62 protein-coding genes and 2 riboswitches (1 of these 64 running past the window's edge) are annotated in these 54,916 nt (G+C 67.7%); of the genes, 27 read left to right on the top strand and 35 right to left on the bottom strand.

Annotated features, from left to right (window positions below; all coding sequences use genetic code 11):
* Positions 1-64: 64 nt before the first annotated feature.
* Positions 65-1,501 (bottom strand): hypothetical protein, encoded by a 1,437-nt coding sequence (locus tag ACFQDH_RS15290; protein ID WP_382403253.1) that lies wholly within the window; start codon positions 1,499-1,501, stop codon positions 65-67.
* Positions 1,498-1,845, bottom strand: coding sequence for a hypothetical protein (locus tag ACFQDH_RS15285; protein ID WP_382403252.1), 348 nt, complete (start codon positions 1,843-1,845; stop codon positions 1,498-1,500). Before ACFQDH_RS15285 ends, ACFQDH_RS15290 begins: the two co-directional genes overlap by 4 nt.
* Before the next feature lie 269 nt (positions 1,846-2,114).
* On the opposite strand from ACFQDH_RS15285, the gene ACFQDH_RS15280 reads away from it, so the two are divergent.
* The gene (locus ACFQDH_RS15280) at positions 2,115-2,933 is read left to right on the top strand and encodes a hypothetical protein (protein WP_382403251.1); all 819 of its coding nucleotides are present in this window, start codon (positions 2,115-2,117) and stop codon (positions 2,931-2,933) included.
* Between the two features lie 289 nt (positions 2,934-3,222).
* Here the strand turns inward: ACFQDH_RS15280 and ACFQDH_RS15275 are convergent, their stop codons facing one another.
* A complete protein-coding gene (locus ACFQDH_RS15275) occupies positions 3,223-3,378 on the bottom strand; it encodes a hypothetical protein (RefSeq protein ID WP_382403250.1) in 156 nt (51 codons plus the stop codon).
* Positions 3,375-4,238, bottom strand: coding sequence for a hypothetical protein (locus tag ACFQDH_RS15270; protein ID WP_382403248.1), 864 nt, complete (start codon positions 4,236-4,238; stop codon positions 3,375-3,377). Before ACFQDH_RS15270 ends, ACFQDH_RS15275 begins: the two co-directional genes overlap by 4 nt.
* Before the next feature lie 146 nt (positions 4,239-4,384).
* Between ACFQDH_RS15270 and ACFQDH_RS15265 the strand changes: the two genes are divergently transcribed.
* Positions 4,385-4,747 carry a hypothetical protein gene (locus tag ACFQDH_RS15265; protein ID WP_382403246.1) on the top strand — a complete coding sequence of 121 codons (363 nt, stop codon included), beginning with the start codon at positions 4,385-4,387 and terminating at the stop codon, positions 4,745-4,747.
* Between the two features lie 243 nt (positions 4,748-4,990).
* Here the strand turns inward: ACFQDH_RS15265 and ACFQDH_RS15260 are convergent, their stop codons facing one another.
* From ACFQDH_RS15260 to ACFQDH_RS15240, 5 genes are all read right to left on the bottom strand, one after another.
* Complete coding sequence (locus tag ACFQDH_RS15260; RefSeq protein WP_382403245.1) at positions 4,991-5,884, bottom strand: hypothetical protein; 894 nt, start codon at positions 5,882-5,884, stop codon at positions 4,991-4,993.
* A gap of 132 nt (positions 5,885-6,016) precedes the next feature.
* A complete protein-coding gene (locus ACFQDH_RS15255) occupies positions 6,017-6,175 on the bottom strand; it encodes a hypothetical protein (protein WP_382403244.1) in 159 nt (52 codons plus the stop codon).
* 167 nt (positions 6,176-6,342) lie between these two features.
* Positions 6,343-7,068 carry a hypothetical protein gene (locus ACFQDH_RS15250; protein ID WP_382403243.1) on the bottom strand — a complete coding sequence of 242 codons (726 nt, stop codon included), beginning with the start codon at positions 7,066-7,068 and terminating at the stop codon, positions 6,343-6,345.
* Positions 7,065-7,319 carry a hypothetical protein gene (locus tag ACFQDH_RS15245; protein ID WP_382403242.1) on the bottom strand — a complete coding sequence of 85 codons (255 nt, stop codon included), beginning with the start codon at positions 7,317-7,319 and terminating at the stop codon, positions 7,065-7,067. The genes ACFQDH_RS15250 and ACFQDH_RS15245 overlap by 4 nt, the downstream gene beginning before the upstream one ends.
* Positions 7,320-8,299: 980 nt before the next feature.
* Positions 8,300-8,911: a phosphatase PAP2 family protein gene (locus ACFQDH_RS15240; protein WP_382403241.1), complete on the bottom strand. Its 612-nt coding sequence runs from the start codon at positions 8,909-8,911 to the stop codon at positions 8,300-8,302.
* Positions 8,912-9,136: 225 nt separating this feature from the next.
* Here ACFQDH_RS15240 and ACFQDH_RS15235 point away from each other — a divergent pair, with 225 nt between their 5' ends.
* The 4 genes from ACFQDH_RS15235 (at position 9,137) to eno (ending at position 15,279) form a co-directional block, all read left to right on the top strand.
* On the top strand, positions 9,137-10,360 hold the full coding sequence (locus ACFQDH_RS15235; RefSeq protein WP_382403239.1) for an MFS transporter: 1,224 nt from the start codon (positions 9,137-9,139) through the stop codon (positions 10,358-10,360).
* Between the two features lie 397 nt (positions 10,361-10,757).
* Positions 10,758-10,830: riboswitch (Fluoride riboswitch) on the top strand.
* A gap of 20 nt (positions 10,831-10,850) precedes the next feature.
* Positions 10,851-12,383 carry a MutS-related protein gene (locus ACFQDH_RS15230; protein ID WP_382403237.1) on the top strand — a complete coding sequence of 511 codons (1,533 nt, stop codon included), beginning with the start codon at positions 10,851-10,853 and terminating at the stop codon, positions 12,381-12,383.
* Positions 12,383-14,002, top strand: coding sequence for a MutS-related protein (locus tag ACFQDH_RS15225; protein WP_382403236.1), 1,620 nt, complete (start codon positions 12,383-12,385; stop codon positions 14,000-14,002). The genes ACFQDH_RS15230 and ACFQDH_RS15225 overlap by 1 nt, the downstream gene beginning before the upstream one ends.
* Complete coding sequence (gene eno / locus ACFQDH_RS15220) at positions 13,999-15,279, top strand: phosphopyruvate hydratase (protein ID WP_382403234.1); 1,281 nt, start codon at positions 13,999-14,001, stop codon at positions 15,277-15,279. The genes ACFQDH_RS15225 and eno overlap by 4 nt, the downstream gene beginning before the upstream one ends.
* A gap of 27 nt (positions 15,280-15,306) precedes the next feature.
* On the opposite strand, the gene ACFQDH_RS15215 is transcribed toward eno, so the two are convergent.
* Entirely contained in the window at positions 15,307-15,891 is a 585-nt protein-coding gene (locus tag ACFQDH_RS15215; RefSeq protein WP_382403233.1) for a histidine phosphatase family protein, read from the bottom strand.
* Between the two features lie 114 nt (positions 15,892-16,005).
* A riboswitch (Fluoride riboswitch) is annotated at positions 16,006-16,079 on the top strand.
* 51 nt (positions 16,080-16,130) lie between these two features.
* Here ACFQDH_RS15215 and ACFQDH_RS15210 point away from each other — a divergent pair.
* From ACFQDH_RS15210 to ACFQDH_RS15180, 7 genes are read left to right on the top strand one after another with little or no spacing between them, the layout of a single operon-like run.
* Entirely contained in the window at positions 16,131-17,090 is a 960-nt protein-coding gene (locus ACFQDH_RS15210; RefSeq protein WP_382403232.1) for a respiratory chain complex I subunit 1 family protein, read from the top strand.
* Positions 17,090-17,779, top strand: a complete 690-nt coding sequence (locus ACFQDH_RS15205; protein WP_382403231.1) for a hypothetical protein — start codon at positions 17,090-17,092, stop codon at positions 17,777-17,779. Before ACFQDH_RS15210 ends, ACFQDH_RS15205 begins: the two co-directional genes overlap by 1 nt.
* Position 17,780: 1 nt before the next feature.
* Complete coding sequence (locus ACFQDH_RS15200) at positions 17,781-19,262, top strand: proton-conducting transporter transmembrane domain-containing protein (protein WP_382403230.1); 1,482 nt, start codon at positions 17,781-17,783, stop codon at positions 19,260-19,262.
* The gene (locus ACFQDH_RS15195) at positions 19,249-20,751 is read left to right on the top strand and encodes a hydrogenase large subunit (RefSeq protein WP_382403229.1); all 1,503 of its coding nucleotides are present in this window, start codon (positions 19,249-19,251) and stop codon (positions 20,749-20,751) included. The genes ACFQDH_RS15200 and ACFQDH_RS15195 overlap by 14 nt, the downstream gene beginning before the upstream one ends.
* The gene (locus tag ACFQDH_RS15190) at positions 20,748-21,524 is read left to right on the top strand and encodes an NADH-quinone oxidoreductase subunit B family protein (RefSeq protein ID WP_382403228.1); all 777 of its coding nucleotides are present in this window, start codon (positions 20,748-20,750) and stop codon (positions 21,522-21,524) included. The genes ACFQDH_RS15195 and ACFQDH_RS15190 overlap by 4 nt, the downstream gene beginning before the upstream one ends.
* Positions 21,521-23,527, top strand: a complete 2,007-nt coding sequence (locus ACFQDH_RS15185) for a proton-conducting transporter transmembrane domain-containing protein (RefSeq protein WP_382403227.1) — start codon at positions 21,521-21,523, stop codon at positions 23,525-23,527. Before ACFQDH_RS15190 ends, ACFQDH_RS15185 begins: the two co-directional genes overlap by 4 nt.
* Positions 23,528-23,545: 18 nt before the next feature.
* A complete protein-coding gene (locus ACFQDH_RS15180) occupies positions 23,546-24,031 on the top strand; it encodes a universal stress protein (protein ID WP_382403226.1) in 486 nt (161 codons plus the stop codon).
* Positions 24,032-24,308: 277 nt separating this feature from the next.
* Here the strand turns inward: ACFQDH_RS15180 and ACFQDH_RS15175 are convergent, their stop codons facing one another.
* From ACFQDH_RS15175 to ACFQDH_RS15165, 3 genes are read right to left on the bottom strand one after another with little or no spacing between them, the layout of a single operon-like run.
* A complete protein-coding gene (locus ACFQDH_RS15175) occupies positions 24,309-24,938 on the bottom strand; it encodes a hypothetical protein (RefSeq protein WP_382403224.1) in 630 nt (209 codons plus the stop codon).
* Positions 24,939-24,982: 44 nt separating this feature from the next.
* Positions 24,983-25,585 carry a hypothetical protein gene (locus ACFQDH_RS15170; protein WP_382403222.1) on the bottom strand — a complete coding sequence of 201 codons (603 nt, stop codon included), beginning with the start codon at positions 25,583-25,585 and terminating at the stop codon, positions 24,983-24,985.
* Positions 25,582-26,628: a DUF4192 domain-containing protein gene (locus tag ACFQDH_RS15165; protein WP_382403220.1), complete on the bottom strand. Its 1,047-nt coding sequence runs from the start codon at positions 26,626-26,628 to the stop codon at positions 25,582-25,584. The genes ACFQDH_RS15170 and ACFQDH_RS15165 overlap by 4 nt, the downstream gene beginning before the upstream one ends.
* A gap of 672 nt (positions 26,629-27,300) precedes the next feature.
* On the opposite strand from ACFQDH_RS15165, the gene ACFQDH_RS15160 reads away from it, so the two are divergent.
* Positions 27,301-28,392, top strand: a complete 1,092-nt coding sequence (locus ACFQDH_RS15160) for an IS630 family transposase (RefSeq protein WP_382397973.1) — start codon at positions 27,301-27,303, stop codon at positions 28,390-28,392.
* On the opposite strand, the gene ACFQDH_RS15155 is transcribed toward ACFQDH_RS15160, so the two are convergent.
* The 15 genes from ACFQDH_RS15155 to ACFQDH_RS15085 all read right to left on the bottom strand — a co-directional run bounded on the left by ACFQDH_RS15155 (position 28,386) and on the right by ACFQDH_RS15085 (position 38,393).
* Entirely contained in the window at positions 28,386-28,586 is a 201-nt protein-coding gene (locus tag ACFQDH_RS15155) for a hypothetical protein (RefSeq protein WP_382403219.1), read from the bottom strand. The two genes, ACFQDH_RS15160 and ACFQDH_RS15155, sit on opposite strands and share 7 nt — an antisense overlap.
* Before the next feature lie 102 nt (positions 28,587-28,688).
* Entirely contained in the window at positions 28,689-28,859 is a 171-nt protein-coding gene (locus ACFQDH_RS15150) for a hypothetical protein (protein WP_382403217.1), read from the bottom strand.
* A 208-nt stretch (positions 28,860-29,067) separates the two neighbouring features.
* Complete coding sequence (locus tag ACFQDH_RS15145) at positions 29,068-29,427, bottom strand: hypothetical protein (protein WP_382403215.1); 360 nt, start codon at positions 29,425-29,427, stop codon at positions 29,068-29,070.
* 29 nt (positions 29,428-29,456) lie between these two features.
* On the bottom strand, positions 29,457-30,149 hold the full coding sequence (locus ACFQDH_RS15140; RefSeq protein ID WP_382403214.1) for a hypothetical protein: 693 nt from the start codon (positions 30,147-30,149) through the stop codon (positions 29,457-29,459).
* Positions 30,150-30,399: 250 nt separating this feature from the next.
* Positions 30,400-30,876, bottom strand: coding sequence for a MucR family transcriptional regulator (locus ACFQDH_RS15135; protein ID WP_382404875.1), 477 nt, complete (start codon positions 30,874-30,876; stop codon positions 30,400-30,402).
* 25 nt (positions 30,877-30,901) lie between these two features.
* Positions 30,902-31,717, bottom strand: coding sequence for a hypothetical protein (locus ACFQDH_RS15130; protein WP_382403213.1), 816 nt, complete (start codon positions 31,715-31,717; stop codon positions 30,902-30,904).
* A 563-nt stretch (positions 31,718-32,280) separates the two neighbouring features.
* A complete protein-coding gene (locus ACFQDH_RS15125) occupies positions 32,281-32,658 on the bottom strand; it encodes a class F sortase (RefSeq protein ID WP_382403211.1) in 378 nt (125 codons plus the stop codon).
* Between the two features lie 463 nt (positions 32,659-33,121).
* Entirely contained in the window at positions 33,122-34,732 is a 1,611-nt protein-coding gene (locus ACFQDH_RS15120; RefSeq protein WP_382403205.1) for a hypothetical protein, read from the bottom strand.
* A gap of 178 nt (positions 34,733-34,910) precedes the next feature.
* Positions 34,911-35,111, bottom strand: coding sequence for a hypothetical protein (locus ACFQDH_RS15115; protein ID WP_382403203.1), 201 nt, complete (start codon positions 35,109-35,111; stop codon positions 34,911-34,913).
* Positions 35,108-35,431, bottom strand: a complete 324-nt coding sequence (locus tag ACFQDH_RS15110) for a hypothetical protein (RefSeq protein WP_382403202.1) — start codon at positions 35,429-35,431, stop codon at positions 35,108-35,110. Before ACFQDH_RS15110 ends, ACFQDH_RS15115 begins: the two co-directional genes overlap by 4 nt.
* A gap of 19 nt (positions 35,432-35,450) precedes the next feature.
* A complete protein-coding gene (locus tag ACFQDH_RS15105) occupies positions 35,451-36,149 on the bottom strand; it encodes an Lsr2 family DNA-binding protein (RefSeq protein WP_382403201.1) in 699 nt (232 codons plus the stop codon).
* A gap of 16 nt (positions 36,150-36,165) precedes the next feature.
* Positions 36,166-36,495: a WhiB family transcriptional regulator gene (locus ACFQDH_RS15100; RefSeq protein ID WP_382404874.1), complete on the bottom strand. Its 330-nt coding sequence runs from the start codon at positions 36,493-36,495 to the stop codon at positions 36,166-36,168.
* Positions 36,496-36,599: 104 nt separating this feature from the next.
* Positions 36,600-37,409, bottom strand: coding sequence for a hypothetical protein (locus ACFQDH_RS15095; protein ID WP_382403200.1), 810 nt, complete (start codon positions 37,407-37,409; stop codon positions 36,600-36,602).
* Positions 37,409-37,984 carry a hypothetical protein gene (locus tag ACFQDH_RS15090; protein WP_382403199.1) on the bottom strand — a complete coding sequence of 192 codons (576 nt, stop codon included), beginning with the start codon at positions 37,982-37,984 and terminating at the stop codon, positions 37,409-37,411. The genes ACFQDH_RS15095 and ACFQDH_RS15090 overlap by 1 nt, the downstream gene beginning before the upstream one ends.
* A gap of 40 nt (positions 37,985-38,024) precedes the next feature.
* On the bottom strand, positions 38,025-38,393 hold the full coding sequence (locus tag ACFQDH_RS15085; protein ID WP_382403197.1) for a hypothetical protein: 369 nt from the start codon (positions 38,391-38,393) through the stop codon (positions 38,025-38,027).
* Positions 38,394-38,614: 221 nt separating this feature from the next.
* On the opposite strand from ACFQDH_RS15085, the gene ACFQDH_RS15080 reads away from it, so the two are divergent.
* Entirely contained in the window at positions 38,615-39,472 is an 858-nt protein-coding gene (locus ACFQDH_RS15080) for a CPBP family intramembrane glutamic endopeptidase (protein WP_382403196.1), read from the top strand.
* On the opposite strand, the gene ACFQDH_RS15075 is transcribed toward ACFQDH_RS15080, so the two are convergent.
* The 3 genes from ACFQDH_RS15075 to ACFQDH_RS15065 form a co-directional block, all read right to left on the bottom strand.
* Positions 39,456-39,836, bottom strand: a complete 381-nt coding sequence (locus ACFQDH_RS15075) for a hypothetical protein (protein WP_382403195.1) — start codon at positions 39,834-39,836, stop codon at positions 39,456-39,458. The genes ACFQDH_RS15080 and ACFQDH_RS15075 overlap by 17 nt on opposite strands.
* A gap of 47 nt (positions 39,837-39,883) precedes the next feature.
* A complete protein-coding gene (locus tag ACFQDH_RS15070) occupies positions 39,884-40,318 on the bottom strand; it encodes a M48 family metalloprotease (protein WP_382403194.1) in 435 nt (144 codons plus the stop codon).
* A 111-nt stretch (positions 40,319-40,429) separates the two neighbouring features.
* On the bottom strand, positions 40,430-40,924 hold the full coding sequence (locus ACFQDH_RS15065; RefSeq protein WP_382403193.1) for a hypothetical protein: 495 nt from the start codon (positions 40,922-40,924) through the stop codon (positions 40,430-40,432).
* Between the two features lie 337 nt (positions 40,925-41,261).
* On the opposite strand from ACFQDH_RS15065, the gene ACFQDH_RS15060 reads away from it, so the two are divergent.
* From ACFQDH_RS15060 to ACFQDH_RS15030, 7 genes are all read left to right on the top strand, one after another.
* The gene (locus ACFQDH_RS15060) at positions 41,262-42,056 is read left to right on the top strand and encodes a ParB/RepB/Spo0J family partition protein (protein WP_382403192.1); all 795 of its coding nucleotides are present in this window, start codon (positions 41,262-41,264) and stop codon (positions 42,054-42,056) included.
* The gene (locus ACFQDH_RS15055; protein WP_382403191.1) at positions 42,053-42,796 is read left to right on the top strand and encodes a hypothetical protein; all 744 of its coding nucleotides are present in this window, start codon (positions 42,053-42,055) and stop codon (positions 42,794-42,796) included. Before ACFQDH_RS15060 ends, ACFQDH_RS15055 begins: the two co-directional genes overlap by 4 nt.
* A gap of 70 nt (positions 42,797-42,866) precedes the next feature.
* Positions 42,867-43,154: a hypothetical protein gene (locus ACFQDH_RS15050; protein WP_382403190.1), complete on the top strand. Its 288-nt coding sequence runs from the start codon at positions 42,867-42,869 to the stop codon at positions 43,152-43,154.
* The gene (locus ACFQDH_RS15045) at positions 43,151-43,366 is read left to right on the top strand and encodes a hypothetical protein (RefSeq protein ID WP_183320281.1); all 216 of its coding nucleotides are present in this window, start codon (positions 43,151-43,153) and stop codon (positions 43,364-43,366) included. The genes ACFQDH_RS15050 and ACFQDH_RS15045 overlap by 4 nt, the downstream gene beginning before the upstream one ends.
* The gene (locus ACFQDH_RS15040) at positions 43,363-43,653 is read left to right on the top strand and encodes a hypothetical protein (RefSeq protein WP_382403189.1); all 291 of its coding nucleotides are present in this window, start codon (positions 43,363-43,365) and stop codon (positions 43,651-43,653) included. Before ACFQDH_RS15045 ends, ACFQDH_RS15040 begins: the two co-directional genes overlap by 4 nt.
* Positions 43,654-43,714: 61 nt before the next feature.
* On the top strand, positions 43,715-44,719 hold the full coding sequence (locus ACFQDH_RS15035; protein ID WP_382403188.1) for a DUF932 domain-containing protein: 1,005 nt from the start codon (positions 43,715-43,717) through the stop codon (positions 44,717-44,719).
* A gap of 89 nt (positions 44,720-44,808) precedes the next feature.
* Positions 44,809-45,069 (top strand): hypothetical protein, encoded by a 261-nt coding sequence (locus ACFQDH_RS15030; protein ID WP_382403187.1) that lies wholly within the window; start codon positions 44,809-44,811, stop codon positions 45,067-45,069.
* A gap of 58 nt (positions 45,070-45,127) precedes the next feature.
* Here the strand turns inward: ACFQDH_RS15030 and ACFQDH_RS15025 are convergent, their stop codons facing one another.
* Together ACFQDH_RS15025 and ACFQDH_RS15020 are read right to left on the bottom strand one after the other, a co-directional pair.
* Positions 45,128-45,628 carry a hypothetical protein gene (locus ACFQDH_RS15025; protein WP_382403186.1) on the bottom strand — a complete coding sequence of 167 codons (501 nt, stop codon included), beginning with the start codon at positions 45,626-45,628 and terminating at the stop codon, positions 45,128-45,130.
* Positions 45,625-45,960, bottom strand: a complete 336-nt coding sequence (locus ACFQDH_RS15020; protein WP_382403185.1) for a hypothetical protein — start codon at positions 45,958-45,960, stop codon at positions 45,625-45,627. Before ACFQDH_RS15020 ends, ACFQDH_RS15025 begins: the two co-directional genes overlap by 4 nt.
* Positions 45,961-46,196: 236 nt before the next feature.
* Here ACFQDH_RS15020 and mobF point away from each other — a divergent pair, with 236 nt between their 5' ends.
* The 5 genes from mobF (at position 46,197) to ACFQDH_RS14995 (ending at position 53,407) form a co-directional block, all read left to right on the top strand.
* Positions 46,197-47,504, top strand: coding sequence for a MobF family relaxase (gene mobF / locus ACFQDH_RS15015; protein WP_382403184.1), 1,308 nt, complete (start codon positions 46,197-46,199; stop codon positions 47,502-47,504).
* 53 nt (positions 47,505-47,557) lie between these two features.
* A complete protein-coding gene (locus ACFQDH_RS15010; RefSeq protein ID WP_382403183.1) occupies positions 47,558-50,611 on the top strand; it encodes an AAA family ATPase in 3,054 nt (1,017 codons plus the stop codon).
* Positions 50,566-52,185 (top strand): toprim domain-containing protein, encoded by a 1,620-nt coding sequence (locus ACFQDH_RS15005; protein WP_382403182.1) that lies wholly within the window; start codon positions 50,566-50,568, stop codon positions 52,183-52,185. Before ACFQDH_RS15010 ends, ACFQDH_RS15005 begins: the two co-directional genes overlap by 46 nt.
* A complete protein-coding gene (locus tag ACFQDH_RS15000; protein ID WP_382403181.1) occupies positions 52,182-52,679 on the top strand; it encodes a hypothetical protein in 498 nt (165 codons plus the stop codon). Before ACFQDH_RS15005 ends, ACFQDH_RS15000 begins: the two co-directional genes overlap by 4 nt.
* Positions 52,680-52,753: 74 nt before the next feature.
* Positions 52,754-53,407: a prepilin peptidase gene (locus tag ACFQDH_RS14995; protein ID WP_382403180.1), complete on the top strand. Its 654-nt coding sequence runs from the start codon at positions 52,754-52,756 to the stop codon at positions 53,405-53,407.
* 7 nt (positions 53,408-53,414) lie between these two features.
* Here the strand turns inward: ACFQDH_RS14995 and ACFQDH_RS14990 are convergent, their stop codons facing one another.
* Positions 53,415-54,086 carry a hypothetical protein gene (locus tag ACFQDH_RS14990; protein WP_382403179.1) on the bottom strand — a complete coding sequence of 224 codons (672 nt, stop codon included), beginning with the start codon at positions 54,084-54,086 and terminating at the stop codon, positions 53,415-53,417.
* Positions 54,083-54,916, bottom strand: partial view of a type IV secretory system conjugative DNA transfer family protein gene (locus ACFQDH_RS14985; RefSeq protein ID WP_382403178.1) — the 3' portion only. Its footprint extends 621 nt past the window's final position; only the last 834 of its 1,455 coding nucleotides appear in the window; its start codon lies beyond the right edge, outside the window; it ends in the stop codon at positions 54,083-54,085. Before ACFQDH_RS14985 ends, ACFQDH_RS14990 begins: the two co-directional genes overlap by 4 nt.

Raw genomic sequence — 54,916 nt, 5'->3', positions numbered from 1 at the left:
CGTCGCACCTGCCAGTCATGGATACCTCGTACAGCGCCGCCTGGGCGGATGTCGTCGGTGAATGTCACCGACTTGCGGTCGGTGGCCGCCCAGGTGCTGGGATGCGCACTGGGCCCCTTTCTTCCGATCTGCACTGGGGGCGTCCTGGTGCCGGGGCGGACTCCCGCCGGGACACGTCTGCCAGAGCTCCCGCCACTGACAGGGTGGCCTCGCTGACGTCGATGAGCTGCTCGGCATCGGCGACCAGAGCCTGCCGGATGACGTCGGGGAGTTTGACGGCCCGGTTTGCGTAGACATCGGCAGGCGAGATGAGTGGGACCTCGTCGTCGGTGCCCATTTCGCGGCTCCATGCCGCGATGGTGCGGGCGGATCCGATCAGGTCCGGTTCCTGTTCGGCAACATCTCGGTGCACGCAGGCCAGTTCGGCGGCCGAGATCATCGCCTGCCGGACGGTGGCGGCGGCCTCGGCCAGATCGATGCGGCCGGCCATCACGTCCGGCGTGGCCCATCGTGTGCGATCGAAGGCGATCTCGTGCACGGCGGCGCGAACCTCGTTGGCGGCGTGCACGAGCGCCGGATCCGCGCGTTCACCCCTGCTGCTCAGCGTGCCCCAGCGGTTGGCTGCCTTGGCCCACGACTGCCGGTTGGCATCCAGCGCGGGTGCGAGCCGGTGCTGGTAGTCCTCGACGCTGACGCGACCTGCCGTGGCAGCCGCGTCGAGAATCGCTGTGCTGGCCGTCGCGATCATGGCCTGGGTGCCGGCGGCTAGGTGCAAGTTCGGTGCGCTCGGAGCCACGGCGAGGGTTCGGTGCGCCTGGATGTCCCAGCCGACCAGGGCCTGGTGCAGCCGTCCGGTGCCGGTCGGTGGCGTGTAGTGCTCTCCGGCCATGACGTGGCTGAACCTGTTGCCCACCACGCCGCCGGCGAGCTGTTCGAAGGCTGCCAGCCGGGTGGCGGCGTCCTGCCCTCGAGGGACGTCACGGGTCTCCCGATCGGATGCGTGCCGACCCACGGTTGCCCGGACGTCGTCGACGTGCTGGTGCACCGCGACCCCGACGGCGTGTGCGCCGACGTACAGGGTGTGCATCACCCGCATCCGGGCCGCGTCGAGGTCGTCGTACGCGGCAGGGGACCGTGGCCTGACGCGGCGCCCTGGGCCGGCGGCCAGTTCGGCGGCCCGCTGAAGGTTTTCGGCAATGCTCAGCAGTCGCTCATCGGGTGGTCCGTCGCCTGGCCAGTCTCGGGCCAGCTGTGCCCTGTGCTGGGCCTGGCTCATCGTCTCCAGGCGTTGCATCGTGGCCCCGTCCAGCGGGCTGACGTACGGCGTGGACGGCAAGGAGGACCACAGGTCACCGGCCGCCTGCACGACTTCACCCCACGTCCGCAGCAGTGCGGCGGCATCAGCGCCGCCGACGTCGAGCAGCAACTGCCGGGCCTGGTAGTCGGCATCCAGCAGCAGCTCGCCGATCGATCGTTGATCCACCGTGGTCGACGTGCTCACGAGCCGGCCTCGCGCAGTAGGTCCGTGAGGCTGACGACGACCCGGGAGAAACCGGCCGTCTCGTCGTTGACGGGCACGGTCCGGGCAAGCCGTTGGGCAATCCGCAGCAGCTCCAGCGGGTCGGCCTGGGTCGGCTGCGGCCAGTACGGGTCGAGATCCGCCGGCACCAGCAACGCGGCCTCGGCAGCGGCGATGTGCATGCCCAGGCCGAGGACGTGCAGCTCTGAGCGCGGGCCCTCAGTGGCCGCCTGGCGGGCGGTCCGGTCGGCTGCATGATGCAGCAGCCTCGCGATTGCAGCGATCGTCTCCTGGGTGTCGTGCGGCGACAGTGTCGGGGTCGTCACGGGGTGCGTCTCCTTCGTTCGTTCGGTCTCCAGCAATCCAGCCAGGTCGTCGCCTGCTCCCGCTCCACGCGCCGGTCGCCTGTGGATAACTTCCGCGCCGTGTCCGGGGTGCACGCGAGACTTGGTTCTGCAAGCCCTAAGGAGCGCAGCTTGCTCTGGCGGCAACCAGCCACCAGATCAAGGCACTTGCACTAGTGCTTTGAAGAGAGGAAGTGGTGACGATGAGGAGTCGACGGAAGGCGTGCCGGGTCGTATCCGAAGGCGTCGGCATGGTGGTGAGCACACTCGTCACGTGCGTCGTGGGCGCCCTCGTGCACCCGGTGGCGGGCGCGGCGTTGTTCGTCGTGGGCCTGGTGACGTTCGGTGCTCTGCTCTGCGGGCGTGGCGAGAGCCTGTTTGTCCGGTTGCTGGCACGGGCGCGCGAACCGCGCGACTACGAGCTGGCCGCGTTGCGTCCGGTGGTCGCCGTGCTCAAGGAACTCGACCTGGTGTCGTCTCCGGTGCAGTTGCTGGTGCGTGACCGGCCGGCCGGCGTCCGCGTCGGTGCTGCCGGCCGGCGGACCGTGGTCATCTCGCAGGGTCTGGTCGAGGCGATCGCCAGCGGCCGGATCCGACCCGACGAAGCCGCGTCGCTTCTCGCGCATGCGATCGGCCGGATCCGGCTCGGCCAGTGCCGCTACGACGTGGCACTGGAGTTCTGGATGCTGCCCTGGCGGCTGCTTCAGGCTGTCGGCCACAGCATCGGCCGGGTGATCGGCTGGTTCCCGCTGGCTGCCTTCGCATGGCGGGTGCGCTTCGTCACTGGTGGCGTCGCCCTGGTGCAGGGGTTCACCGAAGGACAGGCCGTGTTCGGGCTGATCGGCGCCGGCGTGGTGGCGTTGTCGTACGCCGTGCCGTGGGCGGAGCAGCAGGCCGCCCTGGCGGGCGAGGACGAGGCCGACCGGTTCGTCGCCGCCGCGGGCCTCGGAGACGCACTGTGCCGGTTTCTGGAGCGAGGGCGGCGGTCACCGCGGGTTCTCCACCGGGTGTACCGGCTGCGGTCAGTTCCGGCGCCGGTGGTGCGCGATCGGACTGTACTTGCGTCGTGACGGTGGAGGACGAACCGCTGATCGTGGCCCAACGTGATGTGCGCTCGGCGATCGAGGCGGTCACGGTCTTGTCGAACCTGGTGGCGAGCATGATGCCGTGGCGGCCGCGCGCTGATTGCGCGTCGGCCACTCGCAGCCTCCTTGCACGGTCGCCTAGATTCAGGAGCGGCTGATGGGACTTCGCGAGGCGCTTGGTCGCGTACGGCCTCACGAACGCGGTTGACGCCCGTTTCAGCGCCGCGGACCGTAGCTCGACGACGGGTCGTCATACACCCAGGCGGCGGCCTGCTCATGCTCGGCGCCGCCCGTTGGCACTGGCCTCTTCATCGGCGACCCGGTGGCGATCCTGGGCATCCTCGACGGTGCCGATGACGGCCGAGCGACGTTCGGATTGGATCTCCAGCCCTTCGTCCCGTGCCTCTTCCTCGACAGCTTCGTTGCTCATGGCGTTCCTCTCGGTGGGTGTGCCCTCCCGAAGCCGCACCTACGGCTCCTGGCGGTCATAGCTCGACCGGCGTTCGGTGTCACTGGGCCATTCCGCGACTGACATTGGGGCCCATTGCTGGCGGCTCGGGCCGTGGCGCACGGCTCGCCGTCGACGTGTGTCTGGCTGCCATCGTCCGGCCACCAGTCGGCCGAGGCTGCGTGATTTCGAGCGTGATTCAGGATGGGAAGGGCCTGGCCGATCTGTTCGCGGGCCGCGCCAATCTGCTCGACAGATGGCGGGTCGCGGCGCAGCAGGGCGACGGCTGCCTCCAGCGGCGGTCGGGCCTTAGCGACCACGACGGTGACTTCAATCGTGTCGGTCAGCGTGTCGATGTCGTGGTTGTGGTTCTGTGCCGTCAGGTGTGGAGACTGTGCCAGCGCCATGGCATCGCGGTAGGCATCACGCAGGTGAGCGTCCGCACGGTCCAGGTTCGTCGAGGCGTCTTCGAGGGTGCTCAGGTGGCAGTTGGCCAGTTGCACGATCGAGTCGTGAACCGAGGTCGACCAGCCGTCGACGACGTCCGGGGTACGGTCCTCCTGCCGGTGCGCCAGGCCCCGTTCTGCGCCCTCGAGGTAGTGCGTTGCGGTGTCCAGGTAGTGCTCAGTGTTCACGAACGCCAGCACCGTGCGTTCTGCCAACTGTGCCGTCGGCGCTGACCGCAACGGCCGGCCCGCCTCCCGGCTGGCCACCGTGTTGTTCTCTGGAGCCTCGGTGCCGTCGGCGTGCCACTGCACGGGCCAGCCGTGAGTGAGTTCCTGCGCTGCCTCAAGCACCAGCGACCGTGCCTTCTCCTCGGACGACGCCAGGCCATCGGCCACCTGTGTGACACGTTCGCGTCGAGGACCACACCGTCGTGGCTTGGAACATCCGCGTGCGCCTGCCCGGCGGCATCGACGCGGACCGTGGCCACCACGACGTCCGCGCGACGATCGAAGAGCGGCATCTCCTCAGCAAGGTCACCTGAGTGGTGGTCGGGCTCGGGTTCGGCGGCGGCCGTGACGCCGGCGAAGCGCTCCCGCTGGATCTGATCGCCCAGCTCATCCATCGCCTCGTACTTGCGGAGGCGACAGTCGGCCTCGTTCATCGAATGCAGCTGGCCATCCAATACGTGCTCGTCGATCGTGAAGTCGGAGCGTTGCAGGGTGCGCGGGTCGATGACCAGGCCCTTGCGATCCGCGGCCGGCACCAGATCGGCTTTCACACCGAAGACGGATCCGGGCCGTACAAGGCGACGCCGTCCTCGTCTCGGCCGGGCGTCGTTCGGACGTCATCGCCGCAGATCTCACGGATCCGCTATGCGTCTCGAGCGGATACGCCCATTCGGTGATTCCCCGCAGGCCCGTGTCGTCGACGTCGGGATCGTTCGGGTCGCCGACCAGGTGCAGGTTTCGTTGGTATTGGTTCTGCGCGCGTTGATCCCGTGCGTCGAGCTGCACATCCAGCCACTGCTGCGCCGCGCTCAGCAGGTCGCGGGGAACGAATTCCACGCGTACCAGAAGGTTCACGCCCTGCCGCTGCGTCTCATTCAAGTTGACCATGTCTGTTTCTCCCTATCGACGACCGTCGGCGCCTACCGTCCGATGGCGGTGCCGGCCGGACGGGCCGGGACTGATGTGATGGCGGTCTTGTCGGGGCCGGCTGACCAGTTGCCAGCGGCGGCGGTAATGGCGCGTGCTTCCAGACAGTCCCAGTCAGGCTCGTCACGGTCTGGTTGGGCACGTCGCAAGGTAGGGATGTCGTGGCGGTGTCGGGTGCGCAGGATGGTGCGGTCGACGACGTCCAGGTGCTGGCCGATCTGTGGGTCCGACGCCCCGCCGGCTGCCATGCCTCGCACGACTTCGATCCGTTCGGCAGGGGTCAGGTTCGTGGCGGCGCCGGTGCGGGCGATCGCACGGTCGACGGCGACCATGTCGATGGTTTCGGCTCCGGCGGCGACCGGCACGTCGATGTGTGGGCGAGCATGTGGGTTGTCGATGGTGCTGTCGTCCCAGGCCAGCGGTGGGGCATACCCGCGGCTTCTGGCATGACCCTTGGTTTCCGGCGAGGGCCCCGGCGTCATGCTCAGCTGGTCGTAGACGTCCTTGATCTCTCGCCACTTCTCCAGCGTGATCAGGTTCCCGGGGCCGCTGAGAACCCTGGGCAGGCTGGTGGCGCCAGCCTCGGTGATGTGGTCTCGGGTCCAGCCGATGGCCATCAGCGCCTGCACGCGGCGGACCGCACCGACCTTGGGTACGTGCCCGGACTGCTGCTGCTCGTAAACGCCGGTGAGTGTCAGCCGAGACACGTGCTCGGCGGTGCGGCGCTGTACGACATCCCGGTCTCCGTCGACGATCGCGCGCAGGGCCGGGGCACTCAGTCCGCTGCTACGGCTCAGCGCTCGTACCGGCACGTCGGCGTCGAGGAACTGCTGAAGCTTGCGGCGGACCGGTTCGGCCGGCGCGTAGCAGGGCCCGGCCGCGCGCACGATCGCGCTGGTAGGCCACCTCGTCGGCCTTGGTGCGGTAACTCATCCCCGGGCACCTCCGTCAGGTCTGGTGCCTTCCCGAAGGGGATTGCGGTCGCCCTGGCGGCCACCGCGCAGGAAATCAGGCTGCTGCTACCTGCGCGGTGCGGGCCCTGCGTGGTCGCCGGCTCCGGGTATGTCGTGCAGCAGGCGTCGCCGTTGCGCCTCGCGGGCGCGTTCCTGGTTCTCGCGGTCCATCTCCCGGACCAGCTCGGGTGCGCAGAAGGTCTCCGCGGCCCAGCCGCCGTTCACGCCGTCGAGTCGCGGCTGCTCCCAGCCGCGGGCTACTACCCCCGAGTGCCAGTGGAAGCTGGGGTCTGCTGGCGACGGGTCGCCGGTGACCTAGAGAGTCTCGGCAAGATCGGAGAGGTCGTGGGTCATCACTGGCTCCTATGTCGGCCCTTCGAGAGGGGAAGGGGCTATCGGCGTGGCCCGTGCATTGCCGGGGCCGGTTCGCCGGCCGGAATCGGTCGGTGCGCTGTCAGGCGGCGGTGCGCGTTCTGGGTGACCTCGTCCGCCTCGTGCAGGGACCGTCGGGTGCCTCGGTCACTGTGGTCGAGCAGATCGCCCAGCTGCTGGAGGCGGGTTTCGGTGCGCGCCAGTACGTCCGTGGCGGCACTGAGGCCCTGGTCGACGCTGACACGTGACCCGAGGGTCGTGTCCACGTTCATCCGCTGCAAGGCGATGTTCTTTACCGCCGTGAGGTGCCCGGCGGCGGCTGCCGCAGCAGGTTGTGCCATCTCGAGCAGGTCGCTGACCCCGTCCAGCCGTGCCCGAGTTCGACTGGCGAGCTTCACGTCGTCTGTAGATGCTGCGGCAAGGTCGACCGCGTCGAGAGCCTCCTTGGCCCGGTCGACCCGGTGGGTGGCGTGCTCCAGGTAGGCACCGAGGTCGGTTCCGATTGCCTCGGTGAGGGCGCATCGGCCGGCGAGTTGCTCCATCTGCTGTGCGACATTGCGCATGTACCCCGAGGCCATGGGTTCGTCGACGATGTGGGTCTTCACGGCATCCGCGGTCGCGTCGTCCAAGAGCCGCCGGATCGACCGCGCCGCATCGCGCAGTTCTTCGATGAGACCGATGGCGGCGTGCATGTCGCGGTGCGTGCCGTGCAGCTGGTCGACCGCCACGTCGAGGTCGATGCTCATTTCGGGTCCTCCTCGGCGTCGCCGCGGTCGGCGAGCTCGTCCAGGAAGCTCCTCAGGAGGCCGCTGAGCTCGTCATCGGCCGCCTGGAGGTGATCGCGTATCCGTGCGGTGTCAGAGGGGGTCTCACTGCTGCACACGTCGATGTTCTCCGCTCGGGCTCGTGGCCCGCCGGCTGCGGGCTCCTCACTCTCCCCAAGGTCAGATGCCGTGTTCTGGCGGTCACCCTTGCCCGGTGCGTCAGAGGTCCACACCGTCAAGCCTTCGGCAGCTCCGGCAGCGGCGGGCAGATTCCGAGCTCGACCAGAACGATGCGGATCCGGCCGGCCTCCGACCTGGACCCGGTGACGCGGAGTCCGCGCAGGTCCGGTCGTGTCGCAGCAGTCCGCCCGGGAAGGTGGCCCTCCCCTGCGACGTCCCCTTCCGCATCGCGGCGTACTCGGCCGGCGTCGGCCGGGGTCAGCCCGCGATGGTCAGCCGTCTCGGGTCCAGCGGGTTGAACAGGCCAGGCGAACGCGCGGTCGGTACGGGGTTGCGCCGAGCCGACTGATTACCGCGTCGTACTCCGGGGCCTGCGCGTTGGGTGCATCGTCTTTGTCTGTGTCGTTCGGCATGGATCGCTCTCCTGTGGTCGCCGTGAGGCGGGTCGGCCTTGGTCATCTCCCTAAGACGGTCTTGGCGCCTGCGGCGGTCAACCGGTCAGGCAGCGTCCGACGCCGAGTCGTCGCTGCGTCCGACGCCGAGTCGTCGCTGCGGCCGATCACAGGTGCGAGCGAGGGCAGGACTCGTGCCTGCAGCTTCGACAACACGAGCGACCCGGTGGCTGTTTCCCGGGCGTGACCCGAGAAACAACTCGAATTGAGACTCATCAGCGAACGGCGCCAGGCAGGGATCCGTTGCCGCCACGCCCGCAACACGACCTTGCTGACCCTGGCCCGTGAGTTGCCGCCCGCGGTCCTGGCAGGCCTGCTCGGTATCGCCACCAGCACCGCGGACCGCTGGCGGCAGTGGGCCGGCGGCACCTTGGGCTGCCTGCGAGGTGCCGTCACACCGATGACAGGCTCTGCCGAGGTGATGATGCCCGCAGACGCCTCGCGAACTGCTATAGGCCCGATACCCGACTACGTCGCCGCGAAAGGAAGCACCGTGCAAAGCCGGACTCAGCTTTACCCGGGCCTGGAATTCGTGGCGGTCCAGTGCCGTCAGCTGTGGTGCGTGATCCCGTTCGGCGTCCTCAGCCGACGCCGCGGGTTGATAGCAGCCCATGCAAGGATCCGCGACGTGCTCTGCCGACGACCCGTTGCAGGAGACGAGACAGCAGCGGACTCGTGATCGGCACGACGACCACCGCGACGACCATGGCGGCGATGACGTCGTGCGGGTAGTGCGCGCCGACATATACCCGGCTAATGGCTTCGAGGATCGCCAGTAGTGCGGCGATGACGCCGAGTCGTCGGTTCACGAAGAAGAGTGCGACCGCGACAGCGGCTGCGAACGTGGTGTGTCCGCTCGGCATGGCGTAATCCGTTGGTGCAGGGCACGTTTCGACGATGAACGCGTGTGGTACGGAGCGGCAGGGGCGCAGCTCGCCGATCTGGTTCTTGATCACTTCGGTCACCAGGAATGCCACTGCGACACCGATTGGTGCGACCAGGGCCGCCGTCATCTGCCGGTCCCCGTGCGGGCGGGAAATCCACCAGCCCACCAGCAGCAAGATGACGAACAGGCCGATGCTGTAGGTGGTCCAGGCTTCCGCGGCCGCGTTGAGCCAGTGGGTGTGTCGCGCGAACTGGGTGACGTCCCGGAAGAGCGAACCGTCGATGCGCGCCCCGTCGTACGTCGACATCGTCAGTGCTTCCGAAACCATGGGTAGGTGTGGCCTTTCGTTCGGTGTGCCCGACTGGGCGCGTCGAGCTGCCAGCTAATCCTTTCCTGGCTGAGAGGGTCCTGAGAGCTCGTGGTGAACGGCTGCGGTGCGCATGACGACGTTGCCACCGTTCCCGGGTCGGGAGCGCTACCTTCGAACCGGCGGCGTGCGATCGTGCGCCGCATGGAGTGCGGAGGTGCCACCGTGCAGGATCCCGCCGATCGGCCGGTGCCTATTCGTCCGCATCCATTGCTGGCCCGGCGCGCCGCGTTGCGGTTCGTGCTGCTGATCGGGGTCGTCAGCGCCTTCTCTGACATGACGCACGAGGGCGCCCGCAGCATCACCGGTCCCTTCCTCGGTTCGCTGGGGGCCAGCGGCCTGGTCGTCTCGGTCGTCGCCGGGGGCGGCGAGCTGCTCGGCTACGGGTTGCGTTGGTTCGCGGGGCGGGCGGCCGATCGCACGGGCAGGTATTGGGCGATCGCGTTCTTTGGGTACACCCTGCAGATGGCCGTGGTGCCATTGCTCGCGATATCCGGCAACTGGCCGGTCGCCGCGGCCCTGATCGTCACAGAACGGGCCGGGCGGGCGATCCGCATCCCGACCCGGGACGCGATGACCGCACACGCGGCACACCGACTCGGCGGCGGCTGGGCGTTCGGCGTGCGCGAGGCGCTCGATGCCGGTGGCGCGATGGTCGGCCCGCTGGTGGTCAGCTTTGTCCTGTGGTTGCACGGAAGTGACCGGTCTGCCTTCGCCTGGCTCGGCATCCCCGCCGCACTGACCCTGCTCTCGTTGGTGTTCACCTGGCGGCAGTTCCCCAACCCCGCGGACCTGGAGTCTGAGGCACCCGCCCCGCCGACCGACAGCGCACCGCGCCCGCCGGCGTTCTGGCTCTACCTGGCCGCCATGGGCTTGATCGCGGTCGGCTACGCCGACTGGCCGCTGATCGCCTTGCATTTCAGCGAAGAGCGCATGGTCGGTTCCACGGTCGCACCGGTGCTGTATGCCGTGGCAATGGCCGCCGAAGCAGTGGCCGCACTGGTCCTGGGCAAGGTGTTCGACCGGGTCGGTCTGCGGTCCGTGCTCGTCGTGACGGTCCTGACCGCCGCATACGCACCGCTGGTCTTCCTCGGCAGCTTGCCGCTGGCCGTGATCGGGATCCTTGCCTGGGGTCTGGGTATGGCCGCGCAGGAGTCGATCATCAAGGCAGTGCTAACCACCATCGTGCCCGCCGACCGGCGCGCCTCGGCCTTCGGGCTGTTCGACACCGGATTCGGCGTCGCGTGGTTCGCCGGCAGCGTCCTGCTCGGCGTGCTTTACGACACGTCCCTAATGGCGCTGGCCGTGATCTCCGCCCTCGTCCAGCTCGCCGCCCTCCCATTGCTGGTGCTGACTCGCCGACGGTTGGCCGCAGCGGGCAATGGTTAGAAGTCCCCGGTCGACAACACTCGCACGGGAGTGAACTGCGTCCGCGAGAGAACGAATCACTGGAGTCGCCGATCTGCAATCCAACCGGGGTGACATTAAGGTCGACTGATGCGGCTCGTAACCGGGTTTCACGCTTGCCCGGAGGTTCGTTCACTGCCCGGCGAAGACCATTTTGCGCAAGCTTCGAGCAGGTGAACACGAGATGTGTGAAGCACCACGGCCGCTGGCCATTGATGCTTTTCTGCACCTCCCTTTACACGCTGTCTGCATGGACCAGCAGCGCTATCCGCGTCATGCAGGCACCGGCGACCGCGCACTCACGGCGAGCTGCATCGCCGTGTTGAGAAGAGACACGGCCGAGTGAGCGGTGGGTGCCACGCTGCATTTCATGCATTACAGTGAAGGCGGCGATGGAGTCCGCCGGCGAAGTTTCGCAAACCGCCCTCGTGGCTGATGGCACCTTCGATCGATACGAAGGTGAGCTACGCCCATGCTCCGCAATCGCTCTACGCTGCTTTATCCATTGCCGCCTGGCGCGGCTGAGCTTGATCGCCGCCCGCCCGAGGGCACCCTGGGCGATCTGAACTTGGACCAGGTGTTCGCGTCGATCTGCGCGGGTGCCGAGCAGTACCGGTTCGATGAGTTCTTCGAGTGCCCGAGTGACGACTTGGCCGTGGTCGGTCACCGGCATGCGGTTTTCAGCGATCTCGAAGCCGCTGCCACGGCGGATGTGATCCGGTCGTTCGTGACCGATGCCGCGGCCGTGCGGGAGCGGCTGGCCGAGAAGCTGTATGACGCGTTGCAGGCAGACCGGTGGTTCCTGGGTGCCGTGTCCGCCCATTGCGCGGCGGTGGTCGCGGCGAGCAACGGCTTGGATGCGGCACCGGTGCATTCGGCCGGGCTGCTCGGGTTGCGCGATCGATTGACCGAATACCGACGCAGTGCCGAGTTCGCGGCGCTGCGGGACGAAGCCGCGCGGCTGGAGCAGGGGCTGGACGACCTACGGTTCGTGGTCCACACCCACGCGGGCAAGATCATCGTCGCACCGCCCGGTGACGAACCGGATTTCGCCGGTTCGGTGCTGGAGACGTTCGCGCGGTTCGCGGCTCCCGGCCGGATCGAGGATCAGGACCAGGGCCGGAGCGCGCACCAGCTGGATCGTGTCGAGGCGGCGGTGCTGCACCTGCTCGGCCAACTGTTCCCGACCCTGTTCACCGATGTTGCGGCCTTCCATCGCGCGCATGCCGGTTTCCTTCCCCAGTGGTGGCTGGACGCTGAACGCGAGGCAGCCTTCTACGTGCACTGGCTGGATTTCATGCGCGTGTTGAAGCCGGCCGGCGTGCGGTGGACGCTGCCCCGGCTGTCTCGTGACAATCGCGCCGAGCGGGTCGTCGCCGGCTGCGATGTCGCGCTGGCGAACCAGCGCGCCACCGACGAACAGCGGTGTGTGACCAATGATTTCGAGTTAACCCCACCCGAGCAGATCCTGGCGATCTCCGGGCCGAACCAGGGCGGCAAGACCACCACCGCCAGGATGTTCGGGCAACTGCACTACCTGGCCTCCCTCGGGTTACCGGTTCCGGCCGCACAAGCGGCACTGTTCCTGCCGGACGCGGTCTACACGCATTTCGAGCGGGCCGAGAGCATCGAAACCCTGGCGGGCAAGCTGGAGGACGAACTGCGCCGCGCCAGAGCACTGTTGGAGAACGCGACCGGCGACAGCGTCATCGTTTTCAACGAGACGTTCGGCTCGACGTCCCTGGCCGATGCCTACGTGCTGGGCGCGACGATCTTGCGGCAGGTGATCGACACCGGTGCCCTCGGCGTGTACGTGACCTTCGTGGACGGGCTGACCCGACTGGACCAGCACGTGGTGAGCATGATGAGCACCACCGATCCCGACGACGACGCGGTGCGCACGTTCAAGGTGGTGCGCAAACGTGCGGACGGCAAGGTGCACGCGGCTGCGATCGCGCGCCGCCATCAGCTGACGTATGACGACATTCGTCAGGCGGTCAGCTGATGCGCCCCCACTTGCTGTTTCCCGACCGGGACCTGGGCGCGCCCGCTGAGAGCATGCCGCCGCTGCTGGCCGACCTGGTCGCTGATCTGGAGCTGCCCACCGTGCTGAGCGCGATGGCCGGCAAGGACGCGTTGACGTACGCGGTATGTGCGCAGGTCCTGACCGCCAACGACACGACACCGCAGATCGTGCGCCACCGGCAGGCGGTGCTGGCCGACGCGATCGCCCATGCTGCCGAGTTCGCGCAGCTGTACACGATCGCCACCGAGGCGATCGCTGATGAGAAGAAGATCTACCGCAGCACGTTCCGACTGCGACCGGAATCCACCCTGCGCCGGTCCGTGGAGGTCCTCAAACGACTGCTGGACGCGGTCGCCCGGGTACGGCAGGTGACCGACGCACTCAGCGCGGCCGCCAGGTCGGACGCCGTGCGCGGCATGTGCGCCGTGCTGGCCGACCAGCTCGATGACCCCTACTTGCACGAGGCCAGAGAGCAGGTGAGAGAGCTGGAACTGGCGCACGGCCTGCTGGTGTCGGCGCAGCTGGATCGAAACGATGCGGTGTCCAGGATGCGGCCGCTGCTGGCGCGCACGTCGGGCAACTGGCTGATCGGGCGGCGGCCGCGGCTGCGCAAACCCACGTTCTCCTACACGATCGCCGACCGCGACCAGGCAGGGATGGAAGCGTTCGCTGAGTTCCGCGACCGCAGCCTCACTCAGGTCTCCCACGCCGCCGACACCTCGGCAACACACATTCTGGGCTTCCTGACCTGCCTGCAACGCGAAGTGGCCTTCTACCTCGGCTGCGTCCGGTTGCAAGGTGTCTTGCGCGAGCTTGAGGTACCGACGTGCGTGCCGGACGTCTGCACGGGCGACGTCCGTGAACTGAACGCGACCGCGCTGCGGGATGTACCGCTTGCGGTGCAGAGCGAACGCGCACCGGTGCCGGTGACGGTCGCTGCCAGCCGGGCACGCCTGGTGGTGTTCACCGGCGCCAACAGGGGCGGCAAGTCCACGACGCTGCGGGCGGTCGGAGTGGCCCAGCTGATGGCTCAGGCGGGCATGTTCGTGGCCGCCGACCGGTTCCGGTTTGCCGTCTGCACAGGCGTTTTCACCCACTTCAAGCGTGAGGAGGACACCGCCATGGTGCACGGCAAGTTCGACGAGGAACTGGAGCGGATGAGCAGGATCACCGGTGCGGTAGCACCGGGCGGGATGCTGCTGGCCAACGAGTCGTTCGCCTCCACCAACGAGCAGGAGGCCTCCGACATCGGCTTCGACGTGCTCACCGCCCTGGTCGACAGCGGCGTCACCGTCCTGTTGGTGACGCACCTGTTCACCCTGGCCAAGCAACTGTTCGACGACTCACGTCCGTCGGTGTTTCTGCGGGCCGAACGCGGCGCTGGCGGTGAGCGCCCCTTCCAGCTGCTCGAAGCGCCGCCGCTGCCCACCAGCTTCGGCGGCGACGTGTACCGCACGGTGTTCGGCACACCACTGGACAGCTCCTTAACCGGTGACGGTCCGGACACGGAACGTCAAGAACCGCAACCGGTTACATCCCGTCACGATCACTCAGATACCACCATTCCCCTACCGAGCCCAGCGAAGAGGTCACGATGACAACGAACCAGGACGTGCGACTCACCGGTGTCAGCGCGGAGCAGATTCTGGACTCTCGCGGCCATCCCACTCTGCAGGTCGAGGTGGTCACCGCCGACGGGCTGAGCTTCTTCGGCAGCGCACCGTCGGGCGCCTCGACTGGCGAGCACGAAGCGCGTGAACTGCGCGACGGCGGCACCGACTTTCGCGGGCTCGGCGTCACCAAGGCAATGACGTTCGTCGACAGTCAGATCGAGCCGGTCCTGACCGAGAAGGCCTGGACGACCCTGGATCAGATCGATGGCACACTCGCCGCATTGGACGGCACCGGAAATTTCGCGAAGATCGGCGCCAACACCGCGGTCGCGGTCTCCATCGCCTGCGCCCGCGCGTTCGCGCACCAGCAACGAATCCCGTTGCACCAGTGGGTATCCGAGCAGTTGGGAACGACACCGGTGATGCCGGTGCCGCACTTCAACGTGGTCAACGGTGGCGCGCACGCCGCCAATGATCTGGCGTTCCAGGAGTTCCTCATCGCCCCCACCGGGGCGAGGACCATCTCCGATGCCATCCAGATGGGTGCCGAGATTTACGCCGCGCTGGAGAGCGAGCTGCGGTCCCGGTTCGGCGCGCTTGGCGTCGGCGACGAGGGCGGGTTCGCCCCGGACACCGACGACGAGAACCAGGTGCTGGACGTTTTGGTCCGGAGTATCGAACGCGCCGGCCTGTCACCGGGACTTAACGTCCGGCTGGCGCTGGACGCCGCAGCGAATAGCTTCTATGACGGTAAGTACTACCGGCTACACGGCCGCTGGCGGTCCGCCGACGACCTGCTGGAGCGGTATGTCCACCTGGCGGCGAACTATCCGATCTGGAGCATCGAGGACCCGTTCGATGAGTCGGACCGGGACGCGTGGCGCGACATCGTGGATCGGCTGGGCTCGACGGTGCAGATCCTGGGTGATGACATCTTCGTCACCGACGCGCAGCGCATCCGTGTCGGCGCCAAGGAGGGGATCGCGAACGCCGCACTGATCAAACCGAATCAGGTCGGCACGGTCACCCAGACGCTTGAGGCGTTACGGGCCGCACAGGAGGTGGGATTCCGCACCATGGTGTCGCACCGGTCCGGGGAAACACTGGACACGTTCATCGCTGACCTGGCCGTGGGCGCCGGGACCGGCCAGCTCAAAGCGGGCGCGCCCGCCCGGGGTGAGCGGGTAGCCAAGTACAACCGGCTTACCCGGCTGCAGAAGTTGCATCCCGAGTTGCGGTATGCCCATTGGTGGGCGGACTGAACAGCGATGGCAGTCACTCAACGGGACTCAACTGTCGGCTGCGGCCACCTTGTCCATCTCCAGGATGCGCCATCCCTGAGTCTTGTTGTGTTGCAACACGTTCCAGCAGGCGGTTCGCTGTCGCGGCGGTACGGTCAGGGACGTGTCCAGGTGGCCCAGCAGCAGTTGGTTGACCGCGTCGTGGGCGACCAGCACCACCCCTGGCTGGTCGGCATACGCGTCCAGCGCGGCAGCAGCGCGGGCGAGAACATCCTCGGCGGGCTCCACACCGGGGGCCGCGTCCAGCGACCCCCACTGGGCGATCACTGCGGCCTTGGGGTGGCCGGCCCACTGCCCGTAGTCGCGGTCCATCAGCCGCTCGTCGGCTTCGGCGGTGGTGTCGGCGGCGGCGGCGATCGCTTCGGCTGTGCGGCGTGCCCGCAGCAAGGGACTGTGTCGCACTACCTGCACGTCATACACACTGAGCGCTTCGGCGAGGGCCGCGACCTGCCGCCGGCCCACGTCGTCCAGGTCCGGGTCCAGGTGCCCGCGCAACTCACCGTTGGCGTTCAGCACGGTTTGCCCGTGCCGGGCCAGGATGAGGCGGCACCATTCATCCTTCGACTCAGCCATCACACCTGGTTCCGTCCTGCCTTGCGATCAGCGTTGGCGTGCAGCACCGTACGCCGACCGACGCGCCGACGGAAGTACTTGACCGGCGGTGGCGCCGCTGCTTGCATGGGGCCCGCACCGAAGGGCGATGGAGCTCGCCTGGGCCCGCGGCCCGAACCGCCGACCCGGCTAATAGCCCCTTCCAAGCTGCTGCTGGGAGGTGTGGTGCGCCCAATTGCCCTGATCGCGTCCCGCCGAGCATGAGCGGCCTCCCGCTGTCGGCGATTCAGGCGGGTCAAGTCCTCACCGTCGGTCTCGGCGCGCCCGTCGTCAGCGGCGTGATCGCCACGGTCGAGGCCCGGATGCAGGGGCGACGGGGACCTCGGGTGCTGCAACCGTTCTACGACCTGCACAAAATGTTCCGCAAGGAATCCGTAGCACCCATCGGGTCCGGCTGGTTGTTCCTGGCGGCACCGGTGATCGCCATCGCCAGCTACCTGACGGTGCCGATGCTCATCCCGGTGCTGACCACCTATCCGCTGCCGTTGGCGACCATGGGCGACATCCTCGGCGGCGGCTTCCTGCTGTCGTTTGCCAGCTTCCTGGTGGCGGTCGCCGCGACCGAGACCGGCGACCCGTACGCGCAACTGGGCGCCAGTCGCGCCAAGACATTCGGCGCCATCACCGAACCGGTCTTGCTGATGGTGTTTTTCACGGTCGCCGCGGTGACCGCCACCGATCTGCCGTACGCGCTCGGAGAGACCGTGCGCAGCGGCCCGGCCCAAGTCGTGCGCCCCTCGCACCTGCTGGCGACCGGGGCGCTGCTGATGGTGATCTTGTACGAGACCGCCCGCATCCCGATCGAGACCCATACCGGCACCAACGAGCTCGGGATGATCGAGACCGCCCGCCCGTTCGAGCACTCCGGCCCCTATCTGGCGTTGTTGCACTGGGGCTCGATGATCAAACAGCTGGTGTTGTTCACCATCCTGCTGAACATCTTCGCCGCGCCCTGGGGCATGTCATCGGGCACCCATCTTCTGCCGGTGCTCGGCGCCGCCGGCGCACTGATCGGCAAGTCGGTGCTACTGGGTCTGCTGATCGCCGCCCTGGACAACAGCTTCGCCAAACTGCGGCTGTTCAAGATCACCGAATTCGCCGCCGCCGCATTCCTGCTGGCGATCTTCGCTGTCTGCACCCTGTTCCTGGGCGGTGGCTGATGTGCCTCACCGGCAGCACCGGTGTCGTGATGGCGCCGACAGTCTTTGAAGGGACGGCCAGCACGATCGCCATGATCGTGCTGCTGCTGGAATTCCTGATGCTGCGCTCTGCCCTACTGCGCGCGCAGGTCCGGTTGTACGCGGCGCAGTCGACCGTTGTCAGCATCCTGGCCGCGGTTATCGCGCACGGCCGGTCCCTGCCCGAACTGTATGTGCTGGCGGTGATTTCGTTCGCGCTCAAAGCGGTGCTGGTGCCGTGGGTGATCTCTCGGATGATGCGTGACTCGGCGACCGAGATCGCCGGCAGCGGCGTCCTAGGGGTGGCCAGCGAGGTGATCGTGTCCATCGGCGTCGCCACGTTCGGGTTCTTTGCCGTCGGCGCGTTGCACATTCATTCGCCCGTGCTGCCCAGTGCCGCGTTGAGCCTGGCGGTTGCGGTGGTGCTGGTCTCGTTCGTGCTGATGATCGTGCGCCGGGACGTGATCAGCCAGTCCATCGGGTTCTTCTCCCTGGAGAACGGTGTCTCGCTGGCCAGTCTCGTTGTCGCGGCCGGGATGCCGCTGATCCTGGAGGTGGCGTTCCTGTTCGACCTGCTGGTGGCCGTGGTGGTCTTCGGGATCCTGATGCGCACCCACCACCGGCACGCGGAGTCGTTGTCCACCGCCGACCTGACCTCGCTGCGGGACTGACATGACCGGGTGCCTGATCGCGTTGCTGCTGATACCGCTGGCCGCGGCCGGCCTCTCTGCCACGCTGCGTGGGTGGGCCGGGCACGCGGTCACCATCGCCGCCGGTCTGGCCTCGTGCGCGCTGGTGGCGTCGATGTGGACCTCGGTCGGGCGGGGCGCCATCGGCGTCGGGTTTCTGCGGGTGGATGCGGTGTCCATGGTGTTCCTGCTCGGGACGTCGTTCCTGTATGCCGTGGTCGCGGTCTACACCGCCGGATACCTGCGCGCCGAACTGGCGCAGCGCACCCCACGCGCCGGGCTGCGGTATCAGCGCCGATTCTTGCTGGGGATCAACCTGTTCGTGTGGGCGATGCTGTTCGCGCCGTCGGTCAACGGACTGGCCCTGGTGTGGGTCGGTGTCGAAGTCACCACCATCGTCTCGGCCGTCCTGGTCGCCATCGATGACACCGAAGCGGCTGCCGAGGCGGCCTGGAAATACGTGCTCATCGCATCCTGCGGCCTCGGGATCGCCCTGCTGGCAACGATATTCATGTATTACGCCGGAGCCCAGGTGTTGGGCGAGTCCTATGACCTGTCGTTCCCGCAGTTGCTCGCGCACGCCGGGCAATTGCCCGCCACCCCGGTGCGGCTCGCGTTCGTGCTGGCCGTGATCGGCTTCGGCACCAAGGTCGGACTCTTTCCGGTGCACACCTGGTTACCGGACGCACACGCCGAGGCGCCAACGCCGCTGTCCGCGTTGTTGTCCGGATCGTTGCTGGCAGTCAGCTTCTACGCGATCCTGCGGTTCTACCAGGTCACGGCAGCCGCGGTCGGTGCCGGCTTCGCGGGCGGAGTCCTCCTGGTGTTCGGGGTCCTGACCCTGTTGCTCGCCGCGCTGTACCTGCTCGACCAACGCAATCTCAAGCGGCTGCTGGCCTATTCGAGCGTCGAGCACATGGGCATCCTGGCGATCGGGGTCAGCTTCGGTAACCCGATCGCACTGTTCGGGGTCATGCTGCACGTCTTGGTCCACGCCGCCGGCAAAGGCGGCGCATTCTTGTCGGCCGGCGCGATCGTCCAAGGCTTCGGCACCAAAAGACTCGCCCGCATCCACGGCGCGTTCGAACGCATGCCATGGACCGCTTCGGTGTTCGTGATCGCGATCTTCGCCCTGTGCGGGATGCCACCGTTCGGCATCTTCCGCAGCGAATTCCTCGTGATCCAAGGCGGATTCAGCGCACACCACACGGCCAGCGCCGCGCTCCTGGTGGTCCTGGTCACGGGGGCATTCATCGGGCTGGCCGCCACCACCACCCGGTCGGTGGCCTCCGGACCGGCCGACGCGACCAGCACCCGGCATGAGGCGAACGCTCTCATGGTGGTGCCGGCGGTGGCGTGCGTGCTGGCTCTGTTGCTGATCGGCGTGTGGGTCCCCGGGCCGGTGGCCACGGTGTTGCACAACGCCGCGTTCGAGCTGACCGGGGGTGGCCATGGAGCAGGTTGAGCAGGACGAGACCGTGCACTGTGCCACCGCGGCGGAGTTGCACCGTAGGGTCACGGCCGCGTGCGTGTCGCCGGGCCGGCTGGCCGGCCTGTACGCCACCGAGGAAAACGGCCACCCGGAGCTGGTCGCGATCATCGGCCGTGATGATGGCTTCCTCATCCTGCGGGCACCGGTTCCCCGGGAGCTGCGCTACGACGCGCTCACCCCGCAGGTGCCCGCCGCGTTCTGGTACGAGCGTGCCCTGCACGACCTGTCCGGGGTGGAGCCGGCGGGGCACCCGCGCCTGGACCCCCTACTCGCGCCGCAGCTGGACGATCTCGGGCCGGTGCGTCCCGGCAGCGACCTGCCCGCCAGGGACCACGATGCGGTTCCTGGCGCGGAGCACATTGGCCCGGTGGACGTGACCGGCCGTGGCGTGTTCACCCTGCCGTTCGGGCCGGTCCGCTCCGGGGTGCTGGAGTCGCTGGAACTGCTCCTGGAGACCGGCGGTGAGGACATTTTGCGGATCAACCTGCGCCCGCACTACAAGCACCGGCAGATCGCGAAACGGTTCGAGCAACGCACCGTCGATGACGCGGTGCTGGTCGCCGAACGGGTCGAAGGGGTGCACTCGGTCGCGCACGCCCTGGCGTTCGTGCACGCCGTGGAAACCGCAACCGACGTCACGGTGCCCGCCGCGGCCAGGCTGCAACGCGTGGTGGTAGCCGAGCTGGAACGCATGGCCAACCATCTGGACGTGGTGACGCAATTGTGCGACTGCGCCGGATTAGCAGTGGGCACAGCACGTTTCGGGCTGCACAAGGAACAAGTGATGCGGCTGATGTCGGACGCGACAGGCAGCCGGTTCGGCCGGGGTCAGGTCGTGCCCGGCGGCGTGCGCGCGGCGCTGCGCACCGACCCCGCACAGCTCAGGTACCGCATTCGAACCCTGCAGGCGCGCATCGCCGACGACCTGCGCGCTCTGAACGGCTCCGCCTCGTTCCTGGACCGGTTACGCACCACCGGCCGTCTGGACGCGGGACTGGCCCACCGGCACGGCGCCCTCGGCCCGGTCGGGCGCGGCAGCGGCGTGGAACTGGATGCCCGGGTCTGGCGACCGTATGACGCCTATCCGGACCTGACCCCGTTCGTGCCCGCGAGCAGCACCCTGACCGACGCGCTCGGACGACTGCGCGTCCGCGAAACTGAACTGGCCCAGTCCAGCGAACTCATCCAGGAAGCCGTCCAGCAACTGGCCCATGTCGACCCCACGGCGCGAGCTCCGGTGCCATCGGCCGACGGCCACCACCTCGGCGTCAGTGAATCCGCCGCCGGTGAAATTCTCTACAGCGTCACCCTGCACGCTGGCCGGGTGGTGCGTTGCTTCGCCCGCAGCGCGTCCTTCCACAACCTGGTGCTGATGCACAACGTGTTCCACGGCGACGTCTTCACCGACCTCGGATTCATCGAAGCCAGCTTCGGGCTGTGCTACGCGGGGGTGGCGATGTGAGACTGCCCTGGCTCCTGCGGGGCCTGCGCGACGGCGTGGTCACCACACCGTGGCCAGGCCGCCGCGACGCCTACTTCGACCAGTTCCCCGTCACACCCGTCCCGACCGGCGCCAGTGCGATCACCACGGACCCGGGCGCCATCGAAAGCCTCTGCCCGACCGGCGCGATCACCTTCGCCCCGGGCAACGACACGATCACCCTGGATCGCGGCCGGTGCATCGCCTGCGGCCGGTGCGTCCAGCAGCGACCCGACCTGTTCGCCTGGCAGCCCGGAAACGACGTCGCCCGCGACGACCGCGACATGCTCATCGCCGACACCCCACCGGATGGCGACGTACCGCGACTACGAGCCGACGTCGCAGAGCGGACCGCGATGCTGCGGCGCTCGGTGCACATCCGGCATGTCGATGCCGGCTCGGACGGTAGCGACGAATGGGAAGTACGCGCCTTGCTCAACCCGGTCTATGACGTGCACCGCCTCGGCATCTTCTTCACCGCCAGCCCGCGCCACGCCGACATCCTGCTGATCACCGGCATCGGCGCCCCCGGCATGATCCTGCCTTTGGCCCGCACCCGCGCCGCCATGCCCGACCCGGTTGTGGTGATCGCCACCGGCACCGACGCGATCAGCGGCGGACTGGTCGGTCCCGGGATGGGCATACCACGGCTGCTCGAAGTCGACGTGTTCGTCCCGGGCGCGCCCGCGCCACCGTTCGCGCTGCTGCACGGCATCCTGCTCGCCCTCGGGCGCCTCCCGGCGGGTGCGCCATGATCGTCGCCGCTCTGATCGGATTCGCCCTGGCCGCGCTCACCTGCCTACGCCGCCGTGACGACCACCGGACCCAGTACCTCGGATGGGTAATCCTGACCGCGACCAGCGTGCTGACCGTCGTCACCGGCTGCCGTGCCCTGTCCGGCCACGCCGAACAGGTGTCGCTGCCCTGGGGCGCGCCCGCCCCGGTCACCCTGGCCGCTGATCACCTGTCCGGGATGATGCTGGTGATCTGCTTCGGCCTCGCCGCCCCGCTGTGCCTGGCAGCCGGCGCCTCCCGCCGGCCCGGGCAGCAGTCGCTGCCAGCACTGGTCGCCGCGCTATTGGGTGCGCTGCTGCTGGTCTTGACCTCCGCGAACCTGTACGCGTTGCTGCTGGGCTGGGAAGGGCTCACCTTCACCTTCTACTTGCTGACCAACCTGGAACGGCACCTACCCGGCCGGGGAGCAGCCGCGACCCGTGCCGCCTCGTTCGGCAAAATCAGCGGATCCGCCCTGCTGATCGGCGGGCTGCTGCTGTCCACCGGCTCCGGCTCGCTGGACATGGCCAGCTGGTCGAGCGTCGCATCCGGCCCGTCCCGCGACATCGGATACCTGCTGCTGCTGGTCGGGTTCGCCTGCAAGGTCGGGCTGATCCCGATGCAGATCTGGCTACCACCGACCTACACCGCGGCCCCCGCCCCCGCCCGGGCCTTGCTGGCCGGGGTAGCCGTCAACGCCGGCTTCTATGGGTGGTTGCGCACCCTGCAGGTGCTCGGCTCACCACCGGCGTGGCTGGCCACCACGGTGTTGCTGATCGGCGGGATCACCGCCATCCTCGGGATCGCGCAAGCGGCCGTGGCCGACAACCTGGCCCGGCTGATCGCCTGGTCGAGTGTGGAGAACGCCGGAGTCATCGCCGCCGGGTTCGGGATGGGCCTGGTCGGCGCGAACTCCGGACAACCCCGGCTCGCGGCCGCAGGCCTGGTCGCGGCGACCGCACAAATCGTCGCGCATTCCCTGGGCAAGTCCCTGCTGTTCTGCGCGACGATGGCCATCGACGACGACGCCGGAACCTTGGACCTGGATGAGCTGCGCGGGATCGGGCGCAGACTCCCCGCCGCAGGCATTGGGTTGACTATCGGCGCACTCACCCTGGCCGGCATGCCGTTGACGGCAGGCTTCGCCTCCGAATGGTTGACCCTGCAAGCCCTGATGCAGCAATTCCGCACCGACTCGCTCGCGTTCCAGCTCGGCGCGGCCTTCGCTGGGTCGCTGGTCGCCCTCACCATTGGGGTCGCCGGGCTGACCTTCGTGCGCGTCGTCGGCCTGACCGCGTACGGCGACGCCGCCGGCACCGAAGCCACACCACGCACCGACATCTCAAGGGTTTACCGGACCGCGGTCGGCGTGTTGTGCTTCCTCTGCTTGGCGGTGTCGGCCGCTGCGCACTGGGAATTCGCGGCCATCGCGCGCGGCCTGAGCCAGCTCGTCGGCGACAGCGCCCGCGCCGCCAACGCACCCGGCTGGGTTATCCAACCGGTGTACTCCGGGTTCTCCGCGCTCTCGCCAGGCAAGCTGTGGATCGAACTGCCGCTGATGTGCCTGGTCGTGCTGGCAGTCACCGTCCTGTTCTCCGGGCGAGACCTGTGGCGGGTGCGGAAGGCACCGGTGTGGAGTTCGGGCTCGCCCGGGGTCGAACGACAAGGCGGCTACACCTCGTTCTCGTTCGCCAACCCGATGCGCCGCGTGCTGGCCACCCTGCTGGTCAGCGCCGACCACACGGCCCCGACTGAGGACCCGGTCCGGGCCGACTCGGTCACCGAAGGAATGGTCCGCCCGCTGCTGCGGCAAGTGACAGTCGTCGAAATCGTCGAACGGTACGCCTACGCGCCCGCCTGGCGCGTACTCATGCGTGCCGTCCACCAGGCCCAACGGCTGCAGTCCGGCCGGTTGGACGCCTACCTGACCTACATGTTGCTCACCGTCGTCGCGGCGATCAGCGTCGTGACGTTCTGGTACTGACACCGGCGAGGACGAAAGATGATCGACATCCGCACCAGCCCCATCGTCGTCGGCTTCGACGACCACGACGCCAGCCGCCGTGCACTCATCCAGGCCGCCCGCCTCGCCGCAGCGCTGCACGTGCACTTGCACGTCGAACACATCGTCGACATCGAAGACACCCCCATCGACCCCGACCTCGCCGACTGGCAGAACGAAGTCGACGAACGACTCCAAACGCTGCAACGCCACGCAGAATCACTGGTCGAACTGCCCGGCGACGACTGGGACTACCACGTGCAACGCGGCGACTCCTGGCACGTTCTGCTGCACCGGGCCGAACAACTCGACGCCGGCCTCATCGTCGTCGGACAACACCTGCACGCACGAGCACTCGCCGCCGCACTGGGACACTTCCTGGCCGGCCCTGCCGGGCTCAACGTCGCCGAGCAACTAGTCCGCCACGGAGACAGGCCGATCCTGGTTGTGCCGTCACAGGTCAGCAAGCACTCAAAAGAATTGTGAATCCGACCTACAGACCCCAAAGCGACTTTCACGATGAAGAAGCTCGACAACTCACTCCCTCAGCGATACCGGCCGTTTCGATACTCAGGGCAAGCAATTCGCACCGTTCGAATTGAGCACTCCACCAGTTCTCCACTCCTACCGCTGGTTCGCGCTGGTTGTCGAGGCGTTCGACATCGAGCAATCACCCGATCAGTAGTCGTTCGGCGCTGGGTTCCGGACTCGATGCTGCGACCAGTCCGCGCCGACCTGAATCGGATCTACGGGCAGCGGTGATCTACAACGATGGTGCGTCGTCGGGTCGCCGAGCGGTGGTTGGGTCCGCCGTCGCGAAATCCAGCCGCTCCGCGGCGGCGCCCTTCCCGTGGGACACCGCGCGAGCCTCGGCGACCCCGAGACCGCTCCTGGGTTCGACCCCGGCCGCTGCCAAGAGGTGCTGCTCGTCGATGGGTTCGACGCAGACGCCGGCACGTAGCTCGTTGATCGCGGTTCGGACTTCGCCCAGTGCACGATCGTCGACTTCGAGCTGGTTGAACAGGTGTTGGCCGGAGGGGATCATGTCGTCCTCATAGTCGTAGACGTCCTCCCACTGCGGCCGATACCCGAGCTGGTCGCGCACCCCTTCGACGATGCGCGGATCTTGGACTGCTTGAGCCATGTCGCCGCCGTGCGCGGCCAGAGCTTGCGCAATGCGAGGTTGCGGGACGTCGGGCCCGTTCATCCAGTGAGCGCTTGCGTACGCGCGGTCGGTGGCTGCGTCGGCTTCGCCCACTATGCGTTCGGCGATAACCAGTCGGGTCTGGTTGGCTTCCCTGTCCTGGCCTTCGACACCCAGCTGTAGCGCATCACGGGGCGGCATGTGCAGCACGTCGGGATAGTTCACTGCTGGTTGCGTGATCTCGGTCATCGAGCCACCTCCAGGGGCTTGTCACGCGGAGCTTCCTTGCATCCCTAAGGCACGCCGGGTGCCCCAGCGGCCAATCGCGCTTGGACGTTCAAGCCGTTAGGGCGGTCTTCGGTCGGGAAGATCAGGTCCACCACGTAGCCGAGGGCCGTGGTCTGATCGGTAGTCGGTTCGGAGTGGGACTTGTTCTCGTCGCCCTCGTCGAGGAGTGAGCACAAGCGTGCTTCGGCGGCGGCCTGTTTCTGGTTCTGCATGGTTGCTCCTTGCTCAGCGCCTCGGGTTGTTCCTGACAGCAAGTGGTCGCTGCCGGCGACCGGGATGTCCCGGCGCGGATCGGTCGCGGTCGGCGTGACTTGTTCGCCGACTGGTGATTCGAGGTCGTCGACGTGGCGTTTGAAATAGCTGCCACCCAGATAGTCGACCTGGGCGATCCCCAACGGCTTACCTGCCGTTCCGTCCGGAAGGTTCGCCTGCCATTCGGTGGCCAGCTCCCGGCTCGTGTAGACGCTGCCGTACTCGTGATGCGGCTCTGGGTCGACGGTTACGCCCCAACGGCGGCCGAGGATGGTCACCCACGGACTATCGGTCTCGTGCCCGTCGGTGGAGATCAGTGCCCAGTAGGTTTCGCCGGGTGTCGCTCGTCGGCTCATCGTGGTGGCCTTTTTCGGTCAGGACCCTCGTGAGGGGGCGGCTCACGGCGCGGGTCGTGTCGGTTAGGCGTGCCACCTGGCCTTTGTTGGACGTCTATGGGTTCCGTCACTGGTGGTGTCCAGCCGGCCGGGTCGAGGCCGCGCTCGACAGCCGTATCGAGCAGTCTGGCAAGGCTGTTTGCCGGGTCCGTAACGCGCTCCAGGGCGAGCCGTGCGCCCATTCCGTCCCCGTGCAGCCACGCGCCAAATGCCGCCAGGTTGGCGACCGGAGTGCAGGCATCCTCGGGAGATCGGGTCAGGAGGTCCTTCCAAAGTGCCGCATGGGCGCCGGACTCCTCGTGGGTCATCAGCCCCAGGGCGTGATCGCGCAGGGGCACGATTTGGACGTCGCCGATCAGGCGCGCCGCGTCGTCCGCGCCCAGCGGCACCGGTCGCGCCACGAACGCCTCGATCCTGTGCGTCATCCACCGCTGCTCGACGGCGGCGGCCGGAGCCCAACCACCCACGAGGTTCATGCGTTCCGCGGACGCCGTCACCGCCGCAGACAGGTCCTCGTCGACAGGGTCGAAGGACGCACGCAATTGACTCAGAGAGTCGTAGGGTTGCCGGTCGCCCCTGCCGATGAACGCCACGGCGACGCGGTCGCGGTCTGCTTGGGTGATCGTTCCTTGGTTGATCGTCTCAGGCCGGGTGTCGTCCAAGCGCAGCCACGAGTCCCCCTGTGCCGCGATCCGATCAACAACTGTCGTTTCGGGTTCGAGCGCGGCGGCGACGGCGTCGCAGACCGAGGTAGCGCGCTCCAGTCGATCCGTGAAGGCGAGCACGAGGACCTGTCCACCGGTGAACCGCTCGAAGGACGTCGCCAGCCCTTGCGCCACGTCGCCGTCGTTCTCGCTTGTCGTCGGGATGTCAGCACGCGCCACCGGCCGCTGCGGGTCGAGGGGAAATACGACCACCGAGCCGTCCGGGCGTGCTCCGATGACGTGCGGCACCATGGCGACCACGTCGCCTGGTCCGGCGAGTACCAGTGGCGGCTCATCCATCAGAGTTCCTCTCTACGACGTTCTTGTAGGCCATAAGGCGAGACGGCGACCTCCGGCGGCCAGGCGTTCGCAGGTTCGGGCACCTGCACTAGTGCAAGTGCACGCGCCGTCTCGTGCCCGGTCCGCATCTGCGGGTGCTGCTGGTCTACGCCTTCCTCGGGCTCGGGATTGGGTCCTCGTGATGTCCGGCCACGCGAATTCGTCTGTGCCACCGACGTTTTCCACCACAGCAGTCGTGGTGCGCCCGGAGTGTGATTCACGGCAGCTCGGTACGCGCAGGTGTTGTCAGGCTGGTCAGTTGGGCACCGCCGCGGTGCTCCGAACGTGTAGCCGCGCAGGTGGGTACTGCTCGCGGTCACACTCCGCAATCTGCCGCAACTACGACTGCTCGACCTCAATGCGCATCTGCTGTTCCTCATCGGCTAATGCGACGGGGCCAGCGGCGCCGCTAGCTGGCTGTGTTTCCTTGTTGGCGCTCTGCGCGTAGTTCACGCACCTCCTGCCGTGCGCTGGTAAGTCCTCCGCGAAGTCGCTGGAGCTCTCGTTCGAACCGCGCCGCTTCGTCGCGATCGACAGCCTCACACTCGGGCTCCGGTTCCTGCTCCGGGCTCGGAGGCGGCACTAGTGGTGTGTCTCGCAAATAAATAGTGGCATTCGCTGTATTCTTGCTTCATGAGCGCACCTGCAGCCCCGCCGTTGCTGCTGTCGGATAGTCAGCGGGCCACTTTGGAACAGTTGTCCCGGTCTCAGACTGCTGCGCATCGGCAGGTGCAGCGGGCGAGGGTGTTGCTGCTGGCGGCGGATGGTGTTGCTAACACACGAATCTCGGCGGAGGTCGGGGTGACGCCGGTGACGGTGCGGGCATGGCGGGCGCGGTTCGAGGAAGAGGGGTTGGCCAAGCTGGGGCAGGTCCGTCAGGGACGCGGTCGCAAGGCGAGCATCAGCGAGGAGCAGGTCAAGGCGATCGTGCACGACACATTGCACACCAAGCCCGCGGGGCAGACGCACTGGTCGTGCCGCACGATGGCTAAGCATGCGGGCGTGAGTTCGGCGACGGTGCAACGTATTTGGCACGACCTGGGGATCAAGCCGCACCGGGTCGACACGTTCAAGGTCAGCAACGACTCGCGGTTCGAGGAGAAGCTGACCGACGTGGTCGGGTTGTACCTGAACCCACCGGCCAAGGCGGTAGTGCTGTGCCTGGATGAGAAATCCCAGATCCAGGCGCTGGACCGCACCCAGGCATCGCTGCCGATGATCAAGGGCCGCGGTGCGACGATGACTCACGATTACAAACGCAACGGCACGACCACCTTGTTCGCGGCGTTGAACGTGCTCACCGGCGAAGTGACCGGGCGCTGCTTCGACCGGCACCGGCACGAGGAGTTCCTGAAGTTCCTGAAGGTCATCGACGCTGAAGTGCCCACAGGGCAAGCGATTCACGTGATCCTGGACAACTACAGCACTCACAAGCACGCCGACGTTCAGCGTTGGCTGACGCGGCACAAGCGGTTCCACCTGCACTTCATCCCGACCTCGTCGTCCTGGTTGAACCAAGTCGAACGCTGGTTCCGCGACCTGGACGTCAAGGCGATCCGGCGTGGCAGCTTCAACTCGGTGCCCGATCTGATCGCCGCCATCGAGGACTACCTGCAGGCCAACAACGAGGATCCGACTCCGTTCGTATGGACCGCGACCGCCGAGTCGATCCTGGCCAAGGTCACCCGCGCACGCCGCAAGCTCACGGAAGTAGTTAATCAATGACGAGACGGACCACTAGCGCCAGGTCGGGTCGGGTCGGCGGCAGTTGCGTCGACCACCGCCTGAGCGATGCGCCGCACGGCCGTCTCGGCGCCATGGTCGGTGCGGATCACCGTCGACCAGTCGAACTTTCCGACAATGCGTGCGGCGCCGCCGCAGGTCTCCAGCTTCGGCCATATGCCCAGGTGCCGTGACATCTGCGGTGTTGGCAGCGCCCGTACTGTGGCTCGGCCGACCCGTTCGCGGGCGAGCCGACTCGGCGGCTCGGTGACGGCTTGCCCGAGAACCGATCGAGATGATCACGACGGGCGACGGTTCGGGTCGTCCAAGTGGGCAAGCAGGTCGAAGACTGATTCGACGGGCACAGGCGAGGCTTCGTCAACCGCGACCAACAGCTCATCGCGCCGCCCGACCTCTTGGTGGGCATCACGATCGTCAGCGGCCATCTTGGAGCGACGCGGCCTAGTCATGGCATCACTTTCACTGCACGAGCATGCGGCGGGCCTGGCGGCCAATTCCGGCACCGACAACCTGATCCCACCTCTGTTGATGCACTTGCACTAGCATTTTTGTTCGACGCCTACAAGAATGGCCCCACTCCCTTCGCGGGAGCAGGGGCCCTGTGGATGACGCCGCGTCGACCTAGCCGGCGCGCGACCTCTCTGGCGGTTCAAGGGTTCACGCGTCACCGCGGCCGCCGTTGGGCGGCCGCGGAATCTGTCTCCTCTCATGGTCAGCGACAGGCAGCGCTCGGCTCGGCGCCGCAGGAGATTCGACATCCCGGCTCCAATGGCTGCTCGCGGCATGTTCCAGCAAGTAGTCACGCAGCCCCGGCAGGGTGAAGTCGACTTGGCCATACCCTCGTGGTTCGATCACTTCCGCTGCGATAAGCCGCATGCGGTACTGGCCGGCGTATGCAGCGTCGACTCCGAGACGACTCGCGATGTCGGCCATGCGACTCGGCCCCCGGTCATGGGCCATGGCCACCAGGAATGTCCGGTCGACATCGGAGAGGTCGGCCAAGGCGCTGGCGTGCACGAGCTGGCCGACCTTACGGCGGGCTTGATCTACACCGTGTTGGGCTTGCCCAGCGTCGATGACGGCGGCGCCACTGTCTGCTCGCCAGGCGTGGCGGGGCCGACGAGCTGAATCATGAACGGGTAGCCGACGGCAATCTGTAGGGCGTCAGGCGTGATGTCACGACCGGCTGTGCGGATGGGCACAGCGAGTGCTTCGGCAACCTCGTCCGGGCTGACCGTGCGTAGGTGCCGGCGGCCCGCGCGGCGCAGGAACGTCGAAACCTCGTCGGAAAGCAGCTCCTCGACAGCGGACGGGAGGCCCGCGCCGACGAAGGCGACATTGCGTTGCTCTCGGAAGGCGTGCTGGATCGTTGTGCCCAGCTCGCGTAGGTCGTGCAGGCCCTTGCGGTCACCTCGTCGACAGTGATGAGCACCCCACCGCCCTGTGTTCCGAGAAGGTCGGCCAGGTGTGACAGCTGGGACCGCAGGTCTGGCCGCGGGGCGTGCCGGTCGGCGACGTCTCGGCTCGCGCCGAGCCCCTGGCAGGGAGACGCTCGTCAGGTGTGACTCGGTTTGTCGCGGATCGGCATCCTGGAGCAACTCGGGTAGATGTTCGTGCGTAATACGGTCGATCAGGTTGGGCGTTGCCGTCTCGGAGATAACGACCCACCCTTCGCTTTTGGCCAAGTCTTCGTAGGCGTTGAGCATGACCGTCTTGCCGGTCCCGCGCAGGCCAGTCACGGGTGTCGCGCGCTCAGGTGAGCCAGGCCCCCTTGGATGCCTTCCCGGAAAGTCCTCGAGGTCACCATCCCGACCCACGAGCAGTGGCGGGCTGATCCCGACGGTTGGCGTGAACGGATTCATACCCCGGGGGAAGCCAAGACGATCACGGTCCTGGCGCCTTTCGCGACCCGCCACGCCGGTCACGCTACCGGTCCGCCTAGACCAGCGTGTCGAAGCGGCACGGGATCACGCCATCAGCGAGTCTGCGTCAGCCTGCCCGGGTCGCTTTGCTTGCGCAGGACATCGAGCAGAATCGTCGCCGTCTCGCGCTGTTGAGTGGGCAGAACTGCGACTCGCACCACTGACAGACCACGACAGTGCCGAGCCGTCCCTGACCCGGTTGCGTCCGACTGGCTGCCAGGCCTGCCGGCGACATGCCCGCGGCATTGCTCAACCGGGCGACAGTGGCAGCAGCAGGATCCCGGTTTGCCACGAACTTCTTCCTGGCGGCAAAGTTTCGCCGCGCGTTGCCGGTGATTGCCTCTCGCGTCTCTCTGGCGACCAGACCGTAGCTGCGCGCCAAGCCATGTTCCTGGCGGTATTCGGCAGCGGTAGTCCCGTGGCCCTTCCACGCATGCAGCCCGAGGTGTGCGAAGCGTAGGCCGCACTCGTGACAGAGCAGACCGTCACTGTCTTCATCGACAGCGCCGTAGCGGCCATGCCCGTCCCGGTCACCGATGTTCACTGTGGGCACGCTTCCCGATCCCGGCTCAGATCTTCGGTATCACTGGGACGGGCTCTCCAGCGTTGTAACGCAGCCGGCTCACCGGCTCCTCGCTCGCCCAGGCGTTAAACGCGGTCAGGTACAGCACCACCTGCTCGCGAGTGTCGTGTCGTCGGCGTCCTTCACCTGCTTGCCGACGGGCCATGTTCAGCATGAGGTTACGCAGCTTGAGCCGGGCGTCGGTCTTGGCCAGGCCAGCTCCTTCGATGAGCCCTTCGAGCCACTGCTCGATCTTCTTGGCTGAATTCTTGCGCGCCACCAAATAGCTCGCCGCTCCGGCCGCGGACTTGATCATGCCTGTCTCGTTGAGCAGTTGCTCAGCGACACTGATGTAGTCGCGGATCCGGGGGTTTGCCGCGAGCGTCTCCAATATCTGGTGGTTGGTGACACGAGCGCCCCCGCCGGACCAAGACGTGTCGGGTCGGTTGTCGTACAACCAGACGGTGCGCACCATAGCCGCGAGCAGCAAGGTGTTCTTTTCGCCTTCGATCGCAAGTACATCAGCCGCGTTACGCTTCTTGCCGGTGTCTAGGACGTCGAAGCTATCAGGCGAAACCTCAGTGAACACAGTCAGTTTCACTGGTAGATCCGCTTCGATGATCGCAGCTAACCGATGTTGGCCGTCAACCAGCAACCCATTCGTGTCAACAGCGATGCCTTGGTGGGTGGTCTTCCACTCGCCTCGTTTCATAGCCTCCGCGAAGACGCGCACCGTGGCGCGCGACAGCGGTCGATTACTGGTATTCGATTCCAGCAGGGCGGCTGCCTTGACCGGGGTGATCGTCTGGGTCTTGGTACGCATCAGAACCTTTCTAGGTCGAAGGACTTCATGACCGTAGCGAACCGTTGGTGCACTCGTCCCCAATAGCCGGCGAGCAGGCTGCAGTCGATAACCCTCAGGCGGCTGTGCGGATCTACCGGGCCGTCCCGCCCGAGTATCCAGAAATCAACCGCGGCGGTTGGATCACCCTCCCGTGCGTATGCGCACGATCACGGTTACGGCGACGGCGGCTCGGACTGGCCTGTGGTGTTTGCCGACGTGCCTGCGCAGCAGGTCTGGACTGATGGCAACGACCCGTCCGAGTACGGCTACGGGGCCCGGACTGACCGGACTCACCGGTATGCCGAGGCAGACGCCATGCCACTGCCCCCGGCAAGCGGACCGGGCCAGGTGGCACCGGATGACGAAGTGATCCGGTATCAGCCATCTCGTGGAGCGAGTGAAGAACGCAGGCAGCTACGCGTGTCGCCGGCACCGCAGCCAGCGCCGGAGCGCTCCATCTGAGAGTCAGCGTGTGGCCACTGGTTTCGTCATCACAACGAGGTTGTCCAGGTGGGCGTAGCCGCCTTGCTCTGGGACTCGTCCTATGCTGCCGGTGCAGGTGACCAGGGCGAGCTGGTGCGCTCCCCGGTCGCCCATACCGCCGCCGGTAGCTTGCCCTTCGGGTAGGTGGCCGCCGACTGCACTCGCCACGCCTGCACCTTCCCGGTGTGCGTCGTGGTGTAGACGACGGCGCCGGCCTTGATCTGCGGGAGCTTGTAGAACGCGCCGGGGATGTTGTCGTACGTCACATGCCCAGCGATGACGGTCGTCCCGACGCGGCCGGTCAACGAGGGCGTCCAGTTCAGCCAGCCGACCCGCGTCTTTCCGACCGGGATCGATGCCAAGCCATCGGACTGCCCCTCGGAGAGCACGGTGACCGAGACGCCCAACGACGGGATCCAGACGCTGTCTGGGCTCATCGTCGGTGCCTTCTTCGCCGGCGGCGACGGCGCCCCGTGAGACCTGCTCCATGGCTGCCCGCCCGGTGTTGTCCGCCGTGCGGGCTTCGTCCGGGAGCTGGTGGCCTTCGCCGGCGTCGTCGCTCGAGGCTCTCGCGTCGATGTCGCATGGTGCGCGGCCTGCGACGACGACCCGGACGCGTGCTGGTTCCGTCTCGTCGTCGCGGGACTACTGCGAGGAGCCGCGCCCGCCGGTGTGTCCGAATGTGACACTGGTGGCGCCGCGCTGAGGTCCTTGGTCTGGAAAGTGTGTGCCGGGGTTCCGGCCGCAGCGGCGGGCGATGACCTCAACCAACTGGTAGCGATCATGCCGACGCCACCCACGACCACGGCTAACACCCCGGCCAGGATCAACGCCACGGGGCCACTCACTCGCCGCGACTGGCCTTGGACGACCTCCTTGGCCGTGTCGAGACGTGCCACGTCAGTGCCGGTTGTTGCGGCGGCGCATCGCGCGTCGTGCCAGCACACCGGCTGTGGTGCCTCCGACGCCGAGGAAGCCGGCCCCGACGATCAGCCCGGCCACGTCCGGGCCACCGAGCGAGACCAGGCCATCGGTCGGGATCACCGGCTGGGAGCTCGGCGGTGTCGGCTTCGGCGCCGGCGGCGTCGTCGAGGGCGGTGTCGGCGTGGGTGTCGGTTTGGGTGCTGCGACGGTCAGCGAGCCCCACTCGTTGATTTCACCGAACTGGGTGACCACCAGTCGTTTCTCTGCTCCCGCCTGCCACACGTTCTCGTTGATCGATCCGCACCAGTCGCCTGCCGTGACATCGCTGGGCAGCTTGCTGGTCAGGTGCAGCGGGATCTGCACGTCCGTGTTGGCCGCAACCCCAGTGACTTTCACGGTCGAGATCGTGGAGACCTTGCCTGCGTTGAAGGCCTTCTCCCACTGGTCGACGCCGACGTTCTCGCATGAGGCCACCCCGTCTGGGCGGCGCATGACGGCTGCGGTTGCGGTGATGTCGACCTTCTGCGATTCCAGACCTGATGTGGTCACCGTGTCGGTGATGGTCTTGCCGGGAACCCACTGCTGCGTGGACACCCGGGTGATCGCCTTCGGGGCCGCGACCTTGATCGTCACCGGTGTGCCAGTGCCTGCCCCTGTTCCCGCGGGCGCCGCGCCGATGACCCGCTGCTCCCCCACGTACGGGGCCGCGTATTCGTAGTAGCTGGACGCGGGGATGCCCGTGAAGGACCCGGTCAGGGTGACCTTGTCGCCGTTCTTGGCTGTCGGCGTCGCCGTCCAGGGCAGCTTTGTCGCGGCGGTGGAGGTTGTGCCGTTGATGGTTGCGCTGCTGCTCTTGCCTGTCTTCAGGGTGCGGATTCCGCTGGTGAAGGTGGCGCCCGTTGCGGTGGCACGGAAGGCGACCCCGGGCACGAACTTCCCTGTGGCTGAGGTGATTCCGACCGTCGCCGTCCCTGTCCGGACCGTGCCGGCGGTGGAGGGTGTACCCGCCGCGTTGGTCACCACCGGCTTGTATCCGCCGGCATAGTTCGCTGCTTCGGTGTTCAGCTGGGCGACGCGAGCCTTGATCGCCGTCTGGTCTGCCGTGCTGAGGGTGCCGAACGCCTTCTGGTCGAAGGACCATCCCGGGTCCAGCAGCTGGCGGGAGATGTAGGACAGCGCCCCGATCGTGGGCTTGTCGGAGCTGTTCGCATACCGGCTGAGCAGGTAGGACAGCTTCACTTGCTGGGTGCGGGTGACCGGTTTGGAGGGTGCCTGCGACGGTGCCAGGTTCTCCCCGTCGATGCAGTACACCAGCAGCCCGGCGTAGTTCATGCGGCCGAACCAGATCGAGTGCGATCCGCCTTTCGGCGACATCACCGGTTTCGTCTGGTATCCCGCGTAGGTCGGGGCGACGCGAGGGCTGGCCGCCAGCTTCGCCTGGCCGGCCGCCCTGTTGGGCGACACTCCCTGGTTGGTGATCGAGGATCCACCGGTGTCGGCGTGTGCCGGCGTGAATGCCGTGCCGGCAACGGTGAGCGTGAACATCCCCGCAGCTGCCAGCACTCGTACGCTGGTGTTCGATTTCAAGGCTTCCTCCTGGTCGACGAGCAGTGCACTTTCGTGCTGCTATCTCCCAGAAGGCGGCTGGCCGGTCTCTGGCGGTCACCGGCCACGATGTGTTTGCCGATCGGGTTGCAAGAATTTCGCCGGATCTTTCCGTGGCGTCGTTGAGCGGCGGCCGGGGATCGACGGCGGTCACGCTCGACTACGGCTTCTGCTGGGGGCCCGTCTCCTCGGATGCGCCGCCGACCTCGGCTTGTTCTCGGCCGGGCTCGGTGGTTGGCGAGGCCGGCGCCTTCGTGTAGGGCTTGTGCTGGCAGCAGCACGATCGTTGCGCGTCGGCGGGGCGGCGGGCGTCCTCGCAATCGGCAGGCTGGTGTGGCTCGCGGCACCCGGTGCAGATCATGGTTCGTCCTTCCTGTCGGCCCGGTTCCGCGCGACGACATCTCGCAGCGCTTCATCCCAGGCCGCTCTCTGGTGCACGCAGAGGCTGGCCCGCCACTGGGTGTACCGGTCCGCGTCGCGGCCGGTGGCCGGCTGCCCGTTGTCGTCGAGCACGATCCACGGCCTGCGTGGGCGCAGTTCCAGCGTGACCATGCCCGCCACCACAACGGCGACAGCTGGGGCCATCCACCACAGGCCGACCGCGGTGAGTGCTCGCATCAAGATGCCCGCTGACGCCAGTTGGAGGACGACCAGGATGATCCTGGTTGCTCTGCGGTTCATAGGTTTTCGCCTCTTCGGCTCAGGCTGCGGCGTGGGCCGCGTCGTACGCGTCGCGCACCGTGTTCGGGATCTTGCCGTAGTCCGGGCACTCGATGCCCTGGCCCTTGGCCCACTTGCGTACCTCTGGTGCTGGTGCGCCCAGCGGTGGCGCCGTCTTGGTGCTACGGGTCTTCGACCGCAGCTTCTTCAGCTCTGCCTCCAGTTCCTCGATCCGTTTGAGCCTCTTGGCGTTCGCGGCCTTCTCGGCCGCTTGGGCGGCTTGCTCACGCTCTTCTGTCTCGAGGCGCTGGCTGAGGTCACCGAGCAGACCAGCGACTTTCACCCCGAGTGCTCGGGTGCGCGCTTTCGGTGAGTTGGCGGCCGCGACGATGAGCTCGTTCGCGGAGGGCTTGACCTCGCGCGCGGTCGAGGTGCCCGGTCGCGGGTCGGATGGACGCGGGGTCGCCCGCGCAGGGTCGTGACGTCGCGCCGGCACGACGGCTCTGATGGTCGGACCTGGTGTCGCGGTCGCTGCCGCGGGTTCGTTGATCCGCTTCTCGAGCGCGTCGCGGGACCACTCCATCTTGTCCGGCTCGGGGTAGCCGTGGCTGACTTTGATGTCCTGGACCTGGGTGATCGCGAGGCCCGTCGCCTCGGCGATGAACGTGTCCGTGCGGCCGTTGATGAGGTGCTTGACGACGGTCAGAGTGATCTCGGTGGTGACTTGCTTGGTGGACATGACATGTATCTCCTCTTCAGGACTGTTTGAGTGTGCGTGCGAGTTTGCGACGGCGCCGTTCTGAGACGCCGCCCCAGATGCCGAAGCGTTCGTCATTGGCCAGGGCCTGATCGAGGCATTCGGCCGCGACAGGGCAGCTCTGGCAGATGCGTTTGGCGTCCTTGGTGGATCCGCCTTTCTCCGGGAAGAAGATCTCCGGGTCGGTCTGCCGGCAGAGCGCGTCGGCCTGCCAACCCAGGGACTGCTGCGGCGCCGCGGATTCCGGGACGACGGCTTCGATCGCCGGCGGGGCTGCCGGTTTGCGGGAGCGGTCGATGCCGTGCCGGACGGCGTAGTAATGAACCATCGAGGTACTCACGCCGACCGCGTCGGCGATCTCCTGGCTGGGCAGCCCGTCGCGGATCAGGCCGAGCATCAGCTCGCGCTGGTCCGTGCTCAACCGCTTGCCGCTCATGCCGCCGGCTCTTTCCAACCGGCCGGGATGCCGGCCGCCTTGCGGATCCGTTGCACGGTGCGGCCACTGACCCTGATGCGGGCTCCGATCTCGTTGTCGAACAGCCCTGTCGCGGCCAGCCGCCCTACCGCTTCGGCTCGCTCGGTCGCGGTGAGTTCGACGCGGTCGCCGGCCACTGCACGCATCACGGCGACTTCGTCGACCAGGTCGTCATCGACGGCGTCGTTGCTCCAAGGCTGCGCGGTCGGATCGTCGAGCGTCTCCTCGTCCCAGGCAAGCGGCGGTGCGAAACCGAGCCGGTGGGCGGCGGCGAGGGTCTGCCGGGAGGAACCGGGCTTGTCCCACAGCTGTTTGTAAGCCCGCAGCACTCGGTCGTGGTTGGCCCGGGAAATCCAGTCACCTGGGTGGTTCTTCACGTTCCTGACCGCGTCCGCAGTGGCGCCGTCCGCCATGGTCTCGGCGATCGTCGTCGACGAGTGGCCAATTGCCTGGAGGGCCTCGATCCGTCGACGGGCCCCGACCGCTGGCACGAAGTCGTCGGCGCCGCTGCGAGCCAGAATCGCGGCCGGAGTGACTGCCTGGATACGGACGGCGTATGGCCGCCGTACGTGCGCCTGCCCGCCGGAGATCTTGCTCACCTGGCTGAAGGAGACACCCGCCTTATCGGCGATCGCCCGCATCGACGCGCCAGCCGCGCGCAGCTGCTCGATGTGCGCCCGGATCGGCGCGGCGTCGACGTACCTGGAGATCCCGCGGTGTTGGTCGAGCCGGAAGTGTTTGGCCCAGCGCGGGTCCTTGGTGGGCATCACGAGCTCCTGGTCGACGCGCACCGTCCGCAGACGGCGACCGGCGTCGTACCGTCGCAGCTGCACACCGTGGTGGCGTCCCGATCGCCGCACTGGGCGCACAGGATCCGTAGGTAGGTGGCCGCGGCCGGTTCACCGTGGTGGTGCTCCCGGTTGTGCGTCCGGGCGAGCCACTCTGCCTCACCCAGACTGGCGCTCTCGATGATCGAGACCCCGCATGCCAAACAGCCGGCCGACCAGAGTTCGGCCGAACACGTGGGTTTGAGCACGCCGCTGACCAGCGAGTGCATCTCGCCCAGCATCATCGCAACGGCGCCATCGCTAGTGGCGACCTCGAATCGGTGACCGATCAGCAGGATGTCGACGACCCAGGAACCCGATCGCGGGTCCTGGTGGCCACGGGCAACGGAGAAGGCGCTCTCTCCGGTACCCAGCCGCAGCTCGAGGTATGTCTCGCTGTGCCGGATCAGGTCGACCGGGACCGCGGGCCCAATCGGCGGGGTCAGGATCCACGAAGTGACTTTTGGTCGGTCCGTCACCTGGGGAACCGTGTGTGCGTTCGTGAGCGTGGTCATGTTGAACACTCCTCTGTTTCCTGGGCTTTCACTGCTGTCGTCACATACGACCGAGAAGTTGACGACGTGGCCCGTAGACACGGACGGTGTCGCCGTCGCTCGGGCTGTAGTCGATCTGGCCGCCTTCACGGCGGACTGCCGCGGCCGCCGCGTCAAGTTCCCGATGAACCGCAAACAAGGCCTGGTGCCGCCGATCGCGGCGCTGGTCGTCGGCCGAGGTGACGCAATCCCCCGGCTGGCGACTCTCACGCTCAGCTCGCCAGGTCGCATACGCCTGGCGGTAGGCAGCGTTCGCGCGGATGAAGCCGGCCGCCGCGCGCTCCAACGTCGTCGCCTCCGGCGAAGTCGGGGGCGTGGCCACTCGAGGGGCGAAACCCACTCGGATTTCTCGAGTCTGGATGATGCTCACGTCTTCTCCTTAGTTGAGTAGAAAGAGTAGATACTTTGAGTGTGCTCCTTCGGTACTACGGTTCGCTGAGTTGCGCGCCGCCCTGTGGACAAGCCGCCCGCTCGGGGCGTCTCACTTCCCGAAGGCGTTCGCGGGCCTCGTGGCGGTCACCTGCGGCGACCACAGATGTTGTCGCTCTGTCCCTCTAGCGTGAGAGCACGACACCGACTCGGAGGGGAGACATGCTGGTGGCCAGGGAGGTCAAGAGCGGGCTGGTGCTGCTGCTGGCGGTGCTGGCGTATGTCGTCGGATATGGCTGGGCGGTGATGCTGTCCGTGCAGATCCTCCTTCACGGATATGGCCCGCCCGAAGGGTCGGGTTCAGGCTCGGGCTCGTCCAGCGACGGGGTCCTCTTCGCCGGCGAGGCCACACTCCTCGTCGTCGCGCTGTTGCTGGCCGGTGGCGCTGCCTGGTCACTGGGGCGGCCCGTACTGCTTGAGTGGTTGATTGGCCGCCGACACCGGGTGCCGGGCTGTGGCCTGCTCGTGGCCGGCGTCCTTCTGCTCCTGGACCTCGCAGGGTTTTGGTTGTTTGTCTGGATCAATCCATCGCAACCGGCGCAGGATCCGGCGACGCATGCTCTCTGGTACGACATCGCGCGTGGCATATGGCTCGGCGCGATCGGCGAGGAGTTCGTCGTCCTCGCGCTGCCGATCGTGGTCGTTCGGCAGCTCGCTCCACAGCTGCTCCAGCGAGCCCGGCCGACGGCAGTGTTCGTCGCACTGCTGGTGATCGCACGGATCGCCTACCACCTGTATCAAGGGGCGTGGGCCTGGTCGCATCTGCTGTGGGCCGTGGGGGCCGTGCTGCTCTATCTGTGGACGGGCCGCGTCTGGCCACAGATCCTCGCGCACGCGTTCTACGACACGACCCTGGCGCTCTACGACCACCACGAGATCTCACAGCCGGCAGAGATGGTCCTACTCCACGGTGTGGCGACCGCGCTGGTGATCCTCGGCCTGATCATGATGGCCCGCAGCCGCCGGCGACCAGCGACCTCCGCAAGGCCCGCCGGCGCTGAGCTCACACCGATGAGCTGAGCACTACCCCCGCCACCGAGGCCTCCACGACGGTCCCGCAGTCACGACATTCTCGGCCGAGTTCGCCAGCCTGGGTGTGCAAGTGCCAGCAGTCGTCCTCACGCCACCGAGCGATGATGCTCACCTCGGCGATGCGGTTGCGGCCGTGCGCGTCGGTGAATGTGACCAACAGGCCGCTCTCGCCGTGGATCGCACCGGCCGGGTCGAATGCGGGGTGCATGTCGGCGCTGGCACCGATTCCGTCGACGTGAGCATCGGAGCCATCGATGATGTGCATCAGATCGAGGCCGACGTCGCCCAGAGTGAGATCAGAGACGCTCACCGGTGTCGATGTCGGGCCGTGCGCTTCCGCAGTGTTGTTCATGGTCGAAATCCCTTCCAACGAATGGCTTTCGATTGAAACTACCCTTTCTACTCGACCGCCGATCGTTGTCCACAGGCGGACCGCTCTGCCCAGGTCGGGTGCGTCTTGATCAGCCTCGCCATGAGTCGAGCCTTCGCCGGCGGACTCGCCAGCCAAGCCGGTGCTCTATTGGCGGCCGCGAACGCGTCGGCCGCACGCTCCTCGGGTAGCACCACCCGGCGGGCCAGCACGGCCAAGGTGATTACGAACGCGATCGGCAACATCACGATCGACCATCGCCAGAATGCAGCGCCGATGATCGCCGCCAGCTCGACCGCGCCACCGGCAGCTAGGTAGGGCGCCGCAGCGCGCAGTTGCTGACGGCGGCCGCGGGCGTGCCCTAGCACGACGTGCCCAACCTCGTGCGCAACGTGGAAGCGCATGGTGGCGACGTCGACGAGGATTTCGGGAGCGAGCACCAGCTCAGCACCCGTGTCGGTCATCCGCGCCGCGCCACCTGTGCCGGTGGCCCACGTGATACTGGCCAGCTCGACTCCATGCGAGGCCGCCAGCTGGGTGGCCCACCGTTCGGCGTCGGCCGGCGCCGGCATAGTTCAGGCCCGACTGCGCGGCCGGTTCGGCAACCGGTCCGGTGCCGGCGGCAAACCACGCCGCCCGCGCCTGGAGCGCGTTTCACCGATCGCCGCCACGACCGCCTCGCGGGCGAACTGAGAGCGGCTGATCATCCGGCGGGCCTTGACTCGGTCGTCGACGATCGCCCGCTCGACCTGGTCCAGCAGCTCCTCGGGCACGACGTGCGTCTTGGTGAACCCATCGAGGGGCTCCCCCGCGTCTTTGAGTTCCTTCTGGCTACCGCTCGGGTTCCGATCCGGCGGTGGCACCTCGAGTGCCGCCCGCGACCGGGCGCTGCGTCGCACATGCCGCTTGAGGGCGTACTGAAACCACCCGATCCATGAGTCCGGGCTCTTCGACAGGTCGTCGAGGTCGGCCATGTATGCCGATCGCGACAGATCCCAGGTCGCCCGGTCCCAGTACACCGCGAACGCCGCGGATCCGGCGGGCAGGCTTGGTGTGCGCTTAGGCGCCATCCAGCTACCTCCCTCGTCTGCTCTCTCTAACTCGCCCCAAAGGGTAACTGCGGCCGAACAGACCGGCGTTGTTGTCGTCGTCGACCGTCTGCGCCAGGCCCCGAGGCCTAACACCCTCCCGGTATTCGACCGGAGGGTTCACGCCCTGCCAGCGCCGACCAGGTCGAGGGTAGGCCCGCGCCGCGCCGAGTCGCTCGTCACCGCTCCGGCGTCGGCGATTCCCACAGGGTCAGTGACCGCGCCGCGTTGTCCACAGCAGCCCGAGAGCCAGCCCGGGCCGTATGCGCGCGCGGGCAGGATAGCACTACCACTTTTTCTATTCCACTCAGGAGGAATCATGAGCACAGCCACCACCGAAAAAGCCGCTACCGAGACCGTGGTCGCTATTGACCCGCGCCAGGTGCAGATCGGCGCGAACGTGCGCCTGGACGCGAACGTCGACAAGGAATTCGTCGCGAATGTGCGCGAGGAAGGCGTCATTGTTCCGGTCGTCGGCTACTTCGATGGCGATGGCCATTACGTCGTCGTGGACGGTCAACGCCGCACCTTGGCCGCGATTGAGGCCAAGCAGGCGACCATCCCGGCATTCGCCACCCGCCGCCGCGAGGACGCTGACAGGATCGTTGCTCAGATGTCGGCCAACCATCACCGCGTGGGCATCACGGCGGCCGAGCGGGCGAAGGGCTTCGAGCAGTTGGCCGGGTTCGGTATGTCCGCCGCGCAGATCGTGAAAAAGACCGGTTACAAGCGGCCCGAGGTCGATGCCGGTCTGAAAGTGGCCGGGTCGGACCTCGCGAGCAAGGCGACCGAACGCTGGGGATTCCTCACCTTGGAGCAGGCTGCCGCCCTCGCCGAGTTCGACCAGGATGCCGACGCGCTCAAGGCCCTCACCGTCGCCGCCGAGCGGGGCAGCGGGTTCGACCACGAGTTGCAGCGGCAGCGCGACAAGCGTGAAGACCGCGAGGCAATCAAGGCGTTCGCGGAGCAATTGACCGCCGACGGCGTCACGGTGATCGAGCGGCCCCCGCACGACCACAAGACGATCCTGCGCCTGAACCACCTGGACGACGCAGAGGGCAGCCGGATCACCCCGAGACGCACGCCGACTGCCCCGGACACGCCGCCTACGTGACCCGCGAATGGCGCTGGATCGAGACCGACGCCGATGACGACGAAGACGCCACCGACGAGCAGGAGCAGGTGACGGTCGCGACCTACGTCTGCACTGACGCCAAGGCGCACGGCCATGTCGATCGCTGGGCGGGCGGCTACGGAGGCAGCGCCAAGAAGAAGGCCGCCGACATGAGCGAGGCCGAGCGAGAAGCCGCCCGCGCCGAGCGCCGCGACGTGATCGAGTCCAACAAGGCGTGGAAGTCCGCCGAGACGGTTCGCGCTGCTTTCGTGGTCAAGTTCCTGACGCGCAAGACCGCGCCGAAGGGTAGCGCCGCGTTCGTCGTCGCGACCATCGCCGAAGAGGGCCACTGGCTCAGTGACCACCGCACCCCCACCAAGGCAGACGAGCTGCTGAACGGCGGCAAGGCGCGGATGCGGGCCGACCGCGCGAAGGCAGCCGAGAACGTCACGGAGGGGCGCGCGCTGATGCTCGCGGTCGGCCAGTGCTGCGCCGCCTACGAGGCGCAGATGGGCACGCACACCTGGCGCAATGTGACCCCCGGCCCCGCGCGCTATCTAGCGTTCCTGGCAGCCAACGGTTACGAGCTGGCCGACGTCGAGAAGCGTGCCGCCGGACTCGACAAGCCCGCACCCAAGCCGCGTGCGAAGAAGGCCCGCAAGACGGCGACGCCCGAACCGCAGACGAGTCCCGCCGAGGGCGACGCCGCCGCCATCGACGACGCGCACCCGGCCGCCTGACCCCTCCCCCAACCTCGACGGCCGGTGGCGCGCACCCTGCGCGCCACCGGACCGACGAAAGGACTTCACCATGACCAGCGCCAGCCAGACAGTCACCGAGACCCCGGACGAGGTGTGCGCCTTCCTCAAGGTGCGCTTCAGCGGAGAACGACGATTCGTGTTCGTCACCCCGTCGTTCGGCACCACCCGTTTGAAGATGCACGCGGCGATGATCCCGACCCGAACGCGCGCGATTGCCGCCGCCGACGCTCAGCTGGAGCACGCGTCGGAGTACGGCATCGAGGCCGTCGCGGTCATGCAAGGAGGTCGGCGCGTGTTTCACCGGCTGGCCACGACCGCGAAGGAGGCAGCCCGATGAGCGTGCGCTACGAATGGATGCGCGCCCGCACGGCCAGCACCGAGGTTGTGACTGCCGGGTGCGAACTCGGCACGGAGGTCGTCGACGCACCCCTCGCGCTGCTGGTCGCGTGCGATGAGGTGACCGTGATCGAAGGCAGCGGCGAGGAGCTCCAGGAGCTACTGAACCGCGCACTGGACCAGGTCCGCGCGGCGACCGGTGATCCCTCATGAGCGCGGCCCCCGCACCCCCGTCCGACACGCCTTCCGCGTTCACCTATGACCGGTGGCGGCACGGCGGCTGGTACGTCCTCGAAGTGCGCTACCCCAACGGCGCGATTGGCTGCGTCAGTCGCAACTACCCGGACCGCAAATGGCGCATCGTCTGCGACCGGCGACCGGGCGACATCACCTACCGATCCCGCGACGCGGCCGCGCGCGCCGAGTACCAGCTAGCCCGCGCACAGCATGCCGACACATCGACCGCGAATTCGCCTGCCCCTGTGGACAACTCATCTTAGTAGAGTAGAAAAACTAGAATTGAGTTTGTCAGGACAGAGAACCACCCGAGAGGAACCACTCATGGCTCACCAGATCGAAACCCACGGCGACCAGGCCTCTGCCGTCTTCGCGCGCAAGGACGCGTGGCACCGGCTCGGCACCGTCGTGCGCGACCGCGCGTTCACCGCCGAAGAAGCGATGACGCTCGGCCACCTGGGCAATTGGAACGTCCGCAAGGTGCCGCTGACCGCGACCGAAATCACCGAGGACGGCGTCACGACGATGGACGCGCCAGGGTTCGCGACTGTGCGCACCAACCCGTTCACCGGCAAGCCCGAGGCGCTAGGCGTCGTCGGTTCCGGTTACACGCCCCTGCAGAACGAGGAGCACGCCGCGTTCCTCAACACGTTGTCGCACGAATCCGGCGCGGTCTTTGAGACGGCGGGCTCGCTGCGCGGAGGTCGTCAGGTGTTCATCACCATGCGGCTACCGGAGTCGCTGAAGGTGGGCGGCTCTGATCGCGTCGACCTCAACATTGTCGGCTTGAACAGCAACGACGGGTCATCGGCATTCCGCATCGCGATCTCACCCGTGCGTGTGGTGTGCGCCAACACTCAAGCCGCCGCGCTGCGTAACCACCTGGCCAGTTTCAGCATTCGGCACACGGCCAACGCCAAGAGCGCCGTGCAGGAGGCCCGCGACGCCCTGGGGCTGACTCTCGCCTACTGCGAAGAGTTCGAGGCCGAGGCCGAGAAGCTGATCCAGACCACGATGACCGACGCCGAGTTCGACGCGCTCGTGCGGCGCTGTTTCCCCGAACCGTCGTCCGCATCGGTGCGCACGCTCAACGCACACCGAGAGCGCAACGCCAAGCTGTCGCACCTGTGGCACGACGCCGAGACGCAGGCCGGCATCCGGGGCACCGCGTGGGCCGGCTACCAGGCGGTCGTGGAGTACATCGACCACTTCTCCCCCGTGCGGGCCGGCAACCGCGACCAGGCGTCCGCCCGCGCAGCCCGATTGCTCACCAGCGACGACCTGGCGCGGGTCAAGCGCACCGCGTGGGACGAGCTCGTCCCGGCCTGATCCCCGAGCAACGGTGACGCCGCGCCGATCCACGCGACGCGGCGTCACCGTCCACCACCACCGCAACCGATCAGCAAGGAGTCACCCTCATGACCACAACCCGACGCGACGGCGTCACCGCCCACCCGGACGGCATCCAGCTAGTGCTGGGCGAGTCCGTCGTTTTCCACGACGGCGACGGCAACGTGTTGACCGCCGCCGTACGCCGTGACGACGACGGCCCAGCGACCGTCGTCGTGACGGTCGAGAGCGATGCCCTCACCGTCACCCCGCGCACCGCTCGCGCCCTGGCAACCGCGTTGACCGGCATCGCCAACACCGCCGAGATTATCGAGTGCTTGCCCGTGTAGTTCCTGCCCTGACAAGACAAGGCGACCGGCTCACCCGAGCCGGTCGCCTTGTCGCGTCTCACCACAGCGCGAGCTGCTCCCCGAACAGCGCCCGCAGCCGCTCCAAGTCGTCGGCGACCTCACACGGATCCCGACGCGCCATATCGCGTAATTCGCGCGCGCGGCGACGTGCCCCGCGCGGATCGCCCAGCGGGGAGCCGGTCAACGCGCGACGGGCAACCCACTCGCGCCGGTTCTCGGCCGCCGACGACGCGACGACATGCCCCGGCCCGACCCGCTGACACAGCGGGTTGTCGCACTTGTGACCCAGCACGCGCACCGCGTCAAGTGCGTCGGCGCCGTGGACCAGGCCGAACGCGAACCGGTGCGCAACGACCACGCAGTCGTGACCGAACCAGAACCGACCGTGCCCGCGCCCGCTGATCGCACCGGTCCACCAGCCGCACCCAGTGCCCGGAACCTGCACCACCTTGGCCGCGTAGCGCGCGACGACTTCGGGGTCCGCCAGTGCCTCAGCCAGCGCGGCCACGCCGCCCGACCCGAGCCGCCGCGCGCTCACTGGCTCACGACGCCGCCGAGGTCGGCCTCCTCCTGTGCGGCCGGGTTGGCGGCATCCGCCGCCACGCGCCGTAGTCGTGCGACCTCGCGCGTGCTCACTTCATCGCCGCACCACTGCACGGCCTCGCGCGCCGAGAGCCGCTCGGTCTCGATCATCTCCGTCAGCGCCTCACCGGCGCGCCGGTCGGCTGCCTCGCGCTCGCGGATCGCGACCAGCACTTTGATCGCGAGGGCCTCCACCCGGCGCTCCCGCTCCGCGCGTTCCTCGCGTCTCCTGGATTGCGCATCCAGCGCCGCTCGCCGAGCTTCCTGCCTGATCGTCTGCTTGCCCATCGATGTGCACCTTTCTCGTGTCGAACCATCGCACCCCCTAAGACATCCCGACCCCCGTCAGCGGCCACCGCCGACCACCTGAGTTCCCGGCCAGCCAGCCAGCCACGACCCCTCGCCCGTTCCCCCTCCTGAACCTTGGAAGTCGAAGCCCTACACAGCTCTTGCATTCCCGGTTTTTGCTGATCTTTCAATTTGTGACCGCCAGGGCGGATCCCGCCCCTTCGGGAGGTGTGACGATGAGCATTCACAAGCTGACAGCAGGCTCCGGATACGACTATCTGACCCGCCAGGTGGCGGCCATGGACGCCACCGACAAGGGCCACACCGGCCTCGCGTCGTACTACAGCGAAAAAGGCGAGGCCCCCGGCGTCTGGGTGGGGTCCGGGATGGCCGGGATCGACGGCCTGTCCGCCGGAGACGTCGTCACCGCCGAGCAGATGCAGGCTCTGTTCGGTTCCGGGCACCATCCCCTTGCCCATGAACGGCGGGAAGCTCTCCAGGGCCCGGACCTGACGAACGCGGATTACCGAGCGGCGACCCGGCTCGGGGTGCCGTTCAAGGTGTACGAGAACGACGTCTCCACCTACCGGATCGAGGTGGCGAAGCGGCTGGCCGACCTCAACGAGGAGCAGGGACTTCCCAGGGATTGGCCGGTTCCTGCCGAGGACCGAGCCCGGATCCGCACCGAGGTCGGTCGGGAGTTCTTCCGGGCCGAACACGGCCGTGACCCCCAGGACGCTCGCGAGTTGTCCGGCACCATCGCCCAGCACTCACGCCCGAAAACGCAGGCGGTCGCGGGGTTCGACCTGACCTTCAAGCCGGTGAAGAGCGTGGCGGTGCTGTGGGCGTTGGCCGATCCGGCGATCGCCGCTCGGGTCGAGCGCGCGCACCAGGCAGCCATGAAGGACGCCCTCACTTTCATCGAGGAGAACGCGCTGTACTCCAGAGAGGGAACCAACGGAGTCCGCCAGGTCGACGTCAAGGGCTTGGTTGCCACAGCCTTCACGCACCGTGATTCGCGCGCCGGCGAGCCGCTGCTGCACACGCATGTGGCCGTCGCGAACAAGGTGCAGACGCTCGGCGGCAAGTGGCTGGCGATCGACGGCAGGGTCTTGTTCAAGGCGACCGTGGCAGCCTCGGAGGTCTACAACAGCTCGTTGGAGCGGCACCTGGCCACCGACCTGGGGGTCGAGTTCGAGGAACGCCCGGACGACGACCCGCGCAAGCGCCCGGTCCGGGAGTTGGTGGGCGTCGATCCGCGCCTGCGGGAACGGTGGTCGTCTCGTCGTGCGGCGATCGAGGTCCGCCGTGACGAACTCGCCACCGACTTTCAGCGCGCGCACGGCCGGCCGCCGACCCCCATCGAAGCGGTTCAGCTATCCCAGCAGGCCACCCTGGAAACTCGCGACCCGAAGCACGAGCCGCGCACCCTCGCCGAGCAGCGCGCAACCTGGCGGAAGCAGGCGCGCGAGATCCTCGGCGGCGACAAGGGCATCGCCTCGATGCTCTCGGAAACGTTGGGATCACGCTTCCCAAAAGGCTAAGCCGGTACGCCCGGGTCGACGTCACCAAGACGGCCCGGGCGGTCATCACACAGATGGAAAACCGGCGGTCCAACTGGCAGGTCTGGCACGTGCGTGCCGAGGCCGAGCGACAGATCCGCGGCGCGGGAGCATCACCCAAGCGCATGCCGGGACTCGTCGACCAGGTGGTCGCCCGTGCCCTGAAGATCTCAGTGTCGATGGCTCGCCCCGAGCGCGACATCGTCGAGCCGGAGCCCCAGCGGCGCCGGGACGGATCTTCGGTCTACTCGGTGGCCGGCGCCGATCTGTTTACGTCGACCAAGGTGATCGCGGCCGAGAAGCGGCTGGTGGAGGCTGCCAGCCGCACCGATGGGCTCGCCGTCGATGAATCAGCGGTCGATATGGCCCTCATGGAGAGCGTTGCCAATGGGGTCACGCTCAACGCCGGCCAGACATCACTGGTGCGTGAGATGGCCACCTCCGGGGCACGCCTCCAACTGGCGATCGCGCCCGCCGGGTCTGGCAAGACGACCGCCATGCGGGCCTTGTCTGGCGCGTGGATCGAAGGCGGTGGCCAGGTGCTGGGGCTCGCCCCATCCGCGGCCGCAGCGGCGGCACTGCGGTCCCAGATCGACACCAGTACCGACACCCTGGCCAAGCTCGTGCACGAGCTCACCAGCCGCGACCCGAACGCCCGCACCTGGCTTGACGTCCCGATCAGCGAGAAGAACGAGGCAAAGGCCGCCGGTGCCCGTTGGGATCCGCAGGCCCGCTCCTGGTACGCCCCCGCCGGCGCGAAACAGGTCGCCGAAGGGGCACCGCTGGCGCCCTGGCGGGTATCGGCCACCGATATCGGGCCCAAGACGCTGGTCGTGCTCGACGAGGCCGGCATGGCCGACACAATCTCCCTCGATCTGGCAGTCCAGTTCGTCCTCGACAGAGGCGGCAGCGTGCGCTTGATCGGCGACGATCAGCAGTTGGCCGCCATCGGCGCCGGCGGTGTCCTACGCGACATCCAAACCACCCACGGCGCCTGCCGACTGACCGAACTCGTCCGGTTCGTCGACCCCGCCGAGGGTGCCGCATCCCTCGCGCTGCGCGAAGGTCGGCCCGAGTCGCTCGGGTTCTATCTGGATCGGGACCGGGTCCACGTCGGTGACTTGGCGACCATGACCGAGGACGTGTTCGGGGCGTGGCAAGCCGACCGCGGCAAGGGTCTGGACTCCATCATGCTCGCCCCGACCCGCGAGCTGGTCAGCGAACTCAACCAACGAGCCCGCGCGCACCGACTCGAGGGTGCCGGTGACGACGCGGTCGACGAAGGGCCGACAGTGCGCCTGGCGGACGGCAACCTGGCCAGCGTCGGCGAACTGATCATCACCCGCTCCAACGATCGCCGGCTGCGGTCATCCTCGACCGATTGGGTGAAGAACGGCGACCGCTGGAGCGTGCTCCAGATCGACGACGGCCAGCTGCGGGTGCAGCACACCCAGAGCGGCCGGCTGGTCACCTTGCCGGCGGACTACGTCAGTAAGAACACCGAACTGGGCTACGCAACGACGGTGCACACGGCTCAGGGCGTGTCGGTGGACACCATGCACGGGCTCGCCAGCGGTGACGAATCACGGCAGCAGCTGTACACGATGTTGACCCGCGGAAAGCAGTCCAACCACGTGTACCTGGAGGTCGTCGGCGACGGTGACCCGCACAGCGTCATCCGCCCGGAGATGACCCACCCGTTGACGCCGACCGACCTACTCGAGCAGATCCTGGCGCGCGACGACGCACCCCGGTCGGCAACCACCATGCTGCGCGAGCAGAGCGAGCCGGCCACACTGCTCGGTCAGGCAACACAGCGTTACCTCGATGCCCTGTACACCGCGGCCGAGCATCAATTGGGCGCCGAGAAGGTCGCCGCTCTGGAAGCGGATGCCGAGCGTGTGGTCCCCGACGTCACCGAGCAGCCCGCCTGGCCGGCGTTGCGCGCCCACCTGATCCTCACCAGCGCTCACGGCGTCGACCCGATCGTGCAGCTGCGCTCGGCCGCCGAGTCTCGTGAGCTCGACACCGCCGGCGACACCGCTGCGGTGCTGGACTGGCGGCTGGACGACACCGGCCTGCGTGGTGGCGGCCGCGGACCGCTGCCGTGGATCCCCGGCGTGCCCTCGTCCCTGTCCGAGAACACGGTGTGGGGCTCCTACCTGGTCCAGCGGGCCGCGAAGGTCACCGACCTGGCAGCCACTGTTCGTGAGGAAGCAGCCACCGGTACGACGCCGAGCTGGGCATCCGCCGGTGCCGGCCGGCCCGCCGATGCGGTGCTGGGCGACGTGGCGGTATGGCGGGCCGCGATGCTCGTCGACGACGGCGACCGTCGTCCCACCGGTCGGGCGCAGATGCAGAAGGCGGCCGCGATCTGGCAGCGCAAGCTGAATGAGCGGCTCGTCGGCGACCGTGCCCCCGCGATGGAGGAATGGGGCCCGCAGATCGCCGCTGCCTCCCGTGCCACCGGCAGCGACCCGTTCGCGCCGATCCTGGCCGAACGGCTCGCTGCGATGGCCCGCTCCGGGGTCGACGCCGCCGGCATGCTGCGGCGTGCTGCCGCGACGGGCACCCTGCCCGACGATCACGCCGCTGCCGCGCTGTGGTGGCGCATCAGTCGTCACCTGTCCCCGGCCGTCGCCGAACAGGTCGACAAGGACCGCCACGTTGAGGCCGCCTGGACGCCGCGCCTGCCGGAGCTACTGGGCCAGGACCGCGCAGCCGAAGTGCAGGCCAGCCCGTGGTGGCCCACCCTGGTCACCACTGTGGACCGCGCGCTTCAGCGCGGGTGGTCGGTCGAAGACTTGTTCCGCAGTGAAGCAGACCAGCCGCTGGAGCCTGGCGACGATCCCTGCCAGGCCTTGATCTGGCGGTTGTCCGTTGCGATGGACCCCGTCCCCGACGAGCACTACGACGCCTACCCCGACGAGGACGAGGACCTGTGGGAACACGTCCCGTTGCCCGACGACGCCGTCGTGATGTTGCCCCCGACGTCACCGTCGATCAGCACCCGCCGCTCGAGGACGAACCACCGCCGGACCTGGTGGACGAGATCGACGAGGACGACCTGGAGCGGCAGCTGCTCCTGACCGAGCTGCGGCGTGATGCCCTCGGACCGCTGGAGATCTCCGACGAACAGATGGACCGGTCCGCCGACCGTGCGATGCGGTTCGCGAGCAGCCCGGTCAGCAACGACCGGATCGCGCACATCAACACGCTCACCCTCGCGTATTACCGCCAGCAGCTGCCCGGGTCGTGGGCTGCACAGCACCTGGTCGACCGGTTCGGCGACGATCTCGCCGCGGATGAACGATTCCGGCCCGGCTTCGCCCCGCCGGGGTGGGACCGCCTGGTCAAGCACCTGCGCACCTTGGGCGTCGGCGACGAGGAAATGGTCGCGGCCGGTGTCGCGAAACGGAACGAGTCGACCGGGCGGATCCGTGACCACTTCGTCAATCGCCTGGTCTTGCCGATCGTCCACCGCCGCGACGGCTGGGAGAACTTCGAGACCGTGCCCTTCGCCGGCGGCGATGTCGTCCTGGGCTTCGTAGGACGCCGGCACCCCGACCTCACGGACAAGGACAAGAGCGGCCCGAAATACCTCGACAGTCCGACCACCTCACTGTTCGCCATGGGCGCGCAGCTGTATGTCGCGGGCAACGATCTCTACGAGAACGGCGCGCGGCCCGTGCTCGTAGAGGGTCCGATGGACGCCATCGCGATCACCCTCGCCTCGGCGGGGCAGCTGGTCGGGGCCGCCCCGCTGGGCACCTACCTCACCGAGGAACAGTCCCAGCAGCTCGCTGCGATCCGGGAACACTTTGGCGCGGGCACCGCCTCCGATCTGGACTCCTCCGCGACAGAGTTCGACCCGTGGCTGATCGTCGCCACGGACAACGACGAGAACCTGTCCGGACAGGTAGCCGCCGAGCGCGACTACTGGCTCCTGGCCCCCCACGACCTGGACTCCGGCCACGCCACATTCCCGTCCGGTCTCGACCCGGCCGACATGTACACGCTGCGTGGGCCGGCCGCGCTGCGTGAGGTGCTCAAGCAGCCGAACGCGCTGGCCAATTCGCTGCTGGAAGAGCGGCTGACCAACCTGCCTCCGGGCCAGGCCCGCACGGCCGGGGCACAGATCATCGCTGCCCGCCCGGCACGGCACTGGCAGGACGGGACGACACGTATCTCCGACCGGCTGCACATCAGCACCGCTATGGCACAGCGCGACTTGATCCCGGCCGCCGACTCCTGGGTGGGCGATCGCCGCCAGGCGGCGCGCACCCAGCTCGACCAGGTTGCGGAGGTGCGAGATCGCATGAAGCAGGCCGCTCAGCTGCCACCGCACGAGCGGTGGGCCGGTCTCGCCGGCGAACTCGACCCTCGACTCCCCCGGCAGGCCGACTGGCCGGCGTTGGCGCAGATGCTCGACCAGGCAGCCGCCGAAGGACACGACGTGCCGGCAGTCGCGCGCCAGCTGGTCGCTGAACGTCCGTTGGCCGAGCAGCCAGCCCAGGACCTGCGCTACCGCCTGGTCGCGACGCTCGACGTCCAGGTCGACACCGGCGGACCAGTTTCCGGCACACCTCAGTCGGGTGCTGCGCAGGAGCGGCGCTCACCGACCACGGCACCGACCGATCGCCCGGTCGGTCCTCGCCGATGACCAGCCCTGCCGTCGTCGAGCAGGTTGCGGCGCTGCGGGCCCGGCTGCTCGAGCCAGGCAACGTCGAGCAACTGCGCATCACGGCACTTCGCGACGACCTGATCGTGATCGCCTTGCTGCAAGTCCCGAAGCCGTTGCGCCGTAACGGCATTGGGACTCAGACTCTCTGCGCCCTGACGGCGGCCGCCGATCGTCACGGCTGGATTCTCGCGGGCACTCCGGACACCTCATTCGGTTCGTCCCGTGCCGGCCTCGACCGGCTGTATCGGCGGTTTGGGTTCACGTCCAACCGTGGCCGGCACGCCGACTTCACGATCTCCGAGAGCCTCGTACGCACACCCCAGCGGATGTCTAGGACCTCCACCCGCAGCGACCGCGGCCCGTCGACTGACCTGGATCGCGCCGAGGCCCAGCAGGTCAGCAGGCGTCGAGATCCGGCCCGGCCGGATCCGGCACCGAACATGACCGTTCGCCTGCGCGCACCCCGGCGCTGAAGAACTAGACGTAGCGTGCCGGGGCTGTGGATGACGCAGCGGCGCGAGCTGCCGATTCCCGTACCGTCAGCGCCATGGGCACCGCAGGTTTCACCGTGGCCGCGGCACTAGTCGGCGCACTCACCGGGGTCCTGAGCGTCCGCAACCTACGCGCCCTGCGGTACCGCTACGACAACGAAGCTGCTCTTCCGCAGCCGTCCTCGGTGGCATGGGTGTTGCCGACTGCCGTGATAGCCGCCGCGGCCCTGGGCCTGCGGTTATCACCCGACCGGCCGTGGGCGTTGCTGTTACTGGCGCCATTGGCGATCACCGGGCCGTGGCTCGCCGCGGTCGACCTGGACGTGCACCGGCTGCCGGATCGCGTGCTCGGACCGGTTGCGGTCGCCTCGCTACTCGCGGTCATCGTTGTCTCGGCCGTGACCGACCGGCTCCAGGTCCCGGTCCTCGGTGGAGTCGGCCTCGTCCTCGCCGGTGGCTGCTACTTCACGCTGCACGTGGCCGGCGGTGGCGCGGTCGGGCTCGGCGACGTCAAGCTCGCGGCCATCCTGGGCCTCACCCTCGGGGCTGTCGGCCTTGGTGTGCTGTGGTGGGCGATGTTGCTGTCCTCGTTGTTGTGCCTGGCGTGGGTCGCGGTCACGCGGCGCGGCAAACCCAGCAGCACTCGGATCGCGTTCGGACCGTGGATGCTGCTGGGCTCACTCATCGCCGTGGCGGTCCTCGCGCCCTGATCTTCGACTACTCCGGTTGGGGACCGTCCGGCACATCGCCCAACTCGCCGGTGTCCAGGTTGACCGAAGCCAGCCGGGGGCGGCTCTCCTCCTCGACCTTGTGCTCGATCCTGCGGCCGAGTGCGGTCGTACGAACGTCGGCGGCGTAGGTCTCCTGCCGCTCATGCACCGTCTGATCGCTTGTGAACCGGGCATACCGGCCTCGGCCCGGCCAGCCCTGGTGGCCGTCCTCGCAGTGATCTTTGAGCCGGTTGCGCATCCGGTCGGCGAACGCCGGCAGCGCGTAGCGGTGCCATTCCTCCATCGCGTTGCTGTCGAAGGCGAGGCCCGCGCGGCGACGTTGGTCCGCCAGCACCGCGATCTCGTGCACCAGATGAGGGTGCTGAGGCCAGCAAGGAGGAATCGCCCCGGCCACGTCCCAGGTGTACTCCCGATTGAGCCAGCTGACGACTTCCTCCAGCCACTCCCACAGCTGCTCGCGCAGTTCGGGTCGACGACACGTCGGCGGATCCCACGGCCGCGGCAGCATGTGCAACGGCCCGAGAGCCTTGACCTGGTCCTTGTCGCCATTGGCGGCGATGCTGAGCTCCCGGTAGGCCAGCCGCACCATGCTGCCGCCTTCCGGGAAGGGGCGCACCATCGAGGCGACCAGGGGTTCACGCGCGGCATCGGTATTCACTGCTGACTCCTGTCAACGGTCAGGCCCCGGCGCTTGGCTTCCACCAGGGCTGCGGTCGTGCGGGCTTCGGGGGTGATGGCCTTGCGGCGGGCCGCCGCCAGAGAAACCCGCAGCTTGTCCTGCTCGGCCAGCAGCTGCTTACCTGCGGCCCCGTCGATGGACCGATGCAAGCGGGCGATGATCGACTTCCCGTTCTCGGCGATCACCAAGGCGTGCCGCTCCTCCAACTGCCGAATCTCCTCCGGCCGCAGGATCGCGATGTCCTCCCCTGAGGTGGTGCGTCCGCCCATCTGCCCGGTCTGCCAACTGGTGCGTGAGACCCGGACCATGCCGACCAGGTCCGAAATCTCCTGGTTGAACGCCACGTCCTTGGAGCCGCCGAACACGATCACCGAGTTGGTCAACCCGAACAACGCCCGAGCATCGTTCTCACCGAAGATCGAGGAGAGCTGGCGCCAGGTCTGCGCCGCATAAATGAACGACAATCCCAGGGCTCGTTCGTTGGCCATTCGGGTCCGCAGCGTCGGCAGTGGCGCTGTCGACGGCAGCTCGTCCAGGCAGGCCAGGAATGGTGGGCACAACCTGCCCCACGGTGAGTTGTTGGCCGCTAGTAGCGCCATATCGAGGACATGCTCGGCGACCGCGGTCATCAGCGGCGATGCGCTGGCGTACGGGTCTTCTCGGCCGAGCAGGTAGATCGTCCCGCCCTGCTGGATGACCTTGGCGATGTCGGTTGCCGGCCGGCCTTCTCCGGGCACGCACCGGCGGCGGATGTCTTGCTGGAAGAACAGGCTCATCGCTTGCTGCACCGTGGTGATGGTGTTGCCGGC

This window comes from Flexivirga alba, assembly GCF_042661025.1.
Classification (GTDB): Bacteria; Actinomycetota; Actinomycetes; order Actinomycetales; family Dermatophilaceae; genus Flexivirga; species Flexivirga alba.
This window is presented reverse-complemented; position numbering and strand designations above follow the sequence as displayed.

Bases quoted from the DNA above. Each gene is read 5' to 3' on its own strand.
- ACFQDH_RS15280 (WP_382403251.1), top strand. From the start codon at position 2,115: ATGGTGGTGAGCACACTCGTCACGTGCGTCGTGGGCGCCCTCGTGCAC.
- ACFQDH_RS15275 (WP_382403250.1), bottom strand. From the start codon at position 3,378: ATGAGCAACGAAGCTGTCGAGGAAGAGGCACGGGACGAAGGGCTGGAG.
- ACFQDH_RS15250 (WP_382403243.1), bottom strand. From the start codon at position 7,068: ATGAGCATCGACCTCGACGTGGCGGTCGACCAGCTGCACGGCACGCAC.
- ACFQDH_RS15240 (WP_382403241.1), bottom strand. From the start codon at position 8,911: ATGTCGACGTACGACGGGGCGCGCATCGACGGTTCGCTCTTCCGGGAC.
- ACFQDH_RS15230 (WP_382403237.1), top strand. From the start codon at position 10,851: ATGCTCCGCAATCGCTCTACGCTGCTTTATCCATTGCCGCCTGGCGCG.
- ACFQDH_RS15225 (WP_382403236.1), top strand. From the start codon at position 12,383: ATGCGCCCCCACTTGCTGTTTCCCGACCGGGACCTGGGCGCGCCCGCT.
- eno (WP_382403234.1), top strand. From the start codon at position 13,999: ATGACAACGAACCAGGACGTGCGACTCACCGGTGTCAGCGCGGAGCAG.
- ACFQDH_RS15215 (WP_382403233.1), bottom strand. From the start codon at position 15,891: ATGGCTGAGTCGAAGGATGAATGGTGCCGCCTCATCCTGGCCCGGCAC.
- ACFQDH_RS15210 (WP_382403232.1), top strand. From the start codon at position 16,131: ATGAGCGGCCTCCCGCTGTCGGCGATTCAGGCGGGTCAAGTCCTCACC.
- ACFQDH_RS15205 (WP_382403231.1), top strand. From the start codon at position 17,090: ATGTGCCTCACCGGCAGCACCGGTGTCGTGATGGCGCCGACAGTCTTT.
- ACFQDH_RS15200 (WP_382403230.1), top strand. From the start codon at position 17,781: ATGACCGGGTGCCTGATCGCGTTGCTGCTGATACCGCTGGCCGCGGCC.
- ACFQDH_RS15195 (WP_382403229.1), top strand. From the start codon at position 19,249: ATGGAGCAGGTTGAGCAGGACGAGACCGTGCACTGTGCCACCGCGGCG.
- ACFQDH_RS15185 (WP_382403227.1), top strand. From the start codon at position 21,521: ATGATCGTCGCCGCTCTGATCGGATTCGCCCTGGCCGCGCTCACCTGC.
- ACFQDH_RS15180 (WP_382403226.1), top strand. From the start codon at position 23,546: ATGATCGACATCCGCACCAGCCCCATCGTCGTCGGCTTCGACGACCAC.
- ACFQDH_RS15175 (WP_382403224.1), bottom strand. From the start codon at position 24,938: ATGACCGAGATCACGCAACCAGCAGTGAACTATCCCGACGTGCTGCAC.
- ACFQDH_RS15170 (WP_382403222.1), bottom strand. From the start codon at position 25,585: ATGAGCCGACGAGCGACACCCGGCGAAACCTACTGGGCACTGATCTCC.
- ACFQDH_RS15165 (WP_382403220.1), bottom strand. From the start codon at position 26,628: ATGGATGAGCCGCCACTGGTACTCGCCGGACCAGGCGACGTGGTCGCC.
- ACFQDH_RS15160 (WP_382397973.1), top strand. From the start codon at position 27,301: ATGAGCGCACCTGCAGCCCCGCCGTTGCTGCTGTCGGATAGTCAGCGG.
- ACFQDH_RS15155 (WP_382403219.1), bottom strand. From the start codon at position 28,586: ATGTCACGGCACCTGGGCATATGGCCGAAGCTGGAGACCTGCGGCGGC.
- ACFQDH_RS15150 (WP_382403217.1), bottom strand. From the start codon at position 28,859: ATGACTAGGCCGCGTCGCTCCAAGATGGCCGCTGACGATCGTGATGCC.
- ACFQDH_RS15130 (WP_382403213.1), bottom strand. From the start codon at position 31,717: ATGCGTACCAAGACCCAGACGATCACCCCGGTCAAGGCAGCCGCCCTG.
- ACFQDH_RS15125 (WP_382403211.1), bottom strand. From the start codon at position 32,658: ATGAGCCCAGACAGCGTCTGGATCCCGTCGTTGGGCGTCTCGGTCACC.
- ACFQDH_RS15115 (WP_382403203.1), bottom strand. From the start codon at position 35,111: ATGATCTGCACCGGGTGCCGCGAGCCACACCAGCCTGCCGATTGCGAG.
- ACFQDH_RS15110 (WP_382403202.1), bottom strand. From the start codon at position 35,431: ATGAACCGCAGAGCAACCAGGATCATCCTGGTCGTCCTCCAACTGGCG.
- ACFQDH_RS15105 (WP_382403201.1), bottom strand. From the start codon at position 36,149: ATGTCCACCAAGCAAGTCACCACCGAGATCACTCTGACCGTCGTCAAG.
- ACFQDH_RS15100 (WP_382404874.1), bottom strand. From the start codon at position 36,495: ATGGTTCATTACTACGCCGTCCGGCACGGCATCGACCGCTCCCGCAAA.
- ACFQDH_RS15095 (WP_382403200.1), bottom strand. From the start codon at position 37,409: ATGCCCACCAAGGACCCGCGCTGGGCCAAACACTTCCGGCTCGACCAA.
- ACFQDH_RS15090 (WP_382403199.1), bottom strand. From the start codon at position 37,984: ATGACCACGCTCACGAACGCACACACGGTTCCCCAGGTGACGGACCGA.
- ACFQDH_RS15080 (WP_382403196.1), top strand. From the start codon at position 38,615: ATGCTGGTGGCCAGGGAGGTCAAGAGCGGGCTGGTGCTGCTGCTGGCG.
- ACFQDH_RS15075 (WP_382403195.1), bottom strand. From the start codon at position 39,836: ATGAACAACACTGCGGAAGCGCACGGCCCGACATCGACACCGGTGAGC.
- ACFQDH_RS15070 (WP_382403194.1), bottom strand. From the start codon at position 40,318: ATGACCGACACGGGTGCTGAGCTGGTGCTCGCTCCCGAAATCCTCGTC.
- ACFQDH_RS15065 (WP_382403193.1), bottom strand. From the start codon at position 40,924: ATGGCGCCTAAGCGCACACCAAGCCTGCCCGCCGGATCCGCGGCGTTC.
- ACFQDH_RS15060 (WP_382403192.1), top strand. From the start codon at position 41,262: ATGAGCACAGCCACCACCGAAAAAGCCGCTACCGAGACCGTGGTCGCT.
- ACFQDH_RS15050 (WP_382403190.1), top strand. From the start codon at position 42,867: ATGACCAGCGCCAGCCAGACAGTCACCGAGACCCCGGACGAGGTGTGC.
- ACFQDH_RS15045 (WP_183320281.1), top strand. From the start codon at position 43,151: ATGAGCGTGCGCTACGAATGGATGCGCGCCCGCACGGCCAGCACCGAG.
- ACFQDH_RS15040 (WP_382403189.1), top strand. From the start codon at position 43,363: ATGAGCGCGGCCCCCGCACCCCCGTCCGACACGCCTTCCGCGTTCACC.
- ACFQDH_RS15035 (WP_382403188.1), top strand. From the start codon at position 43,715: ATGGCTCACCAGATCGAAACCCACGGCGACCAGGCCTCTGCCGTCTTC.
- ACFQDH_RS15030 (WP_382403187.1), top strand. From the start codon at position 44,809: ATGACCACAACCCGACGCGACGGCGTCACCGCCCACCCGGACGGCATC.
- ACFQDH_RS15020 (WP_382403185.1), bottom strand. From the start codon at position 45,960: ATGGGCAAGCAGACGATCAGGCAGGAAGCTCGGCGAGCGGCGCTGGAT.
- mobF (WP_382403184.1), top strand. From the start codon at position 46,197: ATGAGCATTCACAAGCTGACAGCAGGCTCCGGATACGACTATCTGACC.
- ACFQDH_RS15010 (WP_382403183.1), top strand. From the start codon at position 47,558: ATGGAAAACCGGCGGTCCAACTGGCAGGTCTGGCACGTGCGTGCCGAG.
- ACFQDH_RS15000 (WP_382403181.1), top strand. From the start codon at position 52,182: ATGACCAGCCCTGCCGTCGTCGAGCAGGTTGCGGCGCTGCGGGCCCGG.
- ACFQDH_RS14995 (WP_382403180.1), top strand. From the start codon at position 52,754: ATGGGCACCGCAGGTTTCACCGTGGCCGCGGCACTAGTCGGCGCACTC.